Origin of the sequence: Christensenella timonensis (genome assembly GCF_900087015.1) — a bacterium.
GTDB lineage: Bacteria > Bacillota > Clostridia > Christensenellales > Christensenellaceae > Christensenella > Christensenella timonensis.
The window spans coordinates 1607795-1665465 of sequence record NZ_FLKP01000002.1 but is presented as its reverse complement, the minus strand read 5'-3'; the positions used below and the strand labels follow the sequence as shown (position 1 = coordinate 1665465).

General features: G+C 49.9%; 52 protein-coding genes and 5 tRNA genes (2 of these 57 running past the window's edge). 22 read left to right on the top strand and 35 right to left on the bottom strand.

The window, feature by feature from the left end; translation table 11 throughout:
• From purB to BN6471_RS09355, 4 genes are all read left to right on the top strand, one after another.
• Positions 1-840, top strand: the 3' portion of a protein-coding gene (gene purB, locus BN6471_RS09370) for an adenylosuccinate lyase (RefSeq protein WP_066650028.1). 591 nt of this gene lie to the left of the window's left edge; only the last 840 of its 1431 coding nucleotides appear in the window; its start codon lies beyond the left edge, outside the window; it ends in the stop codon at positions 838-840.
• A 76-nt stretch (positions 841-916) separates the two neighbouring features.
• Positions 917-1462, top strand: coding sequence for a rubrerythrin (rbr, locus tag BN6471_RS09365; protein ID WP_066648126.1), 546 nt, complete (start codon positions 917-919; stop codon positions 1460-1462).
• 78 nt (positions 1463-1540) lie between these two features.
• Entirely contained in the window at positions 1541-2473 is a 933-nt protein-coding gene (locus tag BN6471_RS09360) for a glycosyltransferase family 2 protein (protein WP_082903422.1), read from the top strand.
• 27 nt (positions 2474-2500) lie between these two features.
• Positions 2501-3748, top strand: coding sequence for a competence/damage-inducible protein A (locus tag BN6471_RS09355; RefSeq protein WP_066648124.1), 1248 nt, complete (start codon positions 2501-2503; stop codon positions 3746-3748).
• Here the strand turns inward: BN6471_RS09355 and BN6471_RS09350 are convergent.
• Complete coding sequence (locus BN6471_RS09350) at positions 3742-4635, bottom strand: DMT family transporter (RefSeq protein WP_066648122.1); 894 nt, start codon at positions 4633-4635, stop codon at positions 3742-3744. The two genes, BN6471_RS09355 and BN6471_RS09350, sit on opposite strands and share 7 nt — an antisense overlap.
• A gap of 93 nt (positions 4636-4728) precedes the next feature.
• On the opposite strand from BN6471_RS09350, the gene BN6471_RS09345 reads away from it, so the two are divergent.
• The 16 genes from BN6471_RS09345 to BN6471_RS09270 all read left to right on the top strand — a co-directional run bounded on the left by BN6471_RS09345 (position 4729) and on the right by BN6471_RS09270 (position 20725).
• Positions 4729-5445, top strand: a complete 717-nt coding sequence (locus tag BN6471_RS09345; protein WP_066650025.1) for an NAD-dependent protein deacylase — start codon at positions 4729-4731, stop codon at positions 5443-5445.
• Between the two features lie 133 nt (positions 5446-5578).
• On the top strand, positions 5579-6544 hold the full coding sequence (locus tag BN6471_RS09340) for an L-lactate dehydrogenase (RefSeq protein WP_066648112.1): 966 nt from the start codon (positions 5579-5581) through the stop codon (positions 6542-6544).
• Between the two features lies 1 nt (position 6545).
• Positions 6546-7718, top strand: coding sequence for an NAD(P)-dependent malic enzyme (locus BN6471_RS09335; protein WP_066648110.1), 1173 nt, complete (start codon positions 6546-6548; stop codon positions 7716-7718).
• Positions 7719-7946: 228 nt separating this feature from the next.
• Positions 7947-9311, top strand: coding sequence for a citrate/2-methylcitrate synthase (locus tag BN6471_RS09330; RefSeq protein WP_066648108.1), 1365 nt, complete (start codon positions 7947-7949; stop codon positions 9309-9311).
• 101 nt (positions 9312-9412) lie between these two features.
• Positions 9413-10288, top strand: a complete 876-nt coding sequence (locus BN6471_RS09325; RefSeq protein ID WP_066650023.1) for a helix-turn-helix transcriptional regulator — start codon at positions 9413-9415, stop codon at positions 10286-10288.
• Between the two features lie 169 nt (positions 10289-10457).
• Entirely contained in the window at positions 10458-11303 is an 846-nt protein-coding gene (locus BN6471_RS09320) for an arylamine N-acetyltransferase family protein (protein WP_066650021.1), read from the top strand.
• Positions 11304-11324: 21 nt separating this feature from the next.
• A complete protein-coding gene (locus tag BN6471_RS09315) occupies positions 11325-13436 on the top strand; it encodes an oxidoreductase (RefSeq protein ID WP_066648105.1) in 2112 nt (703 codons plus the stop codon).
• A gap of 19 nt (positions 13437-13455) precedes the next feature.
• Positions 13456-14313 (top strand): sugar phosphate isomerase/epimerase family protein, encoded by an 858-nt coding sequence (locus BN6471_RS09310; protein ID WP_066648102.1) that lies wholly within the window; start codon positions 13456-13458, stop codon positions 14311-14313.
• A gap of 3 nt (positions 14314-14316) precedes the next feature.
• A complete protein-coding gene (locus BN6471_RS09305; protein WP_066648098.1) occupies positions 14317-15315 on the top strand; it encodes a Gfo/Idh/MocA family protein in 999 nt (332 codons plus the stop codon).
• Between the two features lie 18 nt (positions 15316-15333).
• Positions 15334-16179, top strand: coding sequence for a PIG-L deacetylase family protein (locus BN6471_RS09300; RefSeq protein WP_066648095.1), 846 nt, complete (start codon positions 15334-15336; stop codon positions 16177-16179).
• Between the two features lie 57 nt (positions 16180-16236).
• Positions 16237-16310: transfer RNA gene (locus tag BN6471_RS09295), tRNA-Trp, on the top strand.
• Positions 16311-16347: 37 nt separating this feature from the next.
• Positions 16348-17184, top strand: coding sequence for a pyrroline-5-carboxylate reductase (gene proC, locus BN6471_RS09290; RefSeq protein ID WP_074025770.1), 837 nt, complete (start codon positions 16348-16350; stop codon positions 17182-17184).
• Between the two features lie 22 nt (positions 17185-17206).
• Positions 17207-17650: a ribonuclease HI gene (rnhA, locus tag BN6471_RS09285; RefSeq protein ID WP_066650016.1), complete on the top strand. Its 444-nt coding sequence runs from the start codon at positions 17207-17209 to the stop codon at positions 17648-17650.
• Between the two features lie 25 nt (positions 17651-17675).
• Entirely contained in the window at positions 17676-18548 is an 873-nt protein-coding gene (lipA, locus tag BN6471_RS09280; protein WP_074025769.1) for a lipoyl synthase, read from the top strand.
• On the top strand, positions 18545-19531 hold the full coding sequence (locus tag BN6471_RS09275) for a lipoate--protein ligase (protein ID WP_066648092.1): 987 nt from the start codon (positions 18545-18547) through the stop codon (positions 19529-19531). The genes lipA and BN6471_RS09275 overlap by 4 nt, the downstream gene beginning before the upstream one ends.
• A 138-nt stretch (positions 19532-19669) precedes the next feature.
• Complete coding sequence (locus BN6471_RS09270) at positions 19670-20725, top strand: tyrosine-type recombinase/integrase (RefSeq protein WP_066650011.1); 1056 nt, start codon at positions 19670-19672, stop codon at positions 20723-20725.
• Between the two features lie 7 nt (positions 20726-20732).
• Here BN6471_RS09270 and BN6471_RS09265 read toward each other — a convergent pair whose 3' ends face one another.
• From BN6471_RS09265 to murI, 7 genes are all read right to left on the bottom strand, one after another.
• The gene (locus BN6471_RS09265; RefSeq protein WP_066648090.1) at positions 20733-22004 is read right to left on the bottom strand and encodes a methionine gamma-lyase family protein; all 1272 of its coding nucleotides are present in this window, start codon (positions 22002-22004) and stop codon (positions 20733-20735) included.
• A 21-nt stretch (positions 22005-22025) separates the two neighbouring features.
• On the bottom strand, positions 22026-22931 hold the full coding sequence (miaA, locus tag BN6471_RS09260; protein ID WP_066648088.1) for a tRNA (adenosine(37)-N6)-dimethylallyltransferase MiaA: 906 nt from the start codon (positions 22929-22931) through the stop codon (positions 22026-22028).
• Positions 22928-24763 (bottom strand): DNA mismatch repair endonuclease MutL, encoded by a 1836-nt coding sequence (gene mutL / locus BN6471_RS09255; protein ID WP_066648085.1) that lies wholly within the window; start codon positions 24761-24763, stop codon positions 22928-22930. Before mutL ends, miaA begins: the two co-directional genes overlap by 4 nt.
• Complete coding sequence (gene mutS, locus BN6471_RS09250) at positions 24756-27338, bottom strand: DNA mismatch repair protein MutS (RefSeq protein ID WP_066648083.1); 2583 nt, start codon at positions 27336-27338, stop codon at positions 24756-24758. Before mutS ends, mutL begins: the two co-directional genes overlap by 8 nt.
• A gap of 4 nt (positions 27339-27342) precedes the next feature.
• Complete coding sequence (gene miaB, locus BN6471_RS09245) at positions 27343-28653, bottom strand: tRNA (N6-isopentenyl adenosine(37)-C2)-methylthiotransferase MiaB (protein ID WP_147554010.1); 1311 nt, start codon at positions 28651-28653, stop codon at positions 27343-27345.
• Positions 28654-28777: 124 nt separating this feature from the next.
• Positions 28778-31012 (bottom strand): vitamin B12-dependent ribonucleotide reductase, encoded by a 2235-nt coding sequence (locus BN6471_RS09240; RefSeq protein ID WP_066648077.1) that lies wholly within the window; start codon positions 31010-31012, stop codon positions 28778-28780.
• 114 nt (positions 31013-31126) lie between these two features.
• A complete protein-coding gene (gene murI, locus BN6471_RS09235; protein WP_066648074.1) occupies positions 31127-31909 on the bottom strand; it encodes a glutamate racemase in 783 nt (260 codons plus the stop codon).
• Between the two features lie 165 nt (positions 31910-32074).
• On the opposite strand from murI, the gene rpsT reads away from it, so the two are divergent.
• On the top strand, positions 32075-32338 hold the full coding sequence (gene rpsT, locus BN6471_RS09230; protein ID WP_066648070.1) for a 30S ribosomal protein S20: 264 nt from the start codon (positions 32075-32077) through the stop codon (positions 32336-32338).
• A 56-nt stretch (positions 32339-32394) separates the two neighbouring features.
• Here rpsT and holA read toward each other — a convergent pair whose 3' ends face one another.
• From holA to BN6471_RS09110, 24 genes are all read right to left on the bottom strand, one after another.
• Positions 32395-33396, bottom strand: a complete 1002-nt coding sequence (gene holA, locus BN6471_RS09225; protein ID WP_066648067.1) for a DNA polymerase III subunit delta — start codon at positions 33394-33396, stop codon at positions 32395-32397.
• Between the two features lie 15 nt (positions 33397-33411).
• Positions 33412-35640, bottom strand: coding sequence for a ComEC/Rec2 family competence protein (locus BN6471_RS09220; protein ID WP_066648064.1), 2229 nt, complete (start codon positions 35638-35640; stop codon positions 33412-33414).
• Positions 35641-35651: 11 nt separating this feature from the next.
• Entirely contained in the window at positions 35652-36368 is a 717-nt protein-coding gene (locus BN6471_RS09215; protein ID WP_066648062.1) for an MBL fold metallo-hydrolase, read from the bottom strand.
• Positions 36369-36393: 25 nt separating this feature from the next.
• Entirely contained in the window at positions 36394-37857 is a 1464-nt protein-coding gene (locus BN6471_RS09210) for a GerMN domain-containing protein (protein ID WP_066648059.1), read from the bottom strand.
• 12 nt (positions 37858-37869) lie between these two features.
• A complete protein-coding gene (locus tag BN6471_RS09205; RefSeq protein ID WP_066648057.1) occupies positions 37870-38835 on the bottom strand; it encodes a GerMN domain-containing protein in 966 nt (321 codons plus the stop codon).
• 10 nt (positions 38836-38845) lie between these two features.
• Positions 38846-40246, bottom strand: a complete 1401-nt coding sequence (locus BN6471_RS09200; RefSeq protein ID WP_162270198.1) for a sensor histidine kinase — start codon at positions 40244-40246, stop codon at positions 38846-38848.
• 28 nt (positions 40247-40274) lie between these two features.
• Positions 40275-40961, bottom strand: coding sequence for a response regulator transcription factor (locus tag BN6471_RS09195; protein ID WP_066648051.1), 687 nt, complete (start codon positions 40959-40961; stop codon positions 40275-40277).
• A gap of 329 nt (positions 40962-41290) precedes the next feature.
• Entirely contained in the window at positions 41291-43303 is a 2013-nt protein-coding gene (locus BN6471_RS09190) for an FtsX-like permease family protein (RefSeq protein WP_066648047.1), read from the bottom strand.
• Positions 43293-44060, bottom strand: a complete 768-nt coding sequence (locus tag BN6471_RS09185) for an ABC transporter ATP-binding protein (RefSeq protein WP_066648045.1) — start codon at positions 44058-44060, stop codon at positions 43293-43295. Before BN6471_RS09185 ends, BN6471_RS09190 begins: the two co-directional genes overlap by 11 nt.
• A 295-nt stretch (positions 44061-44355) precedes the next feature.
• Positions 44356-44429: transfer RNA gene (locus BN6471_RS09180), tRNA-Cys, on the bottom strand.
• 3 nt (positions 44430-44432) lie between these two features.
• A tRNA-Gly gene (locus tag BN6471_RS09175) sits at positions 44433-44507 on the bottom strand.
• An 18-nt stretch (positions 44508-44525) separates the two neighbouring features.
• Positions 44526-44602 (bottom strand) — tRNA-Asp (locus tag BN6471_RS09170).
• 10 nt (positions 44603-44612) lie between these two features.
• Positions 44613-44688 (bottom strand) — tRNA-Val (locus tag BN6471_RS09165).
• Between the two features lie 86 nt (positions 44689-44774).
• Entirely contained in the window at positions 44775-45383 is a 609-nt protein-coding gene (gene hisIE, locus BN6471_RS09160; RefSeq protein ID WP_066648043.1) for a bifunctional phosphoribosyl-AMP cyclohydrolase/phosphoribosyl-ATP diphosphatase HisIE, read from the bottom strand.
• A gap of 2 nt (positions 45384-45385) precedes the next feature.
• The gene (gene hisF / locus BN6471_RS09155; RefSeq protein WP_066648041.1) at positions 45386-46147 is read right to left on the bottom strand and encodes an imidazole glycerol phosphate synthase subunit HisF; all 762 of its coding nucleotides are present in this window, start codon (positions 46145-46147) and stop codon (positions 45386-45388) included.
• Positions 46147-46860, bottom strand: a complete 714-nt coding sequence (gene hisA, locus BN6471_RS09150) for a 1-(5-phosphoribosyl)-5-[(5-phosphoribosylamino)methylideneamino]imidazole-4-carboxamide isomerase (protein ID WP_066648039.1) — start codon at positions 46858-46860, stop codon at positions 46147-46149. The genes hisF and hisA overlap by 1 nt, the downstream gene beginning before the upstream one ends.
• Entirely contained in the window at positions 46857-47456 is a 600-nt protein-coding gene (hisH, locus tag BN6471_RS09145) for an imidazole glycerol phosphate synthase subunit HisH (protein ID WP_066648037.1), read from the bottom strand. The genes hisA and hisH overlap by 4 nt, the downstream gene beginning before the upstream one ends.
• Positions 47453-48037, bottom strand: a complete 585-nt coding sequence (gene hisB / locus BN6471_RS09140; RefSeq protein WP_066648035.1) for an imidazoleglycerol-phosphate dehydratase HisB — start codon at positions 48035-48037, stop codon at positions 47453-47455. The genes hisH and hisB overlap by 4 nt, the downstream gene beginning before the upstream one ends.
• A gap of 12 nt (positions 48038-48049) precedes the next feature.
• Entirely contained in the window at positions 48050-49333 is a 1284-nt protein-coding gene (gene hisD, locus BN6471_RS09135) for a histidinol dehydrogenase (RefSeq protein WP_066648033.1), read from the bottom strand.
• Between the two features lies 1 nt (position 49334).
• Positions 49335-49970, bottom strand: a complete 636-nt coding sequence (gene hisG, locus BN6471_RS09130; RefSeq protein ID WP_066648032.1) for an ATP phosphoribosyltransferase — start codon at positions 49968-49970, stop codon at positions 49335-49337.
• Between the two features lie 6 nt (positions 49971-49976).
• Positions 49977-51137, bottom strand: coding sequence for an ATP phosphoribosyltransferase regulatory subunit (gene hisZ, locus BN6471_RS09125; RefSeq protein WP_066648030.1), 1161 nt, complete (start codon positions 51135-51137; stop codon positions 49977-49979).
• Positions 51138-51238: 101 nt separating this feature from the next.
• Complete coding sequence (gene recG, locus BN6471_RS09120) at positions 51239-53260, bottom strand: ATP-dependent DNA helicase RecG (RefSeq protein ID WP_066648028.1); 2022 nt, start codon at positions 53258-53260, stop codon at positions 51239-51241.
• A 75-nt stretch (positions 53261-53335) separates the two neighbouring features.
• Positions 53336-54982 carry a DAK2 domain-containing protein gene (locus BN6471_RS09115; RefSeq protein WP_242861856.1) on the bottom strand — a complete coding sequence of 549 codons (1647 nt, stop codon included), beginning with the start codon at positions 54980-54982 and terminating at the stop codon, positions 53336-53338.
• A gap of 13 nt (positions 54983-54995) precedes the next feature.
• Positions 54996-55349 (bottom strand): Asp23/Gls24 family envelope stress response protein, encoded by a 354-nt coding sequence (locus tag BN6471_RS09110; RefSeq protein ID WP_066648026.1) that lies wholly within the window; start codon positions 55347-55349, stop codon positions 54996-54998.
• 187 nt (positions 55350-55536) lie between these two features.
• On the opposite strand from BN6471_RS09110, the gene rpmB reads away from it, so the two are divergent.
• Entirely contained in the window at positions 55537-55728 is a 192-nt protein-coding gene (rpmB, locus tag BN6471_RS12565) for a 50S ribosomal protein L28 (RefSeq protein WP_074025768.1), read from the top strand.
• 57 nt (positions 55729-55785) lie between these two features.
• Here the strand turns inward: rpmB and BN6471_RS09100 are convergent, their stop codons facing one another.
• The 3 genes in view from BN6471_RS09100 to rsgA are tightly spaced (at most 6 nt apart) and all read right to left on the bottom strand, a layout consistent with a single transcriptional unit that may run on beyond the window.
• On the bottom strand, positions 55786-56418 hold the full coding sequence (locus tag BN6471_RS09100) for a thiamine diphosphokinase (RefSeq protein WP_066648018.1): 633 nt from the start codon (positions 56416-56418) through the stop codon (positions 55786-55788).
• A gap of 6 nt (positions 56419-56424) precedes the next feature.
• On the bottom strand, positions 56425-57069 hold the full coding sequence (gene rpe / locus BN6471_RS09095) for a ribulose-phosphate 3-epimerase (RefSeq protein ID WP_066648009.1): 645 nt from the start codon (positions 57067-57069) through the stop codon (positions 56425-56427).
• Positions 57066-57671 carry the 3' portion of a ribosome small subunit-dependent GTPase A gene (gene rsgA / locus BN6471_RS09090; RefSeq protein ID WP_082903418.1) on the bottom strand. The gene runs 264 nt beyond the window's last position, so only the last 606 of its 870 coding nucleotides appear in the window; the start codon falls outside the window, past its right edge — the gene reads right to left on this strand; the stop codon is at positions 57066-57068. Before rsgA ends, rpe begins: the two co-directional genes overlap by 4 nt.

Genomic DNA, 57671 nt, shown 5'->3' with positions numbered 1-57671 from the left:
GCCAGCTTTCTTACCTTGTTTGAGGGAGACGCCGGCAAAGTAAAAGAGCTGGAGCAGAAGGTCGCTGAAAAGATTGGCTACGATAAAGTCTTTGCCGTCACCGGACAGACGTACCCGCGCAAGTTTGACAGCGTGGTCGTTGACCTGTTATCCAGCATTGCGCAAAGCGCCTATAAGTTTGCCAACGACCTGCGTTTGCTTCAAAACTTAAAGGAAGTGGAAGAACCGTTTGGCAAAAAACAGATCGGCTCGTCCGCGATGGCCTACAAACGCAACCCCATGCGCTCTGAACGTATTTGCTCATTGGCGAGATACATTATAAGCCTTGCTTCCAGCCCGGCTATAACGGCTTCTACGCAATGGTTCGAGCGTACGCTCGATGACAGCGCGAACAAGCGGCTGGTGATCCCGCAAGGGTTCCTGGCGCTCGATGCGGTGCTCAATATTTACCTGAACGTCACGAGCGGTATGGTGGTGTATCCCAAAGTGATCGAAAAACGCATCAATGAAGAGCTTCCCTTCATGGCGACGGAAACGATTTTGATGGATGCGGTAAAGCGCGGGGGAGACAGGCAGGAGCTGCACGAGAAGATACGCGAATATTCCATGATGGCGGGGCGGCGCGTCAAGGAAGAGGGCAAAAGCAACAACCTGATCGCATTGATTAAGGGGGACAGTGCTTTCCGCATGAGCGCAGAAGAAATTGACTCGATCATGGATCCGAAAAACTTTATCGGACTGGCCGACCGCCAGGTGGATGATTTTGTCCGCACGGAGATCGATCCGGTTTTGGCGAAGTTTGCCGGAAAGCTTGAGATGCACGGTGAAATCAACGTATAAAATTGTTTATTTTACCGCTGTTTGTTTATATTATTAAAGATCCTGGTACGGATTGAATTCTAAGGAGGTATATGGTATGAAAGATTTGAAGGGTACGAAAACTGAACAGTGTTTACAGGATGCTTTTGCGGGGGAATCCATGGCGCACATGAAGTATCTGTATTATTCGTCGCAGGCGAAGAAAGACGGGTATGTGCAGATTTCCAATATTTTTGCGGAGACTTCGGCAAATGAGAAAGAACATGCGAAATTATGGTTCAAATGGCTTCATCCTGACAACAAGATCCCGGACACGATGACCAACTTAAAGGATGCGGCGGCAGGCGAGCATTACGAAACGACGGAGATGTATCCTTCCTTCGCGGAGATCGCGGAAGAAGAAGGCTTCACCGATATCGCACGTGAGTTCCGCGGCGCTGGTAAAGTTGAAAGCGAGCATGAGGCGAGATATAAAAAACTGTTGTCAAACATCGAGGAAGGCATCGTATTTGAACGGGATACGGAAGTGCTCTGGCAGTGCTATAATTGCGGCCATATCCAGAAATCCAAGGCTGCGCCGGAGAAGTGTCCGGTTTGCCAGCATCCGAGGGCATATTTCCAGTTGAAAGAAGACAATTATTGATCCGCTATCAAATAAAAAGAGCTTCGGCTCTTTTTTTTTACTGCCAATCGTGCTAAATTAAAGGAGAAATCATGGAACATGAAGGGAAACGATATGGTAGATATCCTGCTTGCGACCTATAATGGCGAAAAATACTTGAGGGAACAGATCGATTCCATCTTCCGCCAGGATCATCAGGAGTTTCGCGTGATTGCACGGGATGACGGGTCTTCCGACAGGACAGTGAAGATATTGGAGGGATATGAGACTGCGCATCCGGGGCGGTTTATCATTTTGCGGGATGGCGGGCCTACAGGCAGCGCAAAGGAAAACTTCTTTTGCCTTTTGCGGCATGCGGAAGCGGAGCATGTCATGTTCTGCGACCAGGACGATATCTGGCTGCCGGACAAACTGAGCCTTACGTTGCTGACGCTTCGAGGGGCACAGGCCGATTTGGGCAACGGCCCTATGTTACTTCATTCCGACCTGACGGTAGTCGACGATGAAGACCGCGTCCTGCATCCTTCGCTGTTTGCGTTGCAGAAGCTCGACCCGCAGAGGCTTTTCCTGCACCAGCTGCTGCCGCAAAACAATATTACGGGCTGTACCATGCTTTTTAACCGGGCGCTTGCGGACTTGATCCGTCCCAGCGCAGACGCGCTCATGCATGACTGGTGGATCGGCATTGCGGCTGCGGCGTTCGGACATATCATCGTAGCGCCAAACCGTATCCATTACCGCCAGCACATGGCAAACGAGGTGGGCGCCAAGGATGTCAAGAGCGCCTCTTATTTCAAACAGAAATTATCCAACACCGGCGGGATCAGGCAGTCTATTCGGGACACGTACAGGCAGGCACAGGCGTTTTTGGAAACATATGAGGATCTGTTAAGCGACGAGCAAAAAGAGCTGATACGGGTGTTTGTGAGCCTCCAGGGCTATGGAAAATGCGGACGGGCGCGCCTGCTGAAAAAATATAAGTTGTATAAAAGTGGTTTTTACCGTAAAATCGGCCAAATCATTTATGGATAAAATTTTTAAACAAAGGATGGTCAAAATATGAAAGCGGAAATTTTATGTGTTGGTACGGAGCTGCTGCTGGGGGATATCGTCAATACCAATGCGGCCTATATCGCGAAGGAACTTGCCAATATTGGCATCGATGTGTATTACCAGAGCGTTGTGGGAGACAATAACGACCGGCTGAAAAGCAGTTTGAACCTAGCCTTTTCCCGTGCGGATATCGTCATCCTGACAGGGGGCCTGGGGCCGACGTACGACGACCTGACAAAGGAAACGGTGGCGGAATATTTCCACAAGGAGATGCAAATGGATGAGGATTCGCTCAAGGGCATCGAATGTTTTTTTAAGAAGCTGGATCGCCCAATGACGGAAAACAACAAAAAACAGGCGATGATGCCTGCCGGAGCGACGATTTTCCCCAATGCGCATGGAACGGCGCCCGGCCTGGCGGTCAGTGAAAATGGAAAGACGGCGATCCTGCTTCCTGGCCCGCCTTCGGAAATGAAACCGATGTTTGGTGAAAGCGTTATACCGTACCTGATGGGATTTTCCAATAAGGTACTGGTGTCACATAACCTGCGGCTGTTCGGTATAGGCGAATCGCAGGTAGAGGATACCCTTTACGGGCTGATGAAAAACAGCACCAATCCAACGATCGCGCCGTATGCAAAGACAGGGGAAGTCACGCTGCGCGTCACAGCGTCTGGGGACACATATGAAGAATGCGAAACATTGATTGTCCCGGTGATCAAACAGATTAAAGACGCATTGGGGCAGTATATCTATGGCATAGACGTAGCGAACCTGCAGACAGCGGTTGTACAAGCGCTCAAGGAAAAGAACCTGACGGTGGCGACTGCGGAGAGCTGTACAGGCGGGCTGGTCTCGCAGCGTATCACGCAGGTCCCGGGGGCAAGCGAAGTGTTTGGATGCGGCGTGTGTTCTTACTCCAACGCGATCAAGCAAGCTGTGTTGCATGTTTCCGGTGATACCCTAGAAAAGTATGGCGCGGTGTCCAGGCAAACGGCAGCGGAAATGGCGCAGGGGGTACGCAGGATATCCGGCGCTGATATCGGTGTTTCCACTACTGGAATTGCAGGGCCGGGCGGCGGAAGCAAAGAAAAACCGGTGGGCCTTGTTTACATTGCGATCGACAGCGAAAAGGTCAGCAAAGTGATCAAATTGAACTTACAGCGCGGCAGGGTGGACGACAGGGAGAATATCCGCCATATGAGCGCGCAGCACGTATTTCAGATGATATTGGACGCACTGAAAAGTTATTGAGGAAAAAAACGGTCTTGGCGGAAGTTGATCTCCAGGATGAAAATGGAGACCATGATGACCGCGCCGCCCACGACCAGAGACCAGCTTAGGGCCTCGTAACCTAAGATGACGGAGAAGATGCTGGCAAACATGCTTTCCAGCGACAGGATCAGTGCGGAACGGGCAGGGGGAATATATTTTTGTGCAGTGCATTCCAGCCAATACGGAATGGCAGTGCAAATGACCCCAAGGTAAACCGTGATCCAAATACAAAGGGAAAAGTTGCGGATATCGCCGACAGGAGTACGTTCAAACAGCAGGAAGTACGCAAGCGCGAGCAGGCCTGTCACGGTGATTTGGACGAAAGAAAAAGAAGATGCCTCTGAATCTTTGGCGGCAAAGCCGATATAGGCAATCTGGCAGGCAAAAGAAACGGAGCACAGCAAGGAAAGGATATCGCCGAGGCTGAATGTGATCTGTGTATTGAATGCATTTGTCAGGATGGAAATCCCCAAAAAGCCGATAGCTACGGAAAGAAAGGTCTTGTGCGGCGGCTTTTTTTTCAGCAGGAACCAGCTGATGAAGGGGACAAAGACGACGTTCAACGTGGTCAGGAAAGCGTTGCTTGAGACAAGGGTATATTGCATGCCGATGGTTTGCAGCAGGAAGCCGGCCCCCATAAAAAGGCCGGCGATGATACCGTGCCTGAGCTGTAATTTTGTCAGCGAACGGATATGTTTGAAAGATGTGATGAGGATCAGGAGCGCGGCAAACAGCATACGGAACACCAGGATCATGGCAGATGTCATACCGCTTTGCTGGAGGTATTTGGTGGCGATAAAGCCTGTGCCCCAAAATACGGCGACGATAAACAGCATGATATCAAATTTTGCAGTGGTATGCCGCATGGCGTTTCTTCCTCCCGTAAAGATCGCAAGCAGTACCTATGGTAACACATATAAGCACTAGGAAGCAATTGGTTTTGAAGGGAGAGCATGAAAATGGAATATGCAGAACGGCTCCAGCAAATGATCGATGAAAGCGAGAATATCGTTTTTTTCGGCGGCGCGGGTGTGTCGACGGAGAGTGGTATCCCGGATTTCCGCAGCGTGGATGGATTATACCATACGCAGTACCGTTTCCCGCCGGAGACGATTTTAAGCCATGATTTTTTCCTTTCGCATACACAGGAGTTCTTTGCCTTTTACAAGGCAAAAATGCTGCAGCTTGGCGCGCGTCCGAATATGGCGCACAAAAAACTGGCGGAGCTCGAAAAAGAAGGGAAGTTAAAAGCAGTGGTCACCCAGAATATAGACGGCCTCCATCAGGCGGCAGGATCGAAAAATGTGCTGGAATTACATGGCTCGGTACATCGCAATACATGCATGGATTGCGGGAAACGCTATACGGCCGAGGATATCCTGCGTAGCGGGGAAGTCCCGTACTGCACATGCGGAGGAATCATTAAGCCGGATGTCGTATTGTACGGAGAGATGCTTTCCGATGATGTTATGAACCGTTCTGTGAAAGCGATCGCTGCAGCCGATATGTTGATCGTGGGCGGTACGTCGCTTGTCGTATATCCTGCTGCGGGGCTGATCGAGTACTACGGCGGCAATAAGCTTGTATTGATCAACAAGGCTCCTACCGGGCGTGACGGTCGTGCGGATCTGTTGATCCCGGGAAAGATCGGCGAAGTATTATCAAAAATAAAATAAATTTGAAATTTGTCAAAAATGGTTATATACTATATATGTGGGAGTTTTCGATATTTACCATGTATGCGAAAAAGCGGGAGCTGGATTTCCGTCTTTTTTACAATATTTTATTATTTTTAAGAAGGTATAAAACATGAGAACAAAAGCGAAAGACAAAATTGTGGTAATCGGTTCCGGTAATGTAGGCGTTACCATTGCTTACACGCTCATGCTCAAAAGATTGAGCTCGGACATCGTATTGATCGACGTCGACGAGGGCAGGGCCGAAGGCAATGTTCTTGATATGAACCATGGCATTGCGTTTTTTCGTCAGCTGTCCATCAAGCGCGGAACCTATGAGGATTGCAAGGATGCTTCCATCGTTATCGTAACGGCGGGGATCGCCCGCAAGCCGGGGCAGACGAGGCTGGAGCTGGCGCAGACCAACGTCAAGATCATGTACGATATCGCGAAGCAGATCACGCAGTACAACAAGGATATGATCATTTTAGTCGTTTCAAACCCTGTGGACGTGCTTACCTATGTAGCGCGGAAAGCTTCCGGACTGCCGGCCGCGCAGGTCATTGGTTCGGGCACGATGCTCGATACGTCCCGCTTCCGCTATTTGCTCAGTAAACATTTTGATACGGATATCCGTGATATCAACGCTTATATCCTGGGGGAACACGGCGACACGCAAGTACCGATCTGGTCCAGCATCACGATCGCGGGCGAGCGTATTGACGAATATTGCAAGGACTTCAATAAGGTTCTCGACCGTCAGGCGATCTTTGAAAAGACGAGGGATGCAGGCGCGGAGGTCATCAGCCTGAAGGGCGCGACTTTTTACGGCGTATCGATGTCCGTTGCGCGTGTCGTGGCCTCGATTTTGGAGGACGAACACACGGTACTGCCCGTTTCTCATGTTTTGGATGAAGATTACCACGGTATCAGCGATGTCGCGATCAGCTTGCCGTGCATCGTGACGTATGAAGGGGTAAAGCAGGTGATCGACCTGCACATTACGCCTGAAGAAATGGAAGAACTGCGGCATTCCGCAAAGACAATGAAATCATTTTTAGATAAATCTATCGAGATTCTTGAAGAGGAGGCAAAATAAAATGGATATCAAGGAAAAAGCTTTAAAGGCCCACGCCGAATGGAAAGGGAAGATCGAAGTAATCAGCAGGGCGCCGCTCAAGGACAAAGAAGACCTGTCAATCGCTTATACGCCGGGCGTAGCGGAACCGTGCCTGAAGATTTCAGAAGATGTTGATCTTTCGTACGAGTATACGCGCCGCCATAACCTTGTTGCCGTTGTAACGGACGGTACTGCGGTACTTGGCCTGGGCGATATTGGCCCGGAAGCGGGCATGCCCGTTATGGAAGGCAAGTGCGTACTGTTTAAAACATTCGGCGATGTAGACGCTTTTCCGCTATGCATCCGCAGCAAGGAAGTGGATGATATCGTAAATACGGTCGCTTTGCTCGCAGGCAGCTTTGGTGGGATCAACCTCGAAGATATCAGCGCGCCGCGTTGCTTTGAGATCGAACGCAGGTTGAAGGAAATCTGCGACATCCCGATTTTTCACGATGACCAGCATGGTACGGCAGTCGTAACGCTTGCGGCACTTATTAATGCGCTTAAAATTGTTGGAAAAGATATCCATGATATCAGCGTGGTAACTTCCGGTGCAGGTGCCGCCGGTATCGCGATCATTAAGTTGCTGATGGCGATGGGCCTGAAGGACGTCGTTATGTGCGACCGCCAGGGCGCGATCTATAAGGGCAGGGACAGCCTCAACGAAGAGAAAAAGGAAATGGCCGAGATTTCCAACCTGATGATGAAAAAGGGAAGCCTTGAAGAAGTGCTGAAAGGCGCGGATGTCTTTATCGGCGTTTCCGCTCCGGGTACTGTGACAGAAGAAATGGTGAAATCCATGGCAGACCAGCCGATCCTGTTTCCGATGGCGAATCCGACGCCGGAGATCATGCCTGATCTCGCGAAAAAAGCCGGCGCAGCGATCATTGGGACGGGCAGGAGCGATTTCCCGAACCAGATCAACAACGTGTTGGCCTTCCCCGGCATCTTTAGGGGGGCGCTCGACGTCCGTGCAAGCGATATCAACGACGATATGAAGATCGCCGCATCTTACGCGATCGCGGATCTGATTACTGAAGACGAGCTTGATCCGGATTATATCATACCGTCGCCATTCGATACACGCGTGGCCCCCGCTGTTTCAAAAGCCGTTGCACAGGCTGCGAGAAAATCTGGCGTAAGCCGTGTTTGAGCATAATAGGATGTTTAAAAAACCGCTTTATTAAGCGGTTTTTTAATGCCTTTTAATTTTGTTTTTTTATGTAAAACGAAAAAAAGCGTTACATCCGACGCTATCTGTAGTATAATTAAAAAATAAGCCTTTTTAGAAACGATGCGATATTAATTTTTGCACCATAAGCATTGTATTCCTAAATACAGGAAGTGTCAATAGATTATTAAAAATAAGGAGGATTATTGAATGGAAAACAGCCGTATTTCAGATATTACACCGGAGATTTATGGTTTAACGGAAAAGATTATGCAGACAGGTGCGATTGACCCGGCTTTATATACCGAATATCAGGTAAAGCGCGGCTTGCGCGATATCAATGGACAGGGTGTGCTGGCGGGGCTGACGCGTATTTCCGATATACAGTCCTTCGTTAGGGATGGAGACCAGATGGTTCCCTGTGAGGGAAAGCTTTTTTACCGCGGGATCAACATAAAGGATATTGTAAAAGGGTTCATCACCGAAAAGCGCTATGGGTTCGAGGAAGTCGTCTACCTTTTGCTGACAGGGGATATGCCCGATAAAACACAGCTATTGGATTTTAAAAAATTGCTTGCTCATTACCGTACGCTGCCTACGAATTTTGTACGCGACATCATCATGAAGGCGCCCAGCGCGGATATGATGAATACGCTTGCGCGAAGCGTGCTGACGCTTTATGCATATGATGAAAAGGCAAACGATATATCCCTCCCCAACGTATTGCGCCAGTCGCTGCAGATGGTCGCGCTGTTTCCGCTCTTTTCCGTGTATGGTTACCAGGCTTACCGCCACTACCACGATGGGCAGAGCCTTTTTATCCATGTGCCGGATCCGGAGCTTTCCACTGCTGAAAACATCCTGCACCTCCTGCGCCCGGACAGCAAATATACGGAACTTGAAGCGCACATCCTGGATGTTTCCTTAGTGCTGCATGCAGAGCATGGTGGCGGTAACAACTCGACATTTACGACGCATGTCGTATCGTCTTCCGGAACGGATACCTACTCTTCGGTCGCGGCATCGCTGGGTTCTTTGAAAGGCCCGAAGCATGGCGGGGCGAATATCAAAGTCGTCCAGATGATAGAAGATATGAAAAAGAATTTGAAAGACTGGACAAGCGAATCTGAAGTAAAGGATTACCTTGCCAAGCTGCTCAATAAACAGGCGTTTGATAAGGCGGGGCTCATCTATGGAATGGGCCATGCGGTCTATTCGCTTTCTGACCCGCGTGCGGATATCTTCAAGAGCTTCGTACAGAACTTGTCGGAGGAAAAGGGCCTTTCCAAAGAGTTCCAGCTCTATACTTTGGTGGAACGTTTAGCGCCGGAGGTCATTGCGAAAGAGCGCAAGATTTATAAAGGCGTCAGTGCGAACGTTGACTTTTACAGCGGCTTTGTTTATAGTATGCTGAAGCTGCCGACTGAATTATTTACGCCGATCTTCGCTATGGCCCGTATCGCAGGCTGGAGCGCACACCGTATTGAGGAGCTTTCCAACGCCGGAAAGATTATTCGTCCCGCATATAAAAATGTACAGGAAGCACGTCCGTATGTACCGCTTGACAAGAGATAAAGATGTAATATGAAAAACACCGCTATAGCGGTGTTTTTTTGTAGTATCCGCATAAAAATCGTGATATGATGTAAGGGAGAAAAGAAAACGGGAGAGAAATGTTGAGCAGCTTCTTTTGGAATTATGAGATGGACGCTGAATTTCCATTGAGCATTTTGGATTTTACGACCAAAGGCGACCACGAAAAAATACATTGGCATAATTACCTGCAGATCGTACTCTGCATAGGGGGAAGCGGGAAATTCATTTTTACCAACAGGGAATATGGAGTAGAGCCCGGGGATATTTTTATTGTAAGCGATTTTGAAAACCATGTGGCGATTTCCGGCCCCGGCGAACAGACGGAATATATCTTCGTGATTTTTCTGCCCGCGCTGATTGCGTCGCCCGGCAGCCGGCAGTTCGATTTTGAATACCTGTATCCGTTCTATTACAACACGAAAACATTCGACAATAAGATCGTGCATGGCCTTCCCGCGGCACAGGCCATCGGAAAGGAAGTACTTGCCCTTGCCGAAATATGGAAAAAGAAAGAAACGGCGTACCGCCATGAGATAGACGCTGGACTCAGGAAAATACTGGCGCTCCTGATGAAGCACTACCAGGCGGTATACGACGAATATTATACCCCGGACAGCCAAAGGCACGCTAAGGTTTCTGATGCGGTTGCCTATATCAACCGGCATTTTGACGACGCGATCACAGTGCAGGATGTCGCAAGCGAATTACATATGAGCGAATCTTCCTTCCGCAGTCTCTTTAAGGAGGCGATGCGCATGCCTTTTAAAGAATATGTCACCTTTTTGCGCCTGACCAAGGCAAAAAAATTATTGCTGACTACGGAAGACAGCATTAATACCATTGCGAATTCTTCCGGATATACCAATATGAATCAATTTTATAAGGTGTTCCACAAATATGTATTCATGTCGCCTGCAGAATACCGCAATTCCAACCAGATGAAAATGCAAAAGTAAAAACGTAAATGATAACACTTCCGGCGGGAGTGTTATTGCTTATATACCTCTTTTCTCTGTATAATTTGATTATACTGAACAAATTATATTTCCCTTCATTCTTATTGCGGCAATATGATAGGAGAATGTAACAAGGCATATGGGGATTGTTTTCAGAAAGGAACTGAATATGGAAGAGTTAACGAAGGATAAAAAGACTCTGGAAAAATATTTTGACGACGATGCACAAGGACTCGACGTGCAAGGGTATCTTGACAGGATCGGTTATAGCGGACCGCTTGAGCCGACAATGGAAACGTTGAAAGGGCTGCAAAAAGCGCATGTTTATTCCGTGCCCTACGAAGACCTTGATATCCGTGCGGGAAAATATATATCTGTCAGCCTGCCGGATATTTACGACAAAATTGTCAGGCGCAGGCGGGGGGGATATTGTTTTGAGCTCAATGGCCTGTTTGCCTGGCTGCTGCGCAAGCTGGGGTTTGACGTTGTAGAATATTATGGTAGATATCTGGAAGGAGAACCGCTTGAGATGCCCATGAGGCGCCATAGGATCGCACGGGTGGTCCTCGATGGGAAAAGATATATCGCTGACGTAGGTGTGGGCGTACAGGCTCCGGTATGGCCGATCGAAATCAAAGAAGATATTGTACAGGAGATCGACGGGGAAGACTACCGCATGATTAAACATCCCGCGCTGGGATGGCTGGTGCAGGGGATATACAAGGGAGAATGGAACAGGATATATTCCTTTACGGAGGATGCGCAGTTCCCGATCGATTTTGAGATGCCCAACCACTGGTGCGTCACACACCCGGACTCGATATTCAAAAACATCACTATGGTCTATATCCGCACGCCGGAAGGCAGGAATACCATGACGGAGGTCGTGGGGGAAGACGGAGAAATGGTGCCTGAATTCCGTAGGTTTACAAAAGACGGCGTCGCCGCCTGCCGGACAAAGACAAAGGAAGAATATGACAAGGCTCTGCACGATCATTTTGGGATCGTACTGTAATTTAGAAAGGAAAAAAGGACAATGGAACATTTTGAACATTTATTCAAGCCGATCAAAATAGGAAATTTTGAGGTGGCAAACCGCATCGTACATGTACCGACCGATATCAGTTCCTCCAATGCGGATGGCTCTGTAAGTGACAGGGATATCCACCATCACGCCGAGATCGCCAAAGGCGGTACGGGGTTTGTGATCGTGGGGGCGACAACGCCGGATTCCAAGACGGGACGGCCGACCGTGACCTGCTTTGTTGCGGATGCGGACAACTATATCCCCGGATTGACGCGGCTTGCCGCCAGCATGCACCGGTATGGGGCAAAATGTGCGGTACAGCTGCAGCATCCCGGCCGCCAGTGCGCGATCCCGCGTTATAACACGATGTCTACCAATGATATGGTCATTAAATTGCCCTGGTCGGCAGGGCATGAGATTGTCTATGAAAACGCGGAAGAAAAGGGAAAACCTGTACGTGCAATGGCAACGGAAGAGGTTCTCGAAATGGTCGACAAGTTTTCGGAAGCCGCTTGGCGCGTCAAGCAGGCGGGCTTTGATGCGGTCGAGCTGCACGCGGCGCACGGTTACCTGATTTCACAGTTCATGAGTCCGCTCCTGAACCGCAGGATCGACCGTTTCGGCGGCAGCTTTGAAAACCGTATGCGTTTTCCGCTGGCAATCATCGACCAGATCCATAAAAAATGCGGCAAGGATTTTCCGGTGCTGGTGCGCTATTCGGTCGACGAATGGGTGCCGGGCGGCCGCGAGCTCGATGAAAGCGTTTTGGTTGCAAAAACCTTTGAACAGGCAGGCGTTGCAGCGCTTGACCTGAGCCAATGCGTACAGGAAAGCCCGGGCGCCGGGTTTGACCCGATGTATTATCCGGAAGGATGGACGACATACGCTTCCGAAGCGATCAAAAAGGTCGTGAATATTCCTGTAATCAACAGCCACTCCCTGCGCAACCCGGAATTCTGCGACCAGCTGATCGCGGAGAACAAAACGGATATGGTCGGCTTGTCACGGCAAATCTTGGCCGATCCCTATTGGCCGGTCAAAGCTTATTACGGAAAGACGAAAGAGATACGCCGCTGTATTTCTTGCCTGACAGGCTGTTGGCAAGAATCCATGATGGCAAAGAAGGAGATCGGCTGCGCGATCAATCCGGCTTGCGGGAATGAAAATTTCGATGATATGCAGGCTTCGGAAACACCCGCAAATATTGCGGTCGTGGGCGGTGGCCCGGCTGGTATGGAAGCGGCACGGATCGCAACCGTGCGCGGCCATAAAGTAACATTGTTTGAAAAAACAGGAGAGCTGGGCGGCGCAATTCTCGGATGCTGCCTTGTTCCCGGTAAAGAAAAAATGAAATGGTATGCGGACTGGATCCGTAACCAGGTCAAAGAGCTGGGGGTCGAGGTCAAGCTGAATACGCAGCCCACAGTGGAAGAATTGAAAGCATTTGATATCGTGCTCAATGCAACAGGTGCTTTTTCCTATGTACCGCAGGTATTCGGAAAATCAGAAAATGTATTACGTTTTGAAGATGTGATCGCCTGCCCGAAGGTAAGCTGTGAATTCAATCCCGGCAACCGCAAAAACACGAAAACAGGCGAGAAGGTGCTCGTATGGGGCGACCATTATGCGGCGGTGGATACGGCGGCGTTCCTTGCATCCATTGGCAAGCAGGTGACGGTCGTCACACAAAACAAGGAGTTCGGCTCGAGCGTCGAAGTGATCCATATGTATGTTTTGAGAAAGCGTTTTGCACAGACGGATGCGGAAGCTCTCGATTCAAAGCCGTTCAAATATCCTGTCAAGGTGATCGAAAATGCTACTTTATATGAAATACGCGACGGTGAGGTAGTGATCGAGGACAAGGAGTTCAACCGTACGGCGCTGAAAATCGATACGGTGGTAACTTGCCATACCCGTCCGAATACCGAGCTGTTTGAAGCGTTGAAAAACGCGGGCGTCAAGGTGCTCAATGCAGGCGATGCGGTAAGGCCGCGCAACCTGAATGCGGCGGTCACGGAAGGCGCGGCCTTTGGCCTGAATGTTGACAGCGAACTGATGATGAACCCAAACCATGCCGTCATGAATAACCTGCCCATCGATGTACTCGGGCAGTTGCGCTAGAAATAAAAAGGTGTAACCTATGGCACGATTTCAAATAGGAGTCATGCTTGATTCCTTCAAAATCGACATCAACCGGGCGATCGAAGAGGCCGCCCGGCTTGGTGTACAAGGCGTACAGGCGTATGCCGTGGACGGGGAGATGAAGCCGTCCAATCTTTCGGAGGCGAGGAAAAAAGACATACTGGACAGGATCCAGTCGCATGGTATGGTTGTCGCAGCGATCTGCGGCGACCTTGGCGGCCATGGATTCACACGCGAAGAAGAAAATCCTTGCAAAATCGAAGAATCCAAGCGGATTGTGGAACTGGCAAAGCAATTTGCCTGTAACGTCGTGACTACGCATATTGGCGTGGTTCCCAAAGACAGTACTTGTAAGAGGTATGAGGTACTGGCGCAGGCATGCAGGGAGCTTGGCGAATTTGCGCAGGGCATGGATGCGGCCTTCGCAGTGGAGACAGGGCCGGAGACGCCGGAAACGCTTTGTAGCTTTCTCAAAGACGTCGGTACACGTGGATTTTGTGTCAATTATGACCCGGCGAACCTTGTTATGGTGACAGGCAGCGATCCGGTGCAAGGCGTATATACGCTGCGCGACTATATTGTGCACACCCATGCCAAGGACGGTATCATGCTCAAGCAATCCGATCCGCAGGTTATCTACGATTTTTTTGCCGAAGGCGGCATTGATGACCTGAATTTGAAAGACTATTTCCTGGAAACGCCTTTGGGGGAAGGCAGCGTTGATTTTGATGCATATTTAAAAGCGCTCGACGAGATCGGCTATCATGGCTTCCTGACGGTTGAACGGGAAGTGGGGGATACGCCGGCAAAGGACTTGGCGCATGCGGTACGCTTTTTAAAAGAAAGGCAGGGATAAGCGATGTTTCGTATTGTTGTAGTGGGTACGGGCTTCATTGGCTCCTCTCATATAAAAGCGATTGGGAATATTAAAGGCGTTGTCCTTGACGCTATTGTTGAGCAAAACCGCGAGCGGGGGGAAGAGGCGGCCGCACAGGCAGGATGTGCATGGTACCCTTCCTTTGAAGAGATGCTGGGACAAGGCGAAAAGCCCGACCTTGCGATCATTGCACTGCCGACATTCCTCCATGAAGAATACGTCATCCGTGCGGCGCAGGCGAAAATCAATGTGCTGTGTGAAAAACCGGTAACCCTTTCCATCGATTCCTTTGACCGTATGGCGGGTGCCTGCAAGGAAAACGGCGTGTATTTTATGGTCGCGCAAGTCGTGCGGTGGTGGCCGGAATTTGTTGAGACCAAGCAGCTGTTATCGGAAAATAAAGTAGGGAAGCTGCGTATGGTCTATGAGGCGCGCCTGGCACAGCATCCGGGGTGGACGTCGTGGCATACCGACCCGCAGAAAAGCGGCGGCGGCCTCTTTGACCTGCACATCCATGATATCGACTACCTCTACAGCCTGTTTGGCATGCCGGAAAGCGTATATGCCGTCGGCTGGAAGAGCGCGACGGGTTGCTGGAACCATATCGTATCCAATTTCAAGTGGAAAGACGGCCTGAAAGCAGTTTGTGAAGCTTCGATGGATATGCGTGGGGGACATCCTTTCACGATCCAGCTGCGGGTCGCTGGCGATGATGGAACGCTCGATTACCGTTTTGTAGCCGGCGTCAACATCAAGGACGGCAACCAGACGGCAGATTTGATGTACTATCCGGATGGCAAAGAAGCAGTCAGGATAGAGGTCAAGCAGTCTGACCCATACGAGCAGGAAGTCCGGGCGTATGTGCAGGCCATCAAGGAGCATCGGGAACCGCCGATCCTTCCATGTGAATCACGCGATGTCCTGCGTATCGTCTCAGGGATCAGTCAGTCGCTTGAAACGGAATCAGTTGTTACATTTTAAAGTAAAGAGGGAAGACGGATGGAGTTATTCAATCAAAAAGCACAGTTTATGGTACCGGATCAATCCAATATCAGCGACGCATGCGGCCGCACCACGATGCTCTGTATTGCAGCACACCAGGACGATACGGAAATCATGGCATATCACGCAATCGGGCAGTGTTACAGTAAAAAGGACGAATGGTTTACCAGCGTGATCGCGACCAATGGCGCGGGCTCGCCGCGCTCCGGCCTTTATGAAGGCTATACCAATGAACAGATGTGTGCGCTGCGCGCAAAAGAGCAGAACAATGCAGCAATCGTCGGGGATTATTCCGTGCAGATACAGCTTGGCTATACAAGCGCGCAGGTGAAGGATCCTAATCAATATGACCTGACAAATGATCTGGTAACGATCATTAAAGCGTGCAAGCCACAGGTCGTTTTGACGCACAACCTGGCTGACCGGCATGAAACGCATGTGTCGACGGCACTGCGTACGATCCATGCCCTTCGGCAGGTGCCGGAAGCTGCGAGGCCGCAAAAGGTGTATGCAATGGAGGTTTGGCGCGGGCTTGACTGGCTTGACGACAGTGACAAGCTGGTTTTCGATACGGCGATGCATCCCAATATCGCCAATGCCGTTTTAGGTGTTTTTGATTCGCAGATTTGCGGTGGGAAACGCTATGACCTTGCGGCAACAGGGCGCCGTCGTGCCAATGCGACCTTTCTTGCTTCGCACGGCGTTGACAAAGTGGATGAAGCGGCCTATGGAATGGATATTACGGAGCTGATGCTTTCCGAGGCCGATCCTTGTGCGTTTATTGAGCAACGGATCGATACCTTTAAAAATGATGTGATCCGCAAGATCAAGAATCATTGGTGAAAAGCATTGACGTGACTTTCGTTTTCGTTTATAATTTAATACGTTGCTTTTACATGTAGGGGTATGATGTAATGGTAACATTACGGTCTCCAAAACCGTCCTTGAGGGTTCGAGTCCTTCTACCCCTGCCAAATAAATCATCGGCTTTTGCTGGTGATTTTTTTCTTTATGCATTATAATGAGGGAAGGAAAGATTATGATACGGAAAAGGAGATCAACCAGGTGAAGCGTTTTAAAACAGGTTTTATTGGCTGTGGAAATATGGCTACCGCAATCATCCAAGGCATGCAGAAAGCAGGGGAAAGCGGAATTTTCGTTTACGATAAGGACAAATGTAAAGCGGGAGCGTTTGAAAATGTTACTGTATGTGAGGATATCGACGAGCTAGCCGCTGCTGCGGATATCATTTTCCTCTGCGTGAAACCCAATATCATCCCAGAAGTGCTTGCTGATATCAAAATGCCGGGAAAAGCATTGGTATCGATTGCGGCTGGCGTTACAGATGAGAAATTGCGCTCGCTGCTCCATGTGGACGCACGGATCATGCGGATCATGCCCAATACCCCGCTGCTGGCAGGGAAGGGGGCGATCTGCATCCAGACGCCCAACGATTTTACGCCGGACGAAGCAGGTTATATCATCAATATTTTCAAATCTCTGGGAATTGTCGAATTTGTGGACGGAAGCCTGATGGACAGCGTGACAGGCGTTTCCGGCAGCGGCCCCGCGTATGTTTATATGTTTATTGACGCGCTGGCAAAGGCGGGCGTAAAACACGGGCTTGACGAGGATCTGTCGCTGCGGCTTGCGATCCAGACATTTGAAGGCGCCTGCGCCATGCTCAAGCAAACGGGAGATACGCCGTCCCAGCTCATACACAATGTCTGTTCGCCGGGTGGTACGACGATCGAAGCGATGAAAATCTTCGATATGAACGATACGCGCGGCGTCATCGAATGGGCGGTGGACGCATGCGTCAAAAAGTCAGAAGAACTCTCAAAATAGGCAAAGGAAAGTTATCTGAATGATGAAGGAAGTAATCATTTATTGCGATGGAGCCTGTTCGGGAAATCCCGGCCCGGGCGGCTGGGCGTGCGTCCTTGATTATAAAGGGAATAAAAAGGAGTTATCCGGCTTTTTCCCGGACACGACAAATAACCGTATGGAGCTGATGGCAGCATTGCAGGGACTGTTGGCTTTAAAGGAAAAATGCAGCGTCAAGGTGCATACGGACAGCGCTTATATCCACAATGCATTTGATAAGGGCTGGATCATCGCGTGGCAGAACAACGGATGGATCACCGCGGCCAAAAAGCCTGTGGAAAATCAAGACCTGTGGAAACAGCTTGTCAATGCGACAAAAGATCATGTCGTCAAGTGGTATAAGGTCAAAGGCCACTCGGATGATGAGATGAACAACCTTTGCGATAAGCTTGCACGTGAACAAATCAAAAAGAATATAAAAACATGATCCGGAAATGGAGAACACAGTTTCAATGGCGATGGAAAGAAAACCGGAATGGTTGAAGGTCAGCTATCATGGAGAAGCGGTCGAAGCTTTGGATAAAATGCTGGATGACTTGTCCTTAAATACAGTATGCAGGGAGGCCGATTGTCCTAATATGGGGGAATGCTTTAAAAAACGGACTGCAACCTTCCTGGTCATGGGAAGGAATTGTACACGTGGCTGCAGGTTTTGCAACGTCACAAAAGAAACACCGGCGCCTCTTGATGAAAGGGAAGCAGGCCATATCCTGGAGGCAGTGGAAAAGATGGGGCTGCGGCATATCGTGATCACATCTGTCACAAGGGACGATATTGTCGATGGTGGTGCGCGGCATTTTGCAAATATTGTTCGTGTCCTGAAAGAAAATGCACCGGAGGTCACAGTGGAATTACTGATTCCAGACCTTTGCGGTTCCTTCAAGGCGCTTGAAACGGTGATCGAATCCTGCCCGGATATTTTGGGGCATAATGTGGAGACGGTTCCGGCTTTATATGCGCGTGTGCGCCCGGAAGCGGATTACCGGCGTTCCATTGCAGTGCTGCGGCACATCAAACATGTCAACCCCGATATGGTTACAAAGACAAGCATTATGGTAGGGCTCGGTGAAACAGAAGAACAGGTATTCGAGGTGATGGACGACATCCTCTCTGCGCATTGTGATATTCTGACGATAGGCCAATACCTGCAGCCGTCAAAAGATCATCTTCGCGTACAGGAATATGTCACCCCCGGGCAATTCCAAAAATATGCCGAGGTTGGCACAGAAAAGGGGATTCGCTACGTATACAGCGCTCCTTTGGTGCGCAGCTCCTATCATGCAGAAGAGGCTTTCGCGGCTTACGGAAAGGTTCGCAGCCTATGATATATGTAGAAACAGGCTCAACAGACGCTTATTTCAATTTTGGACTGGAGCAGTATCTGATGGAGCAAGTGGGTACAGGCGCTATTTTAGGGCCTGTATTTTTGTTTTGGCAGACAAAGCCGACCCTTATGGTAGGGCACTTCCAGAATATCCACAAAGAAATCGACGAACGCTATGCAAAGGGAAAGGGGATACAGATCGTGCGCCGTGCAAGTGGCGGCGGGACGATTTATACCGATATGGGCGGATGGCAGTTCAGCCATATAGTTCAAAATGTTAATTTTGATGAAATTGATTTTGCGGAATATACAAAAAATGTAATAGCGGCGCTTTGCGCAATGGGGGTAAATGCATATGCCAATGGCAGAAACGACATTCTAGTGGATGGGAAAAAAATCTCCGGCAATGCGCAATATGTAACGCGCAAGGGGAAGGTACATCATGGTTCGCTGTTGTTCCAAACCGATATTGGTGAAATGGTAGCGGCGCTGACCCCCTCAAAAGATAAAATCACGTCTAAGGGAATCGATTCTGTACGCCAGCGTGTAGGAAATATCGCTGATTATCTCAAAACCGATATGACACCCGCTCAATTCAAATCAGAAATGCTTGAAAGGCTGTTACAAAATGTACAGGTATATCAATTGACGGAACAGGACAGGAAGGCTGCGCAAAACATCGCAGAAGAAAAATTCCGCTCATGGGAATGGAATTACGGCAGCCAATTGGTCTTTGAAGTGGTTCGCGAAAGAAAATTCGCCGGTGGAAAGATGCAGTGCTGTCTGAATATCAAAGACGGTAAGATCAATCGCTGTATATTTTATGGCGATTTTTTTTGCCAGGGAGATATCGACGTGCTGATCAACAGGCTCATCGGTACCGACTACCATGAAGCCTCGATACGAAGTGCGCTTCGTGAAGCAAATGCAGGCCAAATATTTCACATGATTTCGGAGGATGAAATCATGGAATGTATTCTGTAAGAAAGAGAAGAGAGACAAATGGGCCAACTTATAACTATTCGCAAAACACAAGTTTTGCGAATAGTTATTGCTATCAGAAGCGCGATGTGCTATACTGTAGCTAAACGGCAGTATTATGCGGGATTTGTGAGGTTTGTTATGGGCGATGCACCGAATTACCATCAGGACTTGAACCAGAAAATGACATTGAAGTTGCGCGAGATCATGCGAGACCTTCCTCCGTATACGACGAGTTTTTTTATCGCTATGGAAAATAATTCTACGATCCTCACACGCGTCAACTATGCGGCCGACCTGCGTATCTTTTTTCAATTTCTGGTAAAGGAGCTTCCGCGTTTTCAAAATAAAGCGGTCTCCGATTTGACGCAGGATGATTTAAAATCCATCACGGTCGACGACCTGTACCTCTTTCTGGATTATCTCAATCTCTACGCTTCGTCAGATAATGACGAAAGGTTTATATCGAACCAGGAACGCGGCAAAGCAAGAAAAGTCGCTTGTCTGCGTTCGTTCTTCAAGCATTATTATAAAAAAGGCGTGCTGGAGCAAAATGTATGCCAGCTTCTGGATACGCCCAAATTGCATGAAAAAGCAATCATACGCCTGGAGGCCGACGAAGTGGCCGACCTGCTGGACGTTGTGGAAAGCGGTGCGCAGCTGACGGAAAAGCAAAGGCAATACCATAAAAAAAACGCTGTGCGTGATTTGGCAATCCTCACATTGTTTTTAACGACAGGAATTCGCGTTTCAGAGCTTGTATCATTGAATGTTTCCGACCTTGATTTTAAAAACGGATGTTTTACCGTTACGCGCAAAGGCGGAAACCAGGTAATGCTGTATTTTGACGACGAGACGGCGCAGGCGTTAAATACTTATCTTGATAAGCGTAAGGATTGCGGCAATTATGCCCTCTCCTCCCCTCTCTTCCTGTCCATGCAGGGGAAGCGGATGTCTGTGCGCAGCGTTGAACTGATGGTCAAAAAATATGCGCGTATCGTCAGTCCCTTAAAAAAAATATCGCCGCATAAGCTGCGCAGCACCTATGGTACGATGCTTTATGACGAAACGGGCGATATTTACCTTGTGGCGGATGTGCTTGGCCACAAGGACGTCAATACGACGCGTAAGCATTACGCCGCGATGTCTGAAAACAACCGGAAACGCGCTTCAAAAGCTGTGAAATTGCGGAAATAACCTTGTTTTATAAGCGGATATTCATATTTTGCAGGGCGTATAATATGCCCAGTTTGGCATGCTCATACGTCAGTGCGCCCTGCAAATAGGCGGCATATGGTTCGCGGATGGGCGCGTCTGCCGTCAGTTCCACGGAAGCGCCCTGTACGAACGTACCGGCAGCCATGATCACCTGGTCGTCGTAACCAGGCATATCCCAGGCATATGGCACAACATTGCCGTCGATCGCAGAGGCGCGCTGTATACCGCGTACGAAGTCTGTGAGGGGTTGTTCGCTGCCAAAGATGATGGACTGCGTGATATCGCCCCTGGCAGCCTCAAAAGACGGCTGCGTGGCATATCCTAAGCGCTCAAACACACGCGCGGCAAGACATACGCCCTTTAGCGCCTGGCATACCGTATGCGGCGCCATGAAAAAGCCCTGGTAAAATTGCTGGTAGCCAAAAGCGTACGAACCGATCTCCGTGCCGATCCCCGGCGCGGAAAAGCGTTCGGCAATCCTGTCGATCAATTTCTGTTTTCCGGCAATATACCCGCCCGTAGGCGCAATGCCGCCGCCCGGGTTTTTGATCAGCGAGCCGGCGATGATGTCCGCGCCGCGCGAAGCGGGCTCGTCCATACATACGAATTCGCCGTAACAGTTATCCACCATAATAATTTTATCAGGAAAATCCCGTTTGACATGTCCGATCACTTCGGCGAGGTAATCCGTTGTGAATGCGGGACGTATCTCATAACCGGTGGAACGCTGGAAATAAACGACTTTGATACCGGGATCGCTTTTGATCCGCTCAAGGGCGGATTGTACGTCGATCGCCCCATTTGCGCGAAGCGGGATGCTGTCAAATTGAATATCGAATTCCTCCAGGGAACCGCTGGCGCCACGCAGCGTGCAAAGAAGCGTATCGTACGGCTCCCCTGTCAATGAGAACAGCGTATCGCCCGGACGAAGCAGCCCGAATAAAGCGGTAGAGATTGCATGCGTACCGCTCATGAGCATAGGCGAAACAATGGCAGATTCCGCACCAAACGCATCGGCAAACACCTGGGAAAGCTTGTCCCTTCCCTCGTCACCGTAGCCATAACCGGTGGACGCATAAAAATGCCGTGCCGACACATTGTTTTTTTGGAAAGCATCCAATACCTTGAACTGGTTTGCCTGCGCGGTCTCCTCAAAACCGCGAAAAACATGGCGTACGTCGCGCTCGCAGTCGTTCACGAAATCGACCAACGGGGCGTCGATCTTAAAATGACGGCAAATATATTCCTTCAAATCCATAAATATTACTCCAAATAAAATTTACTGCCCCTGCCGTATAATCGCCTGTGCGATCGACAGGGCATCGTTACCATATTCTGCGGTATCATACCAGACGATTCGCTCGTCGCGCTTGAACCATACCCACTGGCGTTTGGCGTAATGGCGCGAATTACGCTTGATTTCATAGACCGCGCGCTCAAGCGGTATCTCGCCCTGTAAATAGCGGATCAGCTCCTTATAGCCGATCGCCTGCATGGAAGTAGGCGCTGTGGTATATTTCTGCGCCAGCGCTTTGACCTCGCCTAACAGCCCTTGTTCCATCATATGGTCGACACGCCCGTTGATCCTTTCATATAGCACGGCGCGATCCGTCGTCAGGCCTGCCATGATAAAATGATAGGCCTCATTTGGCTCGCGGAACTGGTAATTTGGGGAATTACCTTCGTTTTTCAGTATCTCCAACCGACGGACGATCCTTTTTTTGTCATTGGGGTGGATGCGCCCTGCGGCCTCTGCATCCTGCTTAAACAGCATCTGGTGGAGCTGCGCCGCTTCCAGTTGCATCAATTGTTCGCGGAACGCGGTGTCGTGCGATGTTTCAGTAAAGTCAAGCTCATAGGTCAGCGCGTTTATGTAAAGGCCTGTTCCCCCAACGACAACGGGCGCCTTGCCGCGCCTCAATATATCTTCGATGCAAGCTGTTGCGGCTTTTTGGAACATGGCGACAGAATACATCTCGCCGGGCTCTGCCACATCAATCAGGTGATGCGGTATCCCCTGCCGCTCCTGTATGGACGGCTTTGCCGTACCGATATCCATCCCGCGGTATATCTGCATGGAATCGGCAGATATGACCTCGCCGTTTATTTGTTTTGCAAGCTCTATGCCTACGGCTGTTTTACCGGAAGCGGTAGGCCCAAGTATCATATAAACATCCTGTTTCATACGATCCTCTTGAAACCTTTTTGCAGGTCGTTTTTGGTGAGTACGACAGCAATGGGACGTCCGTGCGGGCAATGCGGGATGGAGTCTAGCTCTGTAATTTCTGTCATCAGCTCTGCAATCTGCTCATCCGAAAGCTGGTAGCCGGCCTTGATGCTGTAACGGCAGGAGGCGCGGATGATTTGCTCGCGCAGCAAAAGGATATCCTTTTGTGAGTTGCGCAGTTCATACAAGATATCTTCGATCAGCTGATCGGCGCCGCTGCGGTTCACCTGCGCAGGGAATGCATTGAATTTGAGCGTCATAGCCCCGAATTCTTCAAAATCAAAGCCCATGCCCCGGAGCAAATCTTCGTTTTGCAAAACAAGCGCGTGGTCTTCTGAGGAAAGGTTCACGACATGCGGCATCATCAAAGGCTGCGAAGCGATCGCCCCGCTCGAAGATTCCTTTTTCATACGCTCGAAATTGATGCGCTCATGGGCGGCGTGCTGGTCGATCAAATAAAGATTCTGGCCGCTTTCTACGATCAGAAAAGCATTCCATGCCTGGCCGATGATGCGGTAATCACACAACTTGCGGACATCCTCGATCTCCAGCTGCTGTGACTCTGATTCCTCATGGAACGTTTTTACTTCCTCGATGAGCTTATCAAATGCCTCGGATTTTTCATATTTCAAAGGCATGACGTGATCCGTTGCCTGCGCAGCCCCACCAGCGGGTTTCTGGTATAATTTTTTCGCAGGGCGAAATGACGGGTATTCCTGCTTTTCAGCCGGCTCATCATACGCGCTTTTTATTCCCGCATTGGGCATGGTTGAACCTACGTTTTCCAGAACGGGCGGCGTGGATTCATTCAGTGCACCTTTGATGGCGTGTTCCATCGCTTCCAGCGTTTTTAACTCCTCGTATAGCATGACCTGCAGTTTATTGGGATGCACATTGACGTCCGCTTTGGAAAACGGAATGTGGATGTGCAGGACGGCAAACGGATAGTGTCCGCGCAGCAAACGTTCCCCATATCCACGCATGATGGCAGATTGTAAGTCTTTTGAACGGATCAGGCGGCCGTTTACAAACATACAAATGTGGTGCGTGCTCTTATAAAGGAAAGCAGGATTTGAAATATAACCGCTGATCGTGATGTCTTCCGCTTGATACCCTATTGCGCGCACCTTGTGGGCGATCTCTTTCCCATACACGGTGATGAGTGCATCCATCAGCTCGCCGTTGCCGGGGCTGTGATAGACAGCCTTCCCGTTGCTGATATATTTGATGGAAATATCCGGCCTGGAAAAAATAAGTTTTGTCACGACAGAAGTGACGTTCGTCGTTTCACGCGCTGTGTTTTTAAGGAATTTCTGGCGTGCGGGAATATTATAAAACAAATTTTCCACGCGCACGGTCGTACCTTCCGGAAGCCCGGCGGCATGAATCTCCGGCGCGCTTTCCCCGCTTACGTTGAGGATGGTGCCGCTCTCGCTTTTGGCAGCGCGTGTCTCGATGCCCAGGCGTGCCACAGCCGCCATGCTGGAAAGCGCCTCCCCACGGAACCCGAGCGTGCCGATGCTGCTAAGATCCCCTACACTGCTGATCTTACTGGTAGCATGCTTTTGTACGGCGAGAGGGACATCCTCGCTCACCATTCCAACGCCATTGTCCGTCACGCGGATCATCGTTTTCCCGCCGTCTTCGATCTCTACGGTGATGGCAGTCGCGTCCGCGTCGATGGAATTTTCCATCAGTTCCTTGACGACGGCAGCGGGGTTGACGACGACCTCCCCTGCCGCGATCCGCGCATATACGTTTTCCTCCAGTACATGAATCCTGTTATTCATTATCAAGCTCTTTCTTTATGGTATACACCAAATTAAGCGCCTCGATGGGCGTCAGTGTATCGACATTCATCCCCTTTAAGCGGGATACTGCCTTTGGCATCGTTGCTTCCTGGGGGGCGGCTTTCCCCGTGTCCGCAGGGCTGTCGCCCGTGATGGACATTTCGTAATTTTGCAGTTGGTTCAAAAAAACATTCGCACGCGTGATCACCTGCTGCGGCAGTCCGGCAAGCTTTGCCACCTCGATGCCAAAGCTGCGGTCAGTGCCGCCTTCAATGATCTTGTGCAGGAAAACGATATCGTTTCCCAGCTCCTTTACCGCTACGGAATAGTTTTTGATGCCGGAGAACATGTTTTCCAGCTCGACCAGTTCGTGGTAATGCGTCGCAAACAGCGTTTTGGCATGCAGCTTTTGCAGGATATATTCCACACTTGCCCAGGCGATCGAAAGCCCGTCTGTCGTACTGGTGCCGCGTCCGATCTCATCCAGGATCAACAGGCTGTTTTGTGTTGCATTGTTCAGGATATTAGCCAGTTCATTCATTTCCACCATGAAAGTGCTCTGGCCGGACGCCAGATCGTCCGACGCGCCTACGCGTGTGAATACCCGGTCGACAAGGCATATCTGCGCTTCATCCGCAGGGACAAAGCTGCCCATGTGCGCCATCAGGACAATGAGGCCGACCTGCCGCATGTAGGTGCTCTTTCCCGCCATGTTCGGGCCGGTGATGAGCAGCATATTTTGTTGTCCATGGTCAAGCTGCGCGTCGTTGGGCACAAAACCCTGCTGCAAAATACTTTCGACAACGGGATGCCGCCCATTTTTGATGTTGAGCGTTCCGTCATTGCTCATTCGCGGCCGCACATAGTTGTTGTCGTATGCAACTGCGGCCATGGATTGCAACACATCAAGCAGGGCGATCCGCTGTGCACAGCCCTGCATGCGCGAAACATTTTGCGCAAGTTTGTCGCGAATCTCCAGAAACACCTGGTATTCGAGCGCATTCCGCTTTTCTTCCGCGCCCAATATCGTGTCTTCCATCTCTTTGAGTTCTTCCGTGATGTAGCGCTCGCAGTTCGCAAGGGTCTGCTTGCGCAAATAGCGGTACGGCACCTGTGGCAAATAGGATTTGGTTACCTCGATATAATAACCGAACACCCTGTTGTAGCGTACCTTGAGGGTCTTGATACCCGTTTCCTCGCGCTCCTTGGCTTCCAGCTCCACCAGCCAGTTTTTCCCATTGACAGAAGCGTCGATAAGAGCGTCGATTTCCGCATGGTAGCCGCGCTTTATGATATTGCCGTCCATAATCCCATTGGGAGCGTCCTCATTGATAGCCTGTTCCAGGAGCTGGTGCAGGTCGGCGAGGTCGTCTAGGTTTTCGTATATATCCGTGAGCAGCGGGCTTGCAGCTTCCTCCAGTATTCCTTTTAGGTATGGCAATGCGGCAATTGAGCTTTTTAACGACAAACAGTCCTTCGCGTCGATTGTCCCGTAGGAAATACGTGTGATGATGCGCTCCAGGTCGTATATACCGCTTAAATAATCGGAAAGCGAATTACGCAGGTACAGGTTTTGTTTGATTTCAGCTACTGCGTCAAGGCGCGCGTCGATCTCATCGATTTTTTTGAGCGGCTGCAAAATAAATTTTTTGAGCAAGCGCCCGCCCATGGCGGTTTTTGTCTGATCCAGCAGCCACAGCAGCGAGCCTTTTTTGGAACCCTCCATCAGGGTTTGCGTCAATTCGAGGTTGCGCCTCGTATTGGGATCGAGAACCATATAGGCCGTTTCTTTCAGTGCTTTGATATGCGTGATGTGCAGCAACGTATTTTTCTGCGTATCCTTTAAGTATTGCATCAACGCACCCGCAGAACATACGGCGTCATCCATGCCTTCGCAGCCAAATCCGCTTAATGATTTCACCTTAAAATGTGCCTGCAATGTTTTCTGCGCGGTAGGCGCTTCATAAGCCCAATCAAAATAAGGGTTGATGAAAGCATTTTTAAAGCGCGATTTTTCCGTAAGCTTTAGAAGTTTTCCCGCGTGGGAATCGGAAACGATGACCTCCTGCGGATTGAGGCGCGTCATTTCGTTGAGCAGCGCGGTCTCGTCTTCCGGCTGCGCAATGCAAAACTCGCCTGTCGATACGTCGCAATACCCGATGCCGATTGCATGTTCGCCAAAAAACACACTCAAAATATAACTGTTCTCTTTTTCCTGCAGCATGGAAGTTTCCACGACCGTGCCGGGCGTGACGACGCGCGTGATCCCGCGTTTGACGATCCCCTTCGCGGCGCGCGGGTCCTCCAGCTGATCGCAAATCGCCACCTTGTGGCCGTTTGATACCAGCCTTGCAATGTATGTATCCACCGCGTGATGGGGTACGCCGCACATGGGCGCGCGCTCTTCAAGGCCGCAGTCGCGCCCTGTGAGGGTCAGTTCCAGTTCCTTTGATACCAACACGGCATCGTCAAAAAACATCTCGTAAAAGTCGCCCAAACGGAACATAAGGATACAATCCTTATACTCTTCCTTCAAATCCAGATATTGCTGCATCATAGGTGTCAGCTGCGCCATAAATTTATCCCTGCTCCTGCGTAATGCGCCCAAATAGTGTGGTCTTTTTTCCTTCCGTTATTTCTACATCAAAGAATTTGCCGATCATGTCCTTGTTGCCGGCAAAATTCACCATTTTACCGCTGCCGGTACGGCCGCAAACATGGCCTTGGTCACGTGTGCTGATGCCTTCTGCCAGCACGCGCACCGTCTTCCCTTCATAGCATTTATTCTTTTGCTCGGTAATCGTATTCTGCAATGCAACCAGCTTCATGATCCGCTCCTTTTGAACGGCTTTTCCTACCTCGTTTTCCATTTCAGCGGCTTTTGTACCGTTGCGCCTGGAATAAACGAACGTAAAAGCGGAATCATATTTGACCTCTTGCAGCAAGGACATCGTATCTGCAAAATCCGCATCCGTTTCACCCGGGAAGCCAACAATGATATCCGTCGTGAGCGCGATATCCGGTATCCGTTTACGGATTTTCCGGACAAGTTCAAGGTATTGCTCTCGCGTATATCCGCGGTTCATCGCCGCAAGGATATTGCTGCTGCCCGACTGTACAGGCAAGTGGATATGGCGGCAGATACGCGGCTGAGACGCGATCACATCGATCAGCCGGTCAGAGAGGTCTTTGGGATGGGAGGTCATAAAGCGGATACGCGGTACATCGGTTTGCGCACAAATCGTCTCCAGCAGTCCTGCAAAGTCCACGCCTCCCCCGTTGTACGAATTCACATTTTGTCCTAAAAGCATGATCTCCCGGTATTCTTTTAGCCCCTGTATTTCCTGCACGATTTCTTTGGCGCTGCGCGATTTTTCACGGCCGCGCACATAGGGTACGATACAGTAGGTGCAAAAATTATTGCAGCCATACATGATATTGACGGACGCGAGCGGCCAGGAATGCCGTGTGACCGGAACGTCTTCATGTATGGAAAGATCGCCCTCCTGGATGGAGACCACACGCTGTTTGTTTAAAATACAGTCGCCGATCATATCCGCAAGCGTATGGATATTGTGTGTGCCAAAGATGAGATCGACAAAAGGGAAAGTCTCGGCAAGCTTTTGCGCGACGGACTGTTGCTGCATCATACAGCCGCATACAGCGACCATCAGGCTGCTGTTTTCATCTTTCAGCTTTTTTAAGGCGCCTACGTTGCCGAATGTTTTATGCTCGGCGTTTTCCCGCACACAACAGGTGTTGAACAGGATAAAATCCGCCTGCTCTTTCGATTTGCTTGCTTCAAAGCCGAGCGACTCCAGTATTCCTGCGATCTTTTCGGATTCATGCTCGTTCATCTGGCATCCGTATGTGATGATATGATATTTCATACCGTTGCTTTTTACATATTCTGCTAAATTCTGCTCTTGTTCCATATTTAAGATTATAATGCAAAACGGGCATAAAATCCATAGAAAAAGGGCAGGACAATGCCTGCCCTGCTCTTTTATTGCCTTAGCCGCACTTTGAATACCCGCAGGAACGGCATATGTTGCAACCGCCTTCAAAATCAAGCGGTTTGCCACATTCCGGACATTTCGTATCATCCGGCTGTTCTCCATCCGCTTGCATCAGGGGTGCGATCTTGGTATTTTGCATCTTGGCCACTGTCTGCAAAACCCTGCCGATGGCATCCGGACAGGAAAGGACTTTCACATCGCCGCCCTTTCTGAGGGTCGAATGGCAGCGGATACCGCGTAACTGTTCTACGATGGATTCCACGTCCATCCCCGAGCGCAGCGCGGTGGAAATCAGGCGGCTTGTCGCTTCGGACTGTGAGGGGCAGCCGCCAGCGCGTCCGAGGTTAGTGAATACTTCGCAAATGCCGTTTTCATCATAATTGACGGTGATATACAGGTTTCCGCAGCCGATCTTGACTTTTTGCGTGATCCCCTGCGTGACCTCCGGGCGGTCGCGCGGTGCGACTGCGCTGCCAACCGCCTCGCAAGCGGCTGCGGAAGCGGTATCGTCTTCTTTCTTATTCACTTTGCCAATGTTCAGCACCTGGGCGTCCCGTGAGCCGTCGCGGTAGATCGTCACACCTTTTAAACCAAGCTTATAGGCAAGGTCGTACACCTTGCGGACATCCTCCTGCGTTGCTTCGCGCGGGAAATTGACGGTCTTGGAAACCGCGTTATCGGTATATTTCTGGAAAGCGGCCTGCATGCGTACATGTGCTTCCGGATCGATATCGTGCGCGGTCACAAAGATATCGCGGATATCCTGCGGGATTTCCTCCATATGGGCAATCGTGCCTTCGGAGGCGATTTTGGACATCAGCTCCTTGGAATACAGCCCCCGCTGTTTCATGACTTCTTCAAAGTAGGGATGCACCTCCAATAGCTCGTCATTATCCATGACGTTGCGGATATAGGAAAGCCCGAACACGGGTTCGATTCCCGAAGAGGAATTACAAATGATGGAGATCGTACCGGTAGGCGCGATCGTCGTTACCGTAGCGTTGCGCTGCAACAGTCCCTCCCCCTTGAAGATGCTTCCGTCGTACGCCGGGAATGTCCCCCTCTGCTTTGCAAGCTCCAAAGACATCTCGCGCGCATTGTCTCGCAGGAATTTCATGATATGCTCGGCAAGCTCGATCGCCCTGCTTGAATGATACGGTATTTTCAGCTTGTACAGGATATCCGCAAAGCCCATCAGCCCGAGGCCGATTTTGCGCGTGGACAGCGTCATATCGCGGATCTCGTCGAGGGGATAGTTATTGACGGTGATGACATTGTCAAGAAAGTGCACCGCGTCCCTGATCGTTTGCCTGAAAAGGTCGTAATCGATCTCATATTCGCCGCCGCGCTTTACCATGAGCGCATTTAAGTTGATAGACCCTAAGTTGCAGCTTTCATACGGCAGCAACGGCTGTTCCCCACAGGGGTTCGTACTTTCCACCTCCCCTAACTGCGGAACCGGATTGTCGCGATTGATGCGGTCTAAGAAAACAATGCCCGGCTCGCCGTTTGTCCAGGCCATTTTAACGATCAGCGCATAAACGTCGGGCGCATAGAGCTTTTTAACTTCCTGCTTGGTGTGCGGGTCTACGAGCGAATATTCGCGTTTTTCGTTTACGGCTTTCATAAATTCTTCCGTGATCCCGACGCTGATATTGAAATTGGTGATCTCCGTAGTGTCTTTCTTGCACTGGATAAAGTCCATGATATCCGGGTGGTCGATGCGCAAGATCCCCATATTGGCGCCGCGGCGCGTACCTCCCTGCTTCACGGCTTCCGTAGCAGCGTTGAAAACCTTCATAAAACTGACTGGGCCGCTGGCAACGCCGCCTGTTGAATTGACGGAAGCCCCAGCCCCGCGCAGGCGCGCAAAGGAAAAACCCGTGCCGCCGCCGCTTTTATGGATCAGCGCTGCATTTTTCACCGCGTCAAAAATATCTTCCATGCTATCTGCAACCGGCAGTACAAAACATGCGGAAAGCTGCCCCAGCTCCCTGCCTGCGTTCATCAGGGTCGGGGAATTCGGCATGAAGCGAAGCCCTGCCATCATATCATAAAACACATCTTCCGACGCTTTGACATCGGCATCGGGATCAAACTCCCGATCCCCCGCCGCAATGGCCTGTGCTACGCGATGCAATAAATCATCCGGCGTTTCGATAGGCTTACCATCCTGATCCTTCTTTAAATAACGCCTCTCAAGAACAGTAACCGCATTTTTGCTAAACATTGAAAAAAGACCTCCGTGCAATATATTTAGTATTGGAATAATTCCAGAACACTATATATAGTACACCGTACGCCTTGAAAATACCAGCTATTTTTGTTACTTTTTTGAAATATATTAAAGCAGCGATAAGAAATGGCGGTATACCGCCAAAGAATCGTCCTTTCCGGAGGTAAAGAGTTCAACGCGGCCCCCTGCATTGCACCCATGCAACAGGTTTTCATTCGCGAGCACGCGTGCAATATGTCTGGCAGTCCCATAACGGCCGTCGTAGATGTCCCCAAACGACGGAAAAATTTTGGAAGCGATATCCCTGATTTTGTCTGCGACAAAAGAGTAATGCGTACATCCGATGACAATACCCTCGATCTGCTGTCCGCGGTAAGCGACCAGCTTATCATGGATGTAAGCTTTGATATGCGGATCGTCCAGATCCCCTTTTTCGATCAGGTTGGCAAGGCTCGCGCATTCCACATTGATCGTGGCATCCTGCGCGCCCAGCCTTTCAAGCAGCGACTGGTAGCGTTTTTGATGCAGCGTTGCCGGTGTTGCCAACACAATGATTTTACCGTTCCTGCTCCCCTCAAGCGCAGGCTTTACGGCCGGTTCGATGCTGATAATGGGGATATTATAGCGTTCACGCATCGTTTGAACGACGATACTGGTCGCCGTGTTACAGGCGATCACAATCATTTTTACGCCTTTCCTGAAGAGGAATTCGCCGCACGCGAGCGACAGCTCTTTGATCTCGTCTTCTGTTTTGGTGCCGTAAGGGGCGTTTTCACTGTCACCGTAATAAATGAAGTTTTCATGGGGAAGGCGCTTCCTTGCTTCACACAGTACGCTCAAACCGCCCACGCCGGAATCATATACGCCAATCGGTTGTTCATTTTTAATCATAATCTCATCCTAAAAACTGTTTTCAATTCATTTTGCCTGCTATTTATTATAGTACAATGTGTAAATATAGTAAAGATGCGCTAAAAGTATAAAAACTACTTGCAAAGAGCGCATGAATATGATAATATATCACTTGTTGAATTTAGAAATATGGGGGTGAATGAATTGCCTAATATCAAATCTGCTAAAAAACGCGTAAAGGTTATCGCAACAAAAACGCTGCGTAACAAAATGATCAAATCCGCTCTTAAGACAGACCTGAAAAAGTTTGACGCTGCAGTAGTCGCTTCTGATGCAAATGCCAAGGAGCTTTATACAAATGCTGTAAGCGCAGTTGACAAGGCTGCCTTAAAAGGTACGATCCATAAGAACAAAGCAAATCGCGTAAAAGCACAATTGGCAAAAAAATTAAACAGCCAGGCTGAATAATTTTGATACCCCATTTGAATATGAACTTTTAAAAACCGATCTCACCCATCGGTTTTTTATGTGCTGTAAATATCAACCAACAAGGCGAACAGATCGGTCTTTAGGCTGACTACGCCCTGCTTGGCATCAAAATCCATCTGCGCAAATTTATTGATGGCGTCCCGGAGTTTTTTGGCTGTAAAGGGCTTACAATGTTCGAGCGCACGCCGTGCGGCAAACTCCCTTGCGCCGGTCGCTTCGACGATATGGGATATCGTTTTGCGATCCGGAAATTTTGCATCCCGGCATGCACGCGCCACCAGCATTTGCCTGAAATTATTGGAAAGAAGCGTAATGAATCCAATGGGGTTGCTGTCTTCCTCCAGCATTTTGGAGATCAGTGCCGACGCTTGCTGCGGATGGCCCCCCATCATCAGGTCGTGTATCTTATAAACATTGTACTGCATGGATTTGACGGCATACTTTTCGATATCCGCCGTAGAAATCTCTCCCTTGCAAATACAGGAGAGCTTATCTACTTCGTTGGCGATCGTACTCAAATCGCCGCCGCCAATCTCGTTGATGACCTGCGCGTTTTTAGAGGAGACCATCAATCCCTTTTGTTTGGCGCGGTTTTTGACGAAAGCACAGATGTCCTGGTCCTGCATGGTATTACATTCGACGAACATCCCCTGTTTGATTACAAATTTTACAAAGGCCTTGCGCTTATCCGCATTTCCCTGCGTGAGGATTACGAGAAAATTGCTGGCGGGCATATTGCTTTGCATATAAGCGGCGCTCAAATCCCCCGCTGCTTGCGCAGACAGGATATCCGTACCCTTGATCACGGTGATCCGCTTTTCGCTCATAAACGGCAGGGTCTCCATGGCACAGAGCACGGTTTTGGGGTCGGGCCTGTCTTCAAAGACAGACAAATTGAGCTCGGGCATATCGATATGCAAGGCTCCCTGAACCGCAGAAAGCATATGCTGCTTCAAATAGTGGTCTTCCCCGCTCAAAATAATAAAGTTCTTTACCTGACCGTTTTTCAGTTGCTTGAGTGCTTCATTTGGCGTCATATATTTCCTCTTCCGTTATTTCTTTTCCGTAGTGACGCTGATCCGGCCTTCCCGGTCGACTGTAAACGTCACTGCGCCTGTCTGTGGCGTGGCCAGCGTGTCGATATGCATTTCATCGAGTAAATCCAAAAGCCCGCGATCCGGCAGGCCTTTGCTGTTGCCTTCTTTTACAGAGATCACGGCATAATCCGGAGACCATGCTTTGAGCAATCGACTGTTGGCAGCGTCTTTTTCACCGCCGTTGGGCAATTTTACAATAGGGACATGCTCCTGATACAGAAGGTCACCGGTTTTATTTTGCATCAACAGGCAAATAGGCCGGCCATCCTGATACAAAACCAGGGAAAGATGCTTCTGGTCGTCCCCGACCACGTCCAGATAGACATCGCCTGCTAATTCTATTTTATCATACAGTGCGTAATATTTCATTTCCAAATTTGCGTCGTAGTCTTTCGGCACATAATTTAGGGGGACATAAAGCCTGTTTACCCTCTTTGCCTGTACCAGCTCTTTCAGGTTTTTTGTCCGGTCGTTCGTGATAACCACACCGTCGAAAACGAGGCGGTTCTTCTTTGCATAATCATTGATTTGCGAGTATTGCGGGTTGCCGCCATTGTCGATCAGGTATTCTTTGCCCTGCACGGAAATATGGATGGCGTCCCCGGTGCCCACATCCAAAGCAACAACCTTCAGGCTGCTTGAGTGCGCGATAGCCGAGCTGATACCAAAGCACATGATCAGTGCGGCCAGAAGCCCGGCAACCGCCATTTTCACTTTATTGCGTAACAGGACATAGTCTGAACAGAAAAAGATGATGATGAAAACGACGGCCCCTATCCAGATCGGAAAGCGGTATATTTCAATGTAGCCGAAGGCGGTACTGGCGAGCATCCCGTTAAGCCATGTAAGGGCCTGCAGGCAGAGCTCTGCCGGAAATGCAAAAGCGTGCCCGGCTGGCAGCGCAAAAAGCGCCAGGACGGAGCCAATGCCCGTAAATGCTACGATGATTCCGGCGAGTGGGATCGCGAACAGGTTGGCAACCGGCGCCGCGAGCGCGATATTATTGAAATAGTAGGCGGACAGCGGGAAAACAGACGCCGTCGCGCTGACGGAGGTTGCAAGCGGCATTGCCAGCCTTGCCTTGTCCATCTTGATCTTTTGCAGTAAACGTGTAAGCGGCGGCCCCAGGCAAAGCAATCCGAAAAGGACGCCATATGACATCAAGAAACCTGCCGTAAAAAGCTGGGGCGCGTTGAAAAACAAGGTAATGACCATTGCCGCTGCAAGGAAGGTCAGCGTATCCCTTTTTTTAAACATCCATTGGCCGATGATCAAAAAGAGCATCATCAGGACAGCGCGGATAATGGAAGGGGCAAAACCTGTCAGCAAGGCATAAAATAACAATACTGCGATATTGATACTGAAACGGACATTGCGGCGGATACGCAATTTGCGGCACAGCCAATTAAATGCGAAAGCAATGATCGCGACATGCAGGCCGGACACGGCAAGGATGTGCGCAATCCCCGTTTTTGAAAATGTATCGCGCATTTCCTCCGTAAGGTCATTTTTGACGCCGAGGAACATGGCTTTTGCGACGGGCGCCATTTCCGGTGAAAAAATTTGGTCGATTTTTTCTGCAAGGGTCTCCCGTAACTTCAAGGGATAATAGTACCAGCCGGGCGAATGGGATACGGATCTTACTTCCTCTGAAAAGCAGCTGAATCCCGCTCCCCTGCTGGCAAGATACATTTCTTCATCCATGCCGCCGGGATTTCTCGTTGCCCCGGGGGGACTCACTTTACTTTCAAAAGTCACGGTATCGCCATAATCCAGGACTTCGCGCGAATACAAAAGGACTTTTTTGCTGAAGTTTTCCTTTCGGCCATCTCTTGCCGTCAGGGAAACATTGTCGAGCGTATAGGAATGATAGGCAGATGACATAGAGGAACGGTCGGAGACATACCCTTCGATCGTATAATCCTGCCCCGGTGTAATATGCGAAAAGTCCGTGGAAAACTGTACTTGGAAAATAAGCCCGCCGATAGAAAAGAACACCAGATACAGGGCGGCCAGCATAGGACGGTTTTTCAAAAAGAAAGCGCAGAGAAAGAACCCGGCCCCGCCGGCCAGCAGAATCCAAAAAATGGGCGCCGGAATATCCAAATAATAAGAGAACAGGATTCCAACTACCATGAAAAAGGCAACGAAAACAACAGGTCTCGGATTCAAAATTGGTTTCATGGAACACTCCGTCAGATGATATATTCCGTTTTTTCCTGAACAATGATCGTGTCCTGAAAAATCGCGCATGCCTCGCGCAGAAGATCCTGTTCACAGTATGTAGGGTTGATATGTGTTAAAAAAAGTTTTCCTGCCCGCGCCGTTTTCGCGGTCTGTGCAGCTTCCCCAACCGTCATATGAGGCAATATTTTTTGGGGGTGATCCTCATTGAGAAAACCGCTGTCCAGCATTACGACATCTGCATCCCGGCAGAACCCGGCCAGATGGTCGCTGTAACGTGAATCCCCGGAAAAAACAAAGGATTTTCCCTCTGCGCGGAATTTGACCGCATAGCATTCAACAGGGTGCAGCGTTTGACAAAAGGAGATGCTGACTTTTAAAGCAGGAAATGCAAGCTCCAGGCCTTCTGTTATATTGCTGGCTTTGAACCGTTCACATGCACACAGCGTATCGTGCTCCCATGCAGGCGTTGCGGGAAGATAAACAGGAACCGGATGCTTAAGCGGCGCATAACGCAGCACGAACATATCCGCACAATGGTCGGAATGAAGGTGCGTCAGGATAATCATGTCCAGATCGTCAAGGCTGCAATATTGCTGGACACGGGATAAGCTGCCGCTGCCCGCATCCAAAAGAATTTTTTTCCCGCAACATTCCACGAGATAAGAAGTCGTAGCGCCTCCCGCTTTCGGATATGGCCCGTATTTTCCCAGTACCGTCAGTTTCATCCCTTCGCAATCCTTTCTGTTATGCCTATGTCAGGCGTATGATCCCGGGATTTTTGATCAGGGGATCGATCACGCACAATTGGTTGCCGTCCGCTAAGTATTCGACGCGTTCGCCGTCGACCAGGAATTGGACACGCTTTACATTGTTAATATTTGTCAGTGTATTGACGATCGAGTAGATCATGATAAATTCATTTTTTGCCGAAAGTTCGGCCGCCTTTGCGCTGATACTGGACTTGAAGTCGACAACCGCGAGATCGCCCGCAAGGTAAACGCTGTTGACGTCGTCCATGGTGATGCCCGAAATGAAGGCTGGCTGTACATCGCTGCTATCCTGCGCAGAAGGCCCCTTCATGAGTTCGCGCAGCAATTCTTCGGGATACCCGGCGTTTTTTTGATCCACCAGGCGCGTTACGCTGCTCAAAAGCGTATAGGTACTGTTAGGCAGGTATAACACGATGCTGTTCCCTAGCAATGATGAAAAATCATCTGCCTGGTATATGGTTCCCTCAGGCGGGAGCTCTGCATCGGCCGCCGCATTGACCGTAATCCGCACCCCGTCGACATCGGGTATGAATCCTGTGATCGCCGTCGTCAGCGCCGCAGCTGTGATCTGCTCTCCATCCTGGTAAGCTTTCGTCTGTGCAAAAGGCATTTTATCAAAATCGAGCTGGACAATATTGCGTTCTTGCTCGTCCTGCATGATCGTCACGGAATTGAGCCGGGCATCCTTGACTAGCTTATCGACCACCGGCGCATGGTTATAGGTGTCCTCCGGGCCGCTCAAAACCTCTTGTACAATCGTAGCGATCATGTCCTCTTTCTCTATACTGTCAAAACTGATGCTGCGGACTTCAGGCAGCAGGTACTGTTCTGAAATGTCCAGGAAATACAAGGTCGCATTGATGACCGCTGTCTGCGCGCTGGCATCCCTTTTGTACTTTTCAAGATCCTCTGACAAGCTGCTCTTGGATTTTTGCAGGGTACCGGAAGGAAGGTTTTGGTACGCGGTCTGGCTGCCGCCCAAAAACACATTGATATAGGTAACGCCTGAAAAATCAAACAGGGTAGAAGCGATCGCCAGTTTGGCAGTCATGATCTGGTCTTCTGATTTATGGACGCCTTCTTCCAAATTCAAATAGACATTGATGACATCCGGCAGCAGCTCCACTTTCTCGAGGAGAAAGCCCTGTGCGACCGGCAGCAGCGATTCAGACACGGGCCCGCTGATCAGCGCTTCAATGATCTGCGTTTCCGCACGCTCGTTTTGCGGTACCTCAAGGTTGCGCGGTTCCGCAGAAAACTTCTTTCCCGTCTCATCAAGGAAATACAAAACAGGGCTGATAAATCTCCTTGGGGCCAGGTCTATGTTCTGCATCAGCAAAGTCGTTTCGTATTCATTGTTTTGTGTGGGACTATCTTCCTGGACGATCGAACAGCCTGTCAGGAGCAGGGCCGCGGCAAGGAAGACGAGCATCGCTTTTTTCATGTTTCCCCTCTGTCAGGTCAGGAAATTTTTCTTGAATACCGTATAGGAAATTTTCCATATACTGTTTTCCTGGATCAGCCGGATCGGTATATTCGTCATGGTTTTCGCCTCTTCATCGCGCAGCTTTAAGACATAATCTACCATAACGATTTCAGAAACGCCGTCGTTGCCGAGGACTGCATCCCGTATGAGCGGGTCTGAGACCGTAAGCTTATTGGAGATCACTTCCGTCTTAAAATCGTCGAGGGACGGTTTATCCTGCCCATACAGGTTTTTATAAGCGATATAATTGTAAAGTGTTTCCCATTCTTTGCTTTCGATCGCCTGCATAATCTCGCGCATCGTATTGCTGCCGTTCAAAATGATCTCCCCGTCGCGTTCGAGCGCCTCGACAGCCCCTTCGCCATCCAGCCCCGCTTCCGACAGCGTCAGCGGCCGTCCGGTACCCATGCCGTCATCATCGATCAGTATCTGCACGCGTGAATATGTCCCCTGCTCGATCAGCGTGTTGACGATCGAATACACGGCGAGCATCCGGCGCGTTTTTTCGTAAGCGGGGTCGCTACTTTCCTTTTCGTCTACCGGACTCAAAAAATCGCTGCTCAACGTGACAAACAAAAATTGCCCTTCCGACCTGACGCTTACAAGCGACGTTTTGGGGTTGATCACGGCTTTCAAATCGTTACGCGTGGAAAGCGGCCCCTTGATCAGCTCGCGGATGATCGAGTTTTCAATGCTTTCATTGATGGGAACATCAAACGAATGGGATTCCCCCACGAGCAGCGGCTGGTCCATGAATCCAAAATACAGGCGCGCGCTGCTCTTGTCTTTGCTGATCGCTTCGGGGAGCGGGTTGATTTGTACCGCATTGCTCGGCGATTCGCTTACTTCTTCCTCTATTGGTGCACAGGCGGTAAACATTATGGCTAAAAGAACCGCCAGCCCGATACCAATGACCGATTTCCATTTCATTTTCATACTTTTATCCCTATTCTTCGTGTACCTGTATGATGGGCAGGATCAGCGTAAACTTGGATCCCCTTCCCTCTTCGCTCTCAACTTCCACTCTTCCGCCATGCATCAGCGCGATCCTGCGCACGATATGCAGGCCCAGCCCGGTACCGCCCGTTTCGCGCGAGCGAGCCTTGTCCACCCGGTAAAAGCGTTCAAAAATGTGCTGCAGGTGCTCCGCGCTCATGCCAATGCCATCGTCTTCGATCTGGATGGCGACCTCGGTTCCGTGGCGTTTGCTGTTGATCCGAACATGCCCGTTGTCCTGCGTATATTTAATGGCATTTTCGACCAGGTTATTGAGCGCCTGCCGCAGCTTGAGCGGATCGCACTCGATATCAAGCCCGCCCTCTAAATTAGTGGAGAGCGTGATATTCCGCGTTTGCGCGATGGGCCTCAGGGCCTCTACGCATTTATTGACCAGCGCGGACAGGTCTACCGTTTCCAGGTTGATCGTCATGATGTCGCTGTCCATTTTTGAAAGCAGCAAGAGGTCGGTGATCAGGCTGCTCAAACGATCGATTTCCCCGTTGATATCCGATAAAAATTCCTTGTATACCTCTTCCGGTACATTATCTTGGTAAAGCAGCGATTCTACCAGGATCTTCATGGATGCAAGCGGCGTTTTTAATTCGTGCGAAGCATCGGACACAAATTCACTCCTCTGCTTATCGACGTTTTGTATCTTATCGCACATCATGTCGAACGTCTGTCCCAGCTCCGCAATCTCGCCCTTTCCTTTGATGTTCGCGCGCTGCGAAAGGTCGCCGCTTGAAATTTTGACCGCGACTTCCGTCAGCTTGTTGATGGGGTTCGTGATCCAGTTGGTAGAGAGCATGCTGGAGATGATAATGACGCCGCAGGCCAATATAAAAATAATCAGTGTCTGCGATTGGAGCGCGCTGGTCGCTCTTACTACGTCTTTGATACTGGAGGAATACAAAACGACACCAATGATGTCGCCGTTATGGATGATGGATGAGGTATAATAAACCGACCAAAAACTATCGCCCGTTGCGCTGTCATCGATCAGATGAAACCCATAGGAGGATGAATTTTGGCCGTATAGAACGTCGTTGACTTCACGTTCGTTCAATTTGATTCCGTTGAGTGACGAAAAACTGTCAGTCTGTACGATCCCCGAGCCGTTCAGTACCAACAGGCGGCCGCCCATATCGTTTCCGTTGCTCACCACGATGTTATACATGCTGGTGGCATCGGAATCGCTTAGATAAGGTGCTATTTGTACCGCAGTGCTGTTGGCATTTTTTTGTGCACTTTTCAGATATTGGTCTACCAGGTAGTTTTCCACCATGGAAGAGACCGCAACCGATACCAACCCGAAAATGATCCCGACCAGTATCAGGTAAATGATCACAAAACGCCAGCGGATCGAATACATTAATTTACTTATTCGTAAAATAATATCCAACTCCCCATTTTGTTAAGATATATTCAGGTTTCGCAGGGTTTTGCTCGATCTTTTCACGCAGGCGCCTGATGTGTACGTCCACGGTACGCAAATCCCCCTGGTGCTTCCATACCATTTCCAAAAGCGTATTCCTGTCAAATACTTTGCCCTTGTTGGTAATGAAAAGGTTGAGCAGGTCAAACTCTTTGGCCGTTAAGTTGATGTCTTTTCCCTTGATCTCCACACTGCGGTTGATGAGATTTACCTTCATATCCTTGATCTGTATCGTCTGCGCGTCCCCGGACGGCTTCTGCGAGCCTGCGCGCCGGAGGATCGTCTTGATACGCGCTTTGAGCTCAAGCATATTGAAGGGTTTTGTCATATAGTCGTCGGCGCCGAATTCCAGCCCCATGATTTTGTCCATATCTTCGCCTTTGGCTGTCAGCATGATGATCGGAACGTCGGAAGTACTGCGTATCTTCTGGCAAACTTCCATCCCGTCCATTTTGGGCAGCATCAGGTCAAGCAGTATCAGGTCATGCTTTTGCGGATCAAACACTGCGAGGGCCTCTTCCCCATCATATGCTACGTCGATGGAATAGCCTTCCTGCTGCTCTAAATTAAAACGGAGTCCTTTGACCAAAGTGGGTTCATCATCTACAATTAATATGTTTTTTGCCATAATGACAACTCCTTATACTGACGTTGCAATTATTATAACATATATGTATCTCATTTGTAACCGTTATTTGCGAGTGAATAAAAAAGCGCTTTCCCACTGAAAACGCTTTTTGAGACAATATATGTTTGTGTCTATTTTGACGAATAGTTCGGAATGATCCCCAGCGCTTCATTTTCTTTCATGCCTGCGCTTACCAGAAAAAACGCGCTGACAAAAACCATTGCCGCATATAATACTCGTTTCAAAGCAATCACTCCTCTCTTCTCGTGGCTTAATATTAGTATAATAGGCACTTATGAATATTTGATATCCAATTTCTTACAAACTTCTTAATTCTCCTTGATGATCTTCTTGCTGCTGAAATAGGTAATGGCGAAGTATATGCCATAGATCACGGCGATGATGGCCAGCCCAGCAAACACGTCCGCATAGACGTTTTCGTACCACATCATATTGATCATACCCATGAGCCCCCTGATACCGAATACCGCGTGGACAGCAGCCACCGCAAGCGGGATCAGAAAATAGATCGCGATCTGCTTCATGAGCGACTTGTTGATCATCTTTTCTTCCGTACCGAGCTTTCTTAAAGTCGCGTAGCGTTTTTTATTATCATTGGCTGCCGAAAGCTGCTGCAGCGCGAGGATCACAGCCGCGGTCACCAGGAACGTGATCCCTAAGTATATGCCAACGAAGGAGATTGTCACGCGCAGCCCGATACTGGACTCCTGTAAGGCAAGCTTCGTTGTGAAATAGGTGTACGGTTTTTCCGTATTTTGTTCCTGCAGCTCGTCATGCTTGTCCCATATGGCCTGTTTTATCGTTTCTTTTTCCTGCCCATCGATAAAATTGGCATCGATTGCAACCTGTTCCGGCTTGAAGTTGACGACGTCCGCATCAGGATAAACAAGCGTAATCGGTGGCAGGGATGCCGCGCCATGGATACGGGTATTGGCAAGCCGCAGCTGCCCTGCGGGAATCGTGTATTCCTTCCCGTTTGAGGTAATCGTCCGGCCCGCCTGCACAAACTCCTGCAAGTTTTCAAACATGGACTGGTTATACAGCACCGCCCCCAGTTCATTGCCGGATAGCTGTATCTGTTTTTCGCCGATCAGGGACAGCAGGCTATTAAATTGTGAAACCGGGACGGCAAGCGCAGGCATCGTTACACCCCGCTCATCCGCCAGCTCATGCATTTCTGCGATATCAAAATAATTTCCAAACTGGCTCATGATGTCGACGTCGCTCTCATAGGTCGTATACTCTGCGGTCTGCGCATAGAACTCGCCAACCGGGATCCCGTAATTTTGAAGCGCTTGCAGTGCCCCGCCCGCAGCTTCCGCTGTCGCCGGCTCCATATAATATTCTGCGTCAAACTTGATTTCGCGCGAGGTTTCCTTGTTGACCGCACCCGAAACACCGGAGCCCGCGCCGAGGGTTGTGATCGTGACAAAGAGCATAATACATACCAGCGCCATGGAAGTATGGGTAGAATTGATCTTGCTGGTAAGCTGCCGTGTCACAAATAGATTTAGTCCCTTGAAGTAGCGTTTCTTGTTATGTGACGCGATTTTATAAGAGAATCCTGCCAGGCCCGCAAATAACAGGAAGGTACCCGGGATCCCGAACAGCATTACAAAGGGCAGGTACATGATCAGCATGCCTTTGATGATCAGGTAATATGCGATCACGATCAATACGATGCCCGCGACCGCCAATATGACGGAAACGCCTGTCTTCCTGCCGAGGATCTTTTCATTTTCCGAATCCGAATGAAGCAAAGCGATAACCTTCTGTTTGGATACCCGCACGGCGTTGAACACCATGACGCACAGGAAGATTACGCCAAAATAAATGACGGATTGCTTGGCCGCTGCCGGCGAAAAAACAAATTGGTATTGCTTTAGGGACACTTCAAACATGTTGGCCGTTATGACCGACATGACCTGCGAAAACAAGACACCGAGCAACAAGCCGACCGCCAGGGCGATCACGCCGACGATGAGCGTTTCTATCATGAAAATCGCCGCTACGCGCCCCTTCCCCATACCGAGCGTCAGGTAAATACCCAATTCCTTGTTCCTGCGCTTGATCAAGAAATTGTTTGCGTAGAGGATCAGGATCGCGAGCGTGATCGCGACAAAGGTGGAAAAAATACCGATGCTCTCCACCATCATCTGCGCCGCAGTCGCCTTGTTTTCATTCAATTCCATGACCGCTTGCTGTGCGTCTACAGAATTAAAGGCATAAAAAAACATGACCGCAAACATCAGCGTGACAAAATAAACGGTGTAATCGCCGATACTTTTCCGTACATTCCGAAAGGCCAGTTTACACAGCATCGGCTACGTCACCTCCCAGCAGGGATACCACTTCAATGATCTTGCCAAAGAATTCCTTGCGCGTCTCGTTACCGCGGACAAGCTCCATGAATATCTTTCCGTCGCGAAGGAAAAGGATGCGGCTGCAATAACTGGCCGCAAAAGCGTCATGCGTGACCATCAAAAGAGTGGCGTTCATTTTTTGGTTCATCTCCACAAAGCTTTCAAGCATCATGCGTGACGATTTGGAGTCCAGCGCGCCTGTCGGCTCGTCCGCCAAAATCAGGGAAGGCTTAGTAATGATCGCCCGCGCAGCGGCTACGCGCTGCTTTTGGCCGCCGGACATCTCGTAAGGGTATTTGTAAAGTACGTCGCTGATTTCAAGCGTTGACGATACCTCCTTGATACGCTCCTTGATCTGCTGGTATCCTACGTTACAGATCGTGAGGGCAAGCGCAATATTTTCATAACCAGAAAGCGTATCGAGCAGGTTGAAATCCTGGAATATGAATCCCAATTTTTCCCGCCTGAAGTCCGAAAGCTTACCGGGTTTTAAGGTCGTGATATCCACCCCATCGATCAGGATGTGCCCTGTGGTTACCGTATCGATGGTGGAAATGCAATTGAGAAGTGTTGTTTTCCCGCTTCCCGATGGGCCCATAATGCCCAAAAATTCACCGTTCTCAACGGTAAAGCTCACGTTGTCAAGCGCTTTGGTGATGTTGCCGCGGCTCCCATACACCTTTTCAACATTTTTCATATCAAGTAATATGCTCATGTTATCCTCCGTTTCACTCCGTTCAATCAATATAATAACCGGAAGAGAGTCCTGCCGGTTTTTTTCTCCGAAAAAGCCCCGTGATTTTTACGACCAGGCTATAGAGCCCAACGCCCAGCAACGTTGCCGCAAGAATACCGAATAAATTGCTTCATCCTCATCGCTCCTTTTTACTTCTTTCTTTATTATAGAAGAAGCGCCTTACAATCCGCTATCGAAGTTCCTTACAATTATCTTACAGTTTTGTAAGAACAAAAAAACCGACTATCCTATCAGATAATCGGTTTCTGGTTTTTGGAGGCGCCACCCAGATTTGAACTGGGGATAAGGGCTTTGCAGGCCCCTGCCTTACCACTTGGCTATGGCGCCATATGGAGCGGAAGACGAGATTCGAACTCGCGACATTCGCCTTGGCAAGGCGACGCTCTACCACTGAGCCACTCCCGCATAACTATAAAAGAAAAATGGCGACCTGGAAGAGACTCGAACTCTCGACCTCTAGCGTGACAGGCTAGCGTTCTAACCAACTGAACTACCAGGCCATAAATGTAATGGTGGGAGTAACAGGGCTCGAACCTGTGACCCTCTGCTTGTAAGGCAGATGCTCTCCCAGCTGAGCTATACTCCCACACATTATGCCGTACATGTTTTGCACAGCGCATGTATTATTTTATTATAAAAGGTATCTCCTGTCAACATATTTTATGAAAAATATTACCTTCTATTTTGCAATTCCCCAAACAATTCGCCGAGCGTAAGTCCCTTTTCATTCATCAGGACGAGCAGGTGGTAGATGAGATCCGCCGCTTCATAGCGAAGCTCGTCCGTTCCCGGGTTTTTGGACGCAATGATCACTTCCGCGCTTTCCTCCCCCACCTTTTTGAGGATTTTGTCGATCCCTTTTTCAAACAGGTAGTTGGTATAAGAGCCTTCCTTGGGATGCACCTTCCTGTCCGCGATCAAATCATAAAGCTCGTACATCATCGAAGAATTCGCGATCTTCTCGTTTTCCTGCACTTGGTTGAAAAAGCAGGAATATTCCCCCGTGTGGCATGCAGGGCCGGTCTGCTTTACCTTCAAAAGTACACAGTCGCAGTCGCAATCGAGGCTCACGCTCACGATCTCCTGCACATTGCCGGATGTCTCTCCCTTTTTCCAGAGTTTCTGGCGGGCCCTCGAATAATAATGCGCATAGCCCGTTTCCAGCGTTTTGTCAAAGGCTTCTTGGTTCATATATGCCTGCATCAGCACAACGCCTGTATTGGCCTCTTGTGCAATCGCAGGAACCAGCCCGTCTTTTCCAAATTTGATTTCCATATCCATCTTTATTCACTCCTAACAGCAATATTTCTGCTCTTTAAATACTCCTTCACTTCATGGATCGTCAGTTCCTTATAATGAAATAACGACGCTGCAAGCACAGCGCTTGCATCCGCCTCTAAAATGACCTCTGCAAAATCGCTCAGCTTCCCTGCGCCGCCCGAAGCGATGACAGGTACGTTCACGACGCTGCTGACCGCTTTTGTCAGCTCGATATCGTATCCGTTTTTAGTACCATCGGCATCCATACTCGTCAGCAATATCTCGCCTGCGCCGAGCTGCGTTGCCTTTTGCGCCCACTCGATAGCGTCCATACCCGTGTTGACGCGGCCGCCGTTCAAAAAAACTTCAAATTTTCCATCGCCGCTGCGCTTGGCGTCAATGGCGACGACAACGCACTGGCTGCCGAATTTCATAGCGGCTTCCGTGATCAGTTCCGGATTTTTTACCGCAGGCGAATTGACGGAAATTTTGTCCGCACCACACTTTAATATCCGCCGGAAATCCGCAACGCTGCGGATGCCTCCGCCGACCGTCAATGGGATAAATACCTGTTCCGCCGTCCTGGAAACGACATCGGCCATGATGCCGCGGTCGTCGGAAGACGCTGTGATGTCCAAAAATACAAGCTCGTCCGCCCCCTGTTCATTATACGCCTTTGCGATCTCCACCGGATCGCCCGCATCTTTTAAATCCACAAAGTTGACGCCTTTCACGACGCGGCCCGCATGTACGTCCAGGCACGGTATGATCCTTCTTGTCAGCATTATTTCGCCGCCTTCAAAGCTTCTTCCAGCGTGAAAGCGCCATCGTAAAGCGCTTTACCGATAATGCAACCGCATGCGCCCGTTCCCTTGACGCGCTGCAGGTCGCCGATACTGCTGATACCGCCCGAAGCGATCAGGTTGACCCACGTCTTTTTTACGATCGTTTCCGTATTTTCAATATCAGGCCCGGTCATCATGCCGTCCTTGGAGATATCTGTATAGATGATGGTTCTTACGCCCAGTTTGCGCATCTGCTGCGCCAGCTCGACCGCATCGGTATCCGTTTCGTCGGCCCAGCCCTTGATCGCGACCTTACCGGCCTTGGCGTCGATCCCTACCGCGATCCGGTCTTTATACTTTGATACCGCCCATTTCACGAGCTCCGGATCCTCTACCGCTACCGTTCCCAAAATTACGCGGGATATTCCCACATCGTCAAGGCGCACGCGAATATCCTCCCTCGTGCGGATACCCCCGCCGACCTGTACGGGGATCTTAAGCGACTGCACGATTTGCGTGATCACTTCCCTGTTCACGAATTCCCCGGCAAACGCCGCGTCGAGATCCACCACATGTAAATAGTAAGCGCCCTTTTCCGCCCACTTTTTTGCCATTTCAAGCGGATCGCCGTATTCTGTGGAGCTGTCCATCACTCCCTGTTGCAAACGTACGCATTTTCCGTTTTTGATATCGATCGCAGGATAAATTTTCATGCTTTCAGTCCTCCAAATAATTTCAGCATCGCAAGACCCGTATCACCGCTTTTTTCAGGGTGAAACTGCAGCCCATACACATTGTCCTTCTGCACCGCCGATACGAAACCATATCCATATTCCGTCGTCGCGCTCACATACTCCTTCGGTACTTGGGCCGCGTGATAAGAATGTACAAAATAGACGCAGGGATTCTCCTGTTCAAATAGAGGGCTGGCGTTCGTTTTAAGCGTGTTCCAGCCCATATGCGGGATCCTAAGTCCTGTACAGGAAAAAGGCTGTACAGCGCCGGGGACGAGTCCCAGCGCCTTGTGTTCGCCATTTTCAAAACTCTTATCAAAAAGCAGCTGCATGCCGAGGCATATCCCCAAAAAGGGTTTGCCCGTCCGGCTCTGGGCAATGATCTCTTCAAACAGTCCGCGCTGCTTAAGGTGCGTTAAGGCATCCGCGATCGCGCCCACCCCCGGGAGCACCAAATGGCTTGCATCCCTGATTTTCCGGGCATCGTTCGTCACACAGACGTCATAGCCCAAAAAAGCAAACGCTTTTTCCACGCTTCTCAAATTTCCCATTCCGTAGTCTATGACCGCTATCATAATACCCCTTTTGTCGAAAATACACCCTCAAGGTCGGGATCGATGGATACCGCCTCGCGCAGCGCCTGTCCAAAGGCTTTGAACGCTGCTTCAATGATGTGGTGCGTATTGCTTCCATACTGCAAATTGATATGCAGCGTGATGCCCGCGTGAAAAGCGACCGCGCGAAAAAACTCCTCGCAGAGCTCGGCGTCAAAATCGCCTATTTTGCCCTGCAAGAAAGTGACATGGTAGGCAAGGTAAGGGCGCCCGCTGATATCGAGGCTCGCCATCATCAGCGTTTCATCCATCGGCACGAATTTCGTGGCATAACGGCGGATCCGTTTCTTGTCGCCCAGTGCGCTTTTGATCGCCTCGCCGAGGACAATGCCGCAGTCCTCTACCGTGTGGTGCGCATCGACATGCACATCGCCCGCGCAGGAAAGCGTGAGGTCTATTTGCGCATGCTTGGCAAACAGCTCCAGCATATGGTCAAAAAATCCCACGCCGGTCTTTACCTTGTAAGTTCCCCTGCCGTCCAGGTTCAGCTCGAGCTGTATATCCGTTTCATTGGTTTTTCTCTGTATCGTGCTTTTCCGCATGTAGTTTCCCCCTCAATCTTTAAAGCGTATTTCGGCAGACCGCGCGTGCGCATCCAGCCCTTCCGCCTTTGCAAAGGAAGCGACCTTTTGGTATTCCCGTTCAAATTCTTCCTTTGTGTAGTATATCACACTGGATTTCTTTTGGAAATCGTCAACGTTCAGGGGCGAAGAAAACCGTGCCGTACCGTTTGTCGGAAGCACGTGGTTCGTGCCCGCAAAATAATCCCCCAGAGGCTCCGGCGAATATTCCCCTAAGAAGATGGAGCCGGCGTTCTGGATTTTGTCAAGGAGCTGCATCGGCTCACGTACGCATATTTCAAGATGCTCCGGGGCGATCAGGTTGGACACCGCTACGGCGTCATCTAAATCCTTTGCCACTACGATCGTGCCATACTGCTCAAGCGATTTCATAACGATTTCTTTTTTGGGGAGCATCCCTGCCTGGCGGAGGATCTCCTTTCTCACTCGCCGCGCCTTTTCCTCAGAGACAGTCACGAGGATGCAGGCAGCCATTTCATCGTGTTCCGCCTGTGAAAGGAAGTCTGCGGCAATAAAGCGCTCGTTCGCCTGCTCGTCGGCGATCACCAGTACCTCCGACGGCCCGGCGATCATATCGATGCCCACGACTCCGTATACGCTCTTTTTTGCCAGCGCCACATATATGTTGCCCGGCCCTGTAATTTTATCCATTTTAGGGACAGTTTGCGTCCCGTAGGCAAAAGCGGCGATGGCCTGCGCCCCGCCCATCTTATAAATCTTATCGGCGCCCGCGATCTTAGCGGCCGCTATGGTAACGGGATTGACCTTTCCGTTCCGCGCGGGTGTTGCGACAGCAATATTTTTTACCCCTGCGCATTTAGCCGGAATAATGTTCATCAGTACGCTGGAGGGATAAGCGGCTTTTCCGCCGGGTACATAGACCCCTGCGTTTTCCACAGGGATATACAGCTGGCCGATCATTTTACCTTCAGACTCGATAAACCAATTTTCACGCTTTTGGCGGTTATGGAACGCTTCGATATTGGCGGCGGCTTCCTTCATCACCCCAAGCAAATTTTCGTCTACGCGGTCAAAGGCCTCCCCGACTTCCTGCTGTGTAAGCAAAATCGTGTCGGCGGCAACGTCAAAGCCGTCAAATTTTTTAATATAATCAAAAAGCGCCGCGTCGCCTTGCTGCCTGACCCGCGCAAGCACTTCGTCAACGACTTTTTGTTCTTCGGTATAGTCCGTTTCATTGCGCATCAGCAAGCGCCTTTTCAGTTCTCCTGCGTCTCCGGAAAAAAGGATCGGTAACATATTACATTTCCTCCAATGCTTCGCCGAGCTTCCCGATCAGCGGTTGGATTTTATCCGCTTTTGTTTTCAAGCTGACTTGGTTGACCACCAGGCGCGCACTGATATCGCATACGTCCTCCAAAATGGCAAGGCCGTTCTCGCGGATCGTCGTACCGCTCTCCACGATATCCACGATGACGTCGCTCAAATCGAGGATGGGCGCAAGCTCGATGCTGCCGTTCAGCTTGATGATCTCGATGTCCTCGCCTTTTTCATTGTAATACATTTTTGCAACACGCGGGTATTTTGTCGCGACGCGCGTGATGGTGGAGGTAATCCTGTCATTTTGCTTTTCCGCATACCCTGCCACGCACATTTTGCATTTCCCGCACTTTAAGTCGAGCATTTCATAAAGCGGAAGCCCGGCTTCTAACAGCGTATCTTTCCCCGCGATCCCGATATCCGCGACGCCGCGGTATACATAAACCGGGACATCCGTCGGTTTTACCAGAATAAAACGAAGCTCATTCTTTTTGTCGTATACGACCAGCTTCCTCGTATCCTCCTCAAGCTCTGCAGTATCGATCCCGCATTTTGAAAACAGCTCTATGGCAAACTTTGCCAAGCGTCCCTTGGCAAGTGCAATTGTCAATTCCATCTTTTTTTACCTCTCGTCAAATTCGATCACAGTATATTTTTGCGTATCATAGCTGCTGCCATTGAGCTCCAGTACGGCGCAAGTCCCTTGTGCACGCAGGTTTTGTACATAGGCATATGCCTCTTTCCTGTCTGCTTTGCCGCACCTGATGACCGTCACAGGCTCATCGTCCTTCTGGAGCTTACCCGTTTGTTCCAAAACAAGCAGCACCTCATTGATGCCCATGGCAAAACCCGTAGCCGGGGTATTCACGCCAAATTCGCACAGCAGGTCGTCGTAGCGCCCGCCTGAAAGGATGGGGGTGCCGATCGTTCCCGATATCCCGCGGAACAGGATGCCGGAATAGTAATTGAAATTGTTGAGGATGCCAAAGTCGATCGAGATATATTTCCCATAGCCAAAGTCGCACAGGATTTGGTAAACTTCTTTCATGTTATCCACAGCCTGCATACAGGCTTCATTCTTTGCAAGGGACTTAGCTTTATCAAAGACCTCCGCTCCGCCAAACAGACTCGTCAATCCCAGCAATGCCTGCTTGAGATCATCCGGCAGGTTGAGCCGCGACAGCTCGTATTCCAGCTCCACGCTGTTTTTGGTATCGATCAGCATCCGTATTTTTTCCGTTTGCTCCTCGCTTAAGGATGCGCTGGAAATCAATCCCTTGAAATAAGCGACTTGTCCGATATCGATCTTGAAATCGTCAACGCCCGCTTTCAGCAATGCCTGGATCGCAAGCGCAATGACCTCCGCATCCGCATCCGCTCCGCTCTTGCCGATGAGCTCCACGCCGGCCTGCGTGAATTCTGTTTTTCCCGCGATCCCATGGTTGAAAAAGCCATATGCATTTTGGATATAACAAAGCCGGAGCACGTCGCATTGGCTCAAAAGCTTTGTTGCGGCCAGGCGGGCGATCGGCCCTGTCATATCAGGGCGCAGGGCCAATATCCTGCCCTGCAGGTCAAAAAACTTGATCATATTCTCCTGCACGTACGGAACCGCATCGTGCATGAATACTTCATAATGTTCAAAAGACGGCGTTTCGATCTCCGCGTAGCCGCTTTTCAAAAATTCATTCCGGATGATGTTTTCCGTCTTGCGCTTTGCGGCACACTCTTCCGGGAGATAATCCCACGCGCCTGACGGAACCTGCAATTTTAGCTTGTTCATTCTATTCCTCTGTTCAAATAATTTATCGTAGTAAATCGCTACTACGATAATATAATAATATGAATTGCATCGAATGTCAACCAAATCCTGACAATATTTTGCTAATTCAAAGCGATTTCTATCATTTTATGCTTCAGCTCCCTGCGGGCCGCCTGCGTGATCGCGCGGTATTCACTCATAAAGTGTTTATCGCTTTTCATGATCTCCAGGACGTCCCTTGTCTGTTCCAACTGTCGGATATCTGTGATCAGGTTTGCCGCTTTCAGGCTGCTTGTCCCGTGCTGGCGCGTTCCCAAGATGTCCCCCGTCCCGCGCAGCTTCATATCCTGCTCCGCGATCTCAAAGCCGTCGTTCGTGTTTACCAGAACGCGCAAGCGTTCATAGGCGGCCTGGTTGTCGGATACCAGGAAACAATACGATTGTGTGCTTCCCCGCCCCACACGGCCACGAAGCTGATGCAACTGCGCAAGGCCAAAGCGTTCCGCGTTGATAATCACCATACAGGTCGCATTGGGGACGTTGATACCGACTTCAATCACTGTGGTCGAAACAAGCACGTCGATCTCCCCGGCGGCATACGCTTCCATAACTTCCTGTTTTTCCGCATTTTTCATTTTTCCATGGATCAGGGCCATTCGGAATCCGGCATAGTATTGTTCCATTTCGCCAAACATCTGTTTGGCGGATTTCGCCTCCATATTCTCGCTGTCTTCGATCAGCGGGCACACGATATATGCCTGATGCTTGCGATGCAGCTCGTTTTTGATAAAAGTAATCATATCCTGATATTTATTTTGATGGATCAGGTACGTTTTGACCGGCTTGCGGCCGGGAGGCAGCTCGTCCACGATTGAGATATCCGTATTGCCGAACAATACCAGCTGCAGCGAACGCGGAATGGGCGTCGCGGACATAATGAGCGTATGGACGTCGTTTTGATCGCCCGAAAGGGCGGCGCGCTGCTTCACGCCAAACCGGTGCTGCTCGTCTGTGATGATGAGGCCGAGCTTACAAAAATGTATATCGCCGTATAGCAGGGCATGTGTGCCGATGATGATCTTAATTTCCCCCCCCGCTATCCTGCGGTTGATTTCCTTACGGGCTTTTGCACCCAGTACGCCTGTCACGCAAGCGATCTGCGTTTCGTCAAACAATTCCTTAGCCGTCTCATAATGCTGCCGGGCGAGGATCTCTGTGGGGGCCATCAATACGCTCTGGTAACCCGCTTCATACATGCAATGCATCGCATAAAATGCGAGCGCCGTTTTACCGCTGCCCACATCCCCCTGGACAAGGCGGTTCATTGCCATATCTTTTGCAAAATCCGTTTCCATCTCCCGCATGACCCGCAGCTGCGCCCCGGTCGGGGTAAAGTGCAATTTGGATAAAAAGGCATCCCTGTTATCCTGCGCATGGAGCAGCCGCGCGGCGCTCTTTTGGCGCTTTTCATCGCCCAGCATCTCCATTATACGGTTGAACACCAAAAGCTCGTCAAAAACGATGCGGGCACGTGCGGTCGCCGCTTGCTCCATATCCTGTGGGAAATGAACGTCGTGCAGCGCTTTTTTGATGTCCGGCAAATGGAATTCCTGTAAAAAACCCGTCGAATAGTATTCCTGCATTTCCGTTTTGTACAGCGCTTCCTTGATAAATTTACGCATCATGTTCTGGTTGAGGCCCGCAGTTAGCGGATAGATGGGCAGGAATGGATCTTCTGGCTTCTTGAAGTAAATTTCAGGTGAGGATATCGTCATTTTTCCAAATTTATATTCCAGCTTGCCATATAAATAGATCGTCTGCCCGACCGTGATATTATTTTTGATATAAATCTGGTTGAAGATATCCACATTGGCAATTCCGGTCGCATCCGTGACCTGGAAAGAAGTGATTTCCAGTCCCCGGCGAATGCGCTTTACCTGCGGCTGTGTAAACACCTTAACCTCCAGAAACGCGATTTCGCCAAATTTTACCTCGCTGATCCTTTTGACGGTGGAAAGGTCTTTATAGGAGCGCGGCAAATAATACAGCAAATCCTTTACCGTATCGACTTCGATCTTATGCAGCGTTTTCGCCGTTTTTTCTCCTATACCGCCGATTTGCGTAACGGAGGTGGCATATTCCATAAATACTTTCCTTTAAGCGTTGGCATGTACGAAAAAACCGACACTCTTTCATGCCGGTTTCCTGATATTGCCAAATTATTCCACGGAGATGATGTAAGGATAAACCGGTTGCCCTCCGTAGTGAAGCTCCACATCGCATTGCGGGAATTCCTTTTCCGTCAGCTCCCGCAGTTCATCCGCAGTGACTTCGTCAACGCCTTCGCCATAATAAATACTGATCAACTCCGAATCGCCGTCGATCATTTTATTCATCAAACCGCCGTAAACCTCGCTCAAAACGGGGCCGTTGGATACAATGGTATTCTCCTCGATGCCCAACAGCTCGCCAAGCTTGATATCAGTCCCGCCGATTTTCGTATCGCGTACTGCGCTTGTGATCGAGCCCGTTTTGATGGAATCGATCGCCCGCTGCATGCGCTTCGTGTTGGTATCGATATCCGCTTCCGGATCATAAGCGATAGCGGCGGCGATCCCCTGGGGGATCGTTTTCGATTTTAAGACCACGACATTTTTTTCACACAAATCCGCTGCCTGGTCGGCAGCGAGAATGATATTTTTGTTGTTGGGCAGGACAATGATATTGTCGGAAGGCGCACTCTCGATCGCGCGCAGGATATCTTCGGTGGAAGGATTCATGGATTGTCCTCCCTGCACAAACATATCGATCTGGCAATCTTCAAAGATCGTCTGTATCCCTTTTCCGGCAATCACCGTCACAACGGCAATTTCCTTTTGCGGACGTTCCTTTAGTTCGGGGACTTCGGTCAAATCCGAAAGCTCCCTGTGCTGTTCGCGCATATTATCGATCTTGATTTTACTCAATTCACCGAGGATCTGCGCATATTGCAGCGCAAGTCCGGGTTCATTGGTATGCACATGCGTTTTAACCAGATTCAGGTCTCCCACCACGAGCACGCAATCCCCAATTTTTGATAAATTATTCCGGTAAGTATCGATGTCCCGCTCTTTGGTATCAGGGAAAAGGTTCTTGATGAAAAATTCCGTGCAATATCCGTATTGGATATCGTCGTCCTCTTCCGCCAAATTGGAAAAATCTACAAGAGATTCGCCATTTGCAAGCAGCTCCCCGCTATCAATGTCTTCGCCATCCAGAACGGATTTGAAGCCCATCATAATGACGAGGAAACCTGCGCCGCCGGCATCGACCACCCCCGCTTCCTTTAGCACCGGAAGCATTTCAGGCGTTTGCTTTAATGTTTTTTCGCCTTCTTTGATGCTGTATTCGAGTTGTTCATACAAATCGTCCGTTTTTTGCGAGATTTCTTCTGCCGCGGCAGCAATACTTGCCGTCACAGTGAGGATTGTCCCTTCCTTCGGTTTCATAACAGCCTTATAGGCAAAATCAACGCCGTTACGAAGCGCTGCCGCCATCAGCTGGGTCGTAAGTTCCTGCGGCTGTTTTACGATCGCATCCGCGAAGCCCGCAAAAATCTGCGATAAAATAACGCCGGAATTACCCCGCGCACCCTTTAACGCCCCCAAGCTCATAGCCTGGACGATTTTTATGACGTCGTTTTCCTGCTCGACCGCCGCGACTTCCTTGGCAGCGGAGATCATGGTAAGCGACATATTTGTACCGGTGTCTCCATCCGGTACAGGAAATACATTCAAGGAATCCAAAGTTTCCTTGTTCTTTTCAAGTACTGCAGCTGCCCCCAAAATCATTTCCTTCAGGCGCTTGCCGTCAAGCGTTTTTATCAACCTAAGCTCCCCCTTAGAACTGAATTCCCTGAACGATGATGTCTACGCTGCTGACATTCAGCCCCGTTTCTTTTTCGATCGAATATTTTACTTTGTCGATGATATTTTCCGCCACGGCCGATAAGGAAACGCCGTACTTAACGGTGATATATAATTCAACGATCACATTTTCAGAACCGTCTGTTTTAACTTTAACGCCCTTTTTCAGGTTGTCTCCCTTAAAAAGATTTGTGATCGCTTCTGTAATATTTTTCTGGGACATCCCGACCAGGCCATAACATTCCATCGCACTGATCCCGGCAATAGAAGCAATATAGTCTTCTGTATAAGTGATCGTTCCCAAATCATTTTTTAATGCTGCGCTCATAGGTAAAACCTCCCATTGGTTTATTATTTCATATTATATACCATCTTTCCTGCAATATCAAACGCTTGCGGGCGCTTTTTTGCGCCCCGAAAGAAATTTATTTGCCAAAAATACTTGCAAAACCCTTGTATAAATGATAAAATTAACGCTGTTTGAAATGTATACACCAAGAGGGAGGTGTTTTCTGATGGCAAAATATTGTGAAATCTGTTCTAAGGGTGTTTCTTCCGGCAACAAAGTCAGTCATTCGCACAGGACATCCAAGAGAATTTGGGCCCCCAATGTACAGCGCGTAAGAGTAATCGAGAACGGTACTCCTACAAGGAAGTATGTTTGCACGCGTTGCCTGCGTTCAGGGAAAGTCGAACGCTACGTTTAAAAGCTGAAGCCAAATGCAGGGCAGATAATCAATCGTCTGCCCTGTTTTTATTTCCTGTTATACCGCATTTTTGATGACAAGTACATAGTCGTCGCTGTGAAGGACGGCACATTCCTTTGTCAGCACATTGCTCACGCCCCGCGGCTCGTCGTTTCTCAGCACAAGATGATCGAGCGGATAATATAAGCCGTCAAAGCAGTGCACGCACGCCTGCTCATTCACCGGCAGTATGGAGACCGTCTGCCCAACGCTTCCGCAAATTTCAAAACCGCCCTTTTCGATCACAATTTCCTGCAAGGCATCGCAGATCACAAGCTTGACATCCTTTTCATGGGCGCGCCGCAGCAGCATCAAATTGGAGAGCAGGTGATCGATCCGGCCACCCGTTGCCCCGAGCAGTACGATCCTTTTTGCCCCACGCGCGATTGCCTCGTCTAGGGCCAGCATCCCGTCCGTTTCATCTTTTTCGGATGAAGCTTGATACAGCGGAACCTGCATGAAAGAATAGCCCTGAAGCAACGATGCGTCGACTGAATCCATGTCGCCGATCATCAGGTCGGGAATCACGCCACATTCTTCAAATACGGCCAGCCCGCCATCTACGGCAATTTTCAAATCTGCAGACTGCAGCAAACCAAGGGCAAAATCTTTCGGCGGCTTTTCGCCGGCGGCAACCAATACTGCATGCATTAGCCCTTAACCCCTCAAAAGCTTTACAGCGCCTGCCGGGTCGTCTGCATTGAAAACGGCGCTTCCGGCTACCAGGACATTAGCTCCCGCGTCAATGATCGTCTTGCAATTGCCGACCGTAACACCGCCATCCACTTCGAGTTCGATCTCTTTACCGGTAGCGTCGATCATCTTGCGCAGCTCCGCAATTTTACCCAATACAGCCGGAATAAAGCTCTGGCCGCCATACCCGGGATTGACGGACATCAGCAGGATCAGGTCGACATCGTCCATTACATAGTTCAGCATATCCAGTGGCGTCGCAGGATTGAGTACTGCCGCCGCTTTGACGCCGCAGCCGCTGATCTGCTTTAAGACCCGCTGCAAATGGTTCGTCGCTTCCGCGTGCACGGAGATGATATCCGAACCCGCCTCCGCGAAACGCTCAACATAACGCTCGGGCTGCTGGATCATCAGATGTACGTCAAGAGGCGCCTCCGCCACTTTTTTGACTGCGCTGATCATCTGGAAACCAAAGGTCATATTGGGTACGAACATACCGTCCATCACGTCGCAATGGATATAGTCCACACCAGCCCTGTTGAGCATTTCAATGTCCCGCGCCATATTGCCGAAGTCCGCCGATAAAATTGAAGGTGCAATCTTGATCATTCTTTTTTCTCTCCTATCAAGTTCAATAATTTTAAATACCTATCGTAGCGTTCTGCGCTGATTTCGCCTTCTGCCAAGGCGATTTTGACAGCGCAATCGGGTTCGCGGTCATGCATGCAGGACGCGAACTTACATTCGCCCGCATATTCCGCGATCTCACGGTAATACTGACCCAATTCCTCTTTCTTCAGGCCGCCTATATCAAACATGGAAAAGCCCGGCGTATCGACTACATACGCATTCAGGTCTTTTAAGTAAAGAAGCTCCGCCTGCCGGGTCGTATGCTTTCCCCGCTCCGTCTTTTTGCTAAGGCCGCCCGTTTCGAGCCGAAGCTCTTTGCAAAGCGCATTCACCAACGACGATTTCCCGACGGCGGACTGTCCCGCAAGGCACACGCACCTGCCCCGGATCACATCTTTCAAGTCCTCGATCCCGTGCAGCTCCAGGGCGGATACATAAACGGTGTCATAATAGGAATACTGTTCATTGATCGCATACGCGTTCTGCTTGTTGAGGTCTGTCTTATTGATCGCGATCACAGGCCTGATGCCCAGCCTGTCCGCCTGGATCAGCAATTTATCGCACAAAAGGAAATCGATATC

Bases quoted from the DNA above. Each gene is read 5' to 3' on its own strand.
- rbr (WP_066648126.1), top strand. From the start codon at position 917: ATGAAAGATTTGAAGGGTACGAAAACTGAACAGTGTTTACAGGATGCT.
- BN6471_RS09360 (WP_082903422.1), top strand. From the start codon at position 1,541: ATGAAGGGAAACGATATGGTAGATATCCTGCTTGCGACCTATAATGGC.
- BN6471_RS09355 (WP_066648124.1), top strand. From the start codon at position 2,501: ATGAAAGCGGAAATTTTATGTGTTGGTACGGAGCTGCTGCTGGGGGAT.
- BN6471_RS09350 (WP_066648122.1), bottom strand. From the start codon at position 4,635: ATGCGGCATACCACTGCAAAATTTGATATCATGCTGTTTATCGTCGCC.
- BN6471_RS09345 (WP_066650025.1), top strand. From the start codon at position 4,729: ATGGAATATGCAGAACGGCTCCAGCAAATGATCGATGAAAGCGAGAAT.
- BN6471_RS09340 (WP_066648112.1), top strand. From the start codon at position 5,579: ATGAGAACAAAAGCGAAAGACAAAATTGTGGTAATCGGTTCCGGTAAT.
- BN6471_RS09335 (WP_066648110.1), top strand. From the start codon at position 6,546: ATGGATATCAAGGAAAAAGCTTTAAAGGCCCACGCCGAATGGAAAGGG.
- BN6471_RS09330 (WP_066648108.1), top strand. From the start codon at position 7,947: ATGGAAAACAGCCGTATTTCAGATATTACACCGGAGATTTATGGTTTA.
- BN6471_RS09320 (WP_066650021.1), top strand. From the start codon at position 10,458: ATGGAAGAGTTAACGAAGGATAAAAAGACTCTGGAAAAATATTTTGAC.
- BN6471_RS09315 (WP_066648105.1), top strand. From the start codon at position 11,325: ATGGAACATTTTGAACATTTATTCAAGCCGATCAAAATAGGAAATTTT.
- BN6471_RS09310 (WP_066648102.1), top strand. From the start codon at position 13,456: ATGGCACGATTTCAAATAGGAGTCATGCTTGATTCCTTCAAAATCGAC.
- BN6471_RS09305 (WP_066648098.1), top strand. From the start codon at position 14,317: ATGTTTCGTATTGTTGTAGTGGGTACGGGCTTCATTGGCTCCTCTCAT.
- BN6471_RS09300 (WP_066648095.1), top strand. From the start codon at position 15,334: ATGGAGTTATTCAATCAAAAAGCACAGTTTATGGTACCGGATCAATCC.
- proC (WP_074025770.1), top strand. From the start codon at position 16,348: ATGCATTATAATGAGGGAAGGAAAGATTATGATACGGAAAAGGAGATC.
- rnhA (WP_066650016.1), top strand. From the start codon at position 17,207: ATGAAGGAAGTAATCATTTATTGCGATGGAGCCTGTTCGGGAAATCCC.
- lipA (WP_074025769.1), top strand. From the start codon at position 17,676: ATGGCGATGGAAAGAAAACCGGAATGGTTGAAGGTCAGCTATCATGGA.
- BN6471_RS09275 (WP_066648092.1), top strand. From the start codon at position 18,545: ATGATATATGTAGAAACAGGCTCAACAGACGCTTATTTCAATTTTGGA.
- BN6471_RS09270 (WP_066650011.1), top strand. From the start codon at position 19,670: ATGGGCGATGCACCGAATTACCATCAGGACTTGAACCAGAAAATGACA.
- BN6471_RS09265 (WP_066648090.1), bottom strand. From the start codon at position 22,004: ATGGATTTGAAGGAATATATTTGCCGTCATTTTAAGATCGACGCCCCG.
- miaA (WP_066648088.1), bottom strand. From the start codon at position 22,931: ATGAAACAGGATGTTTATATGATACTTGGGCCTACCGCTTCCGGTAAA.
- mutL (WP_066648085.1), bottom strand. From the start codon at position 24,763: ATGAATAACAGGATTCATGTACTGGAGGAAAACGTATATGCGCGGATC.
- mutS (WP_066648083.1), bottom strand. From the start codon at position 27,338: ATGGCGCAGCTGACACCTATGATGCAGCAATATCTGGATTTGAAGGAA.
- miaB (WP_147554010.1), bottom strand. From the start codon at position 28,653: ATGAAATATCATATCATCACATACGGATGCCAGATGAACGAGCATGAA.
- BN6471_RS09240 (WP_066648077.1), bottom strand. From the start codon at position 31,012: ATGTTTAGCAAAAATGCGGTTACTGTTCTTGAGAGGCGTTATTTAAAG.
- murI (WP_066648074.1), bottom strand. From the start codon at position 31,909: ATGATTAAAAATGAACAACCGATTGGCGTATATGATTCCGGCGTGGGC.
- holA (WP_066648067.1), bottom strand. From the start codon at position 33,396: ATGACGCCAAATGAAGCACTCAAGCAACTGAAAAACGGTCAGGTAAAG.
- BN6471_RS09220 (WP_066648064.1), bottom strand. From the start codon at position 35,640: ATGAAACCAATTTTGAATCCGAGACCTGTTGTTTTCGTTGCCTTTTTC.
- BN6471_RS09215 (WP_066648062.1), bottom strand. From the start codon at position 36,368: ATGAAACTGACGGTACTGGGAAAATACGGGCCATATCCGAAAGCGGGA.
- BN6471_RS09210 (WP_066648059.1), bottom strand. From the start codon at position 37,857: ATGAAAAAAGCGATGCTCGTCTTCCTTGCCGCGGCCCTGCTCCTGACA.
- BN6471_RS09205 (WP_066648057.1), bottom strand. From the start codon at position 38,835: ATGAAAATGAAATGGAAATCGGTCATTGGTATCGGGCTGGCGGTTCTT.
- BN6471_RS09195 (WP_066648051.1), bottom strand. From the start codon at position 40,961: ATGGCAAAAAACATATTAATTGTAGATGATGAACCCACTTTGGTCAAA.
- BN6471_RS09190 (WP_066648047.1), bottom strand. From the start codon at position 43,303: ATGCTGTGTAAACTGGCCTTTCGGAATGTACGGAAAAGTATCGGCGAT.
- BN6471_RS09185 (WP_066648045.1), bottom strand. From the start codon at position 44,060: ATGAGCATATTACTTGATATGAAAAATGTTGAAAAGGTGTATGGGAGC.
- hisIE (WP_066648043.1), bottom strand. From the start codon at position 45,383: ATGGATATGGAAATCAAATTTGGAAAAGACGGGCTGGTTCCTGCGATT.
- hisF (WP_066648041.1), bottom strand. From the start codon at position 46,147: ATGCTGACAAGAAGGATCATACCGTGCCTGGACGTACATGCGGGCCGC.
- hisA (WP_066648039.1), bottom strand. From the start codon at position 46,860: ATGAAAATTTATCCTGCGATCGATATCAAAAACGGAAAATGCGTACGT.
- hisH (WP_066648037.1), bottom strand. From the start codon at position 47,456: ATGATAGCGGTCATAGACTACGGAATGGGAAATTTGAGAAGCGTGGAA.
- hisB (WP_066648035.1), bottom strand. From the start codon at position 48,037: ATGCGGAAAAGCACGATACAGAGAAAAACCAATGAAACGGATATACAG.
- hisD (WP_066648033.1), bottom strand. From the start codon at position 49,333: ATGTTACCGATCCTTTTTTCCGGAGACGCAGGAGAACTGAAAAGGCGC.
- hisG (WP_066648032.1), bottom strand. From the start codon at position 49,970: ATGGAATTGACAATTGCACTTGCCAAGGGACGCTTGGCAAAGTTTGCC.
- hisZ (WP_066648030.1), bottom strand. From the start codon at position 51,137: ATGAACAAGCTAAAATTGCAGGTTCCGTCAGGCGCGTGGGATTATCTC.
- recG (WP_066648028.1), bottom strand. From the start codon at position 53,260: ATGGAATATGCCACCTCCGTTACGCAAATCGGCGGTATAGGAGAAAAA.
- BN6471_RS09110 (WP_066648026.1), bottom strand. From the start codon at position 55,349: ATGAGCGCAGCATTAAAAAATGATTTGGGAACGATCACTTATACAGAA.
- rpmB (WP_074025768.1), top strand. From the start codon at position 55,537: ATGGCAAAATATTGTGAAATCTGTTCTAAGGGTGTTTCTTCCGGCAAC.
- BN6471_RS09100 (WP_066648018.1), bottom strand. From the start codon at position 56,418: ATGCATGCAGTATTGGTTGCCGCCGGCGAAAAGCCGCCGAAAGATTTT.
- rpe (WP_066648009.1), bottom strand. From the start codon at position 57,069: ATGATCAAGATTGCACCTTCAATTTTATCGGCGGACTTCGGCAATATG.